Origin of the sequence: Lactiplantibacillus daoliensis (assembly GCF_005405005.1) — a bacterium.
Taxonomy (GTDB): domain Bacteria; phylum Bacillota; class Bacilli; order Lactobacillales; family Lactobacillaceae; genus Lactiplantibacillus; species Lactiplantibacillus daoliensis.
The window spans coordinates 173,015-224,107 of record NZ_BJDH01000006.1 but is presented as its reverse complement, the minus strand read 5'-3'; the positions used below and the strand labels follow the sequence as shown (position 1 = coordinate 224,107).

Here is a 51,093-nt window from a genome sequence, read left to right as displayed (position 1 = left end):
AACAGAGATTTGTCTTGGTGTTTTTTATTTTATCAATTAGCTAAAAGTATTTGGCTAACTTGATTATAAAACGCGCGCTTAGTTTCTTATACAACAGGTTTCTGAAAATCAGTTAACGATTTCACTTTGCTATTTCAATGATTTGAAGATTTGGTGCCATTTGAGTACTCACTCAAGTGGCTGATACTTGAGTTGCTTGGAAGGTTAACTCGTATAGATAATCGTTTGTACGGCTATCTGTGTATATTTTTACAGTAATTTTGAACTGTATGTTTTTTTCACTGGATTTTATCTTTGTTCATTGATAATTATGCGAAAAAGGATTCTTTATTATATTTTCAAAGTAATCATTATTATAACTTTTTCAAGCATTTTTTGACCAATAAATCGTCGCGTAATATTACGTTCCATTATAGGGACACACTCATTGGCAGCGATAAGTTTATCCAAAGTCCTTAAGGTGTTACTAATTTTAGCTTGTTCTTTCTTTGTCGGATATACCAATTTCAAAGAAGAAAACTCGTTAAAGCTAATTGATTTTCCATCACGAATACCAAATGTGACCGTCTTTAGAGATTCTATAAAGTTGTATCTTTTAAACATAAAGTACCAGTAACCCGCATTTTGATATTTAGGATCTTTAAAATTAAATATCGTATATGCAGGGCTTGAAATTCCAAGCTTGTCAGATAGTTCGAAACCACCTTGAAATGAACGTAAACTAATTACAAAGTCACCTGGACTTATAACCTTATAATTAGAAAGTGACTTTTTGTCATATTTTATATCTATATCTAAGTCGTCTCTAAAAACGACACCATTGTCTTGGGTAACAGAAAGAACCTGTAACTCGGGATATCCTTTCTGACTTATTGGAACAAATATCTCTTTTGCCTTACGCTGCTCCCAAACTAGCCCCAATTAATAACCTAAAATACATGATAATTTGCATTATTACTTGGGAGCAGCGTAAGTTAAAGGAGATTTCGAAAAGAGTTCAAGGAAACGATGGCAGGATGGATTTACCGGTTTTGACAATCTCCGCAATGCGCGGTTGGTTAAGTCAACAAATGCGCTTCTCCACCAATATTGCTGGAAAAGAGCAAAAAAATTATACGCTTCTATCAAAAGGTGATCTTTCTTATAATCATGGAAATTCCAAGTTTGCTAAGTACGGAGCTGTATTTGAATTGCGGACTTACGAAACTGCGCTAGTTCCGCGCGTATATCACAGTTTCAAGATGATTTACAGGAATGATCCAATGTTTATTGAATACATGTTTGCAACCGGGCTACCCAATCGTGAATTGAGAAAAGTGGTATCTTCTGGTGCAAGAATGGATGGATTACTGAATATTAATTATAACTCCTTTACCAACATTGATATTGATATCCCGTGCTTGGAAGAGCAAAGAAATATTGCTGACATATTGGACGTTCTGGACGTGCTTATCGCTGCCAATGAACGAACGAAAAAAATCGCACTATCAAATTCAATGCGATCTTCCAGTCATTTATTAACTTAAAACGTATGGATTAAATAAGACTGGCCAAATGTTTCATCACCTTATCATTGTCCTGATTCTCAAGTTCTTGAATGATATGGATATAAGTTTGTTGTGTTGTCGTCATATTAGAATGCCCTAATCTTCGCGCAACAGATGCAATACTGACACCGGCATACAATAAGAGTGAAGCATGCGTATGGCGAAGCCCGTGCACAGAAATAACAGGTACTTGTGCTCGCTGACACAGACGTTCTAAATAATGATTTACTGTGTCGTTATAGACTTTTCCTTGTACAAAAATTGGCTGATCATCTGGTAAATGCTTGGTTAACTGTGAAAATTGAATAACTGTCTGCCAATCTAACGGTACCTTACGAACTGATGAATTATTTTTAGTCGGTGCAAATCCACCGGTTGCTGATTTATAATCCCATGTTTTATTAACCGTCAATATTTGATGGGCAAAGTCAAAATCATCAGGAGTAACTCCCAGTGCCTCAGCAAAACGCAAACCGGTCTTAGCAATTAAGAGAATAAAATAATCCCAATTTACGCCTTCGTCCAACGTCAACTCATTTAGCAATGCTTGTAGCTCATACTGATGTAAAAATTTGGTTTTGTGCTGTCGATGTTTAGTACCTTTTATAATTGCCTTACGAGTCGGGTCACGGTCAATCAGGCCCTCTTCCAAAGCATCTAACAATGCACCCTTCAAATGACGATGAAAATCCATAGTCGTTTGCCGTTCATGAGTTTCCGCATAATCATTTAATAACTGTTGATAATTCAATCGCGTTAGCTCCGACATTTTCAGCTCTGGTGCCAACGTTACTAGTTGTTTGTATGACATTTGATATTTTTGATATGTGACTGGTCGAACTGCATCCAACTTGTATAACCTCATCCATTGATAAAAATACTGATAAAACTTAGTATCTTGGACCATATTTATGCACCTCCAAAAAATGAGTTAGCCAATCAGTTTGATTAGCTAACCCATTTATACATGCATTAATATTCAAAATGCCAAGAATTCAGAATGTTTCGTTATTAACCTTTCGCTTATTGGCAGTGATAAGTCAAAATTTTCGTATTGAAATTAAACAAACATATTTTGCATTAGGTATTGCTTCAATTGTTTCAATTGTTCACATTTCTCTTCATTGGCAGCGATATTCTCATCAATTTTTTTTAACACCCTAGAGATATGCTTCTGCTCATTCATGCTTGGAATTTTAACATTAATCCCTTTTAGTGATGGATACTTTAAATTCCAGGTATCAGAAGTCAATCCTTGTGAATTCTTTTGAAATACTTGTAGCATCTTCACTTGTTTAAAGTGATAGCCAAAGAAATCCGAAAAGACATTCTTGCGGGGGGTTATCACTGTATATGCTGGACTAACAATACCATCATAATTCGAGACACCATTAGCCCCTTGCCACATTCTCATAGAATTATACGCAATATCATTTTTTTTGACGATTTTGTAATTACTTTTATCCTCACTAGAATTATTTTTTCTGTCTAAGGAGTCAAATTTTACAATTCCGGAGTTGATTGTAACTGAAAGTAAAGTTCCATTTGAAGAGCGTTCGGTTCGTTCACTAAACAGCTCACCCAACTTACGCTGCTCCCAGGGGTCAGTGAATCCTTTAAAACGCCAGCTTTGATCAAATAGCCTTTGCATCAATAATTTTTTTACAGCTTTTAATTCATCAACCTTTTCCTCATTGGCAGCGATAAGTTTAGAAAGTCCTTGAAAAAACATACCAACTTTTAACTGTTCACTTAGATTAGGTAAACTAATCTTCATATCTCCAAGATTCTTACTAGTGATAGCTGGATAGCTGGTTCCAGTGCTCCTCGCTAGAACACGATTCACAAAATTATTTGTCTGTAATTGAGTCATCACAAAGCTTGAATCTTGTGAGGTTCTAATTTGTGTATATCCGGTAGAAAAAACAACAGGATCAGTATTGAAGGATTGCTCAAAAATTACATTGTTCTTTTGATAGGACCGCACATTCTGAAAGAAAATATCCCCCTCTTTTGCCAAGCGTTGGGCACGTGAAGGCGCATTATTTCTATTCTGGATTTGATATTTCTTGATTTTTTCTTCTTGAACTGATTCCAAATCTACGTACAGAAAATTTTGAGGTATCTCTTTCATTGGATTAATTTCCGAAATATTCTTTAGCTTACGCTGCTCCCAGGGGTCAGTAAATCCCTTAAAACGAATTTCAGGTGTTAATTTCTCATCCTTCATCGCAAGATCCTCTTAATTTCCTCTAACTGCTGTTGAGCGACAGCGTCTTGACCTACTAAATCATCCAACATACCACTTAAGTCTGATTGCAGGCCCTGAATCTTTTCATTAGTATTTTTTATATCGCTCACAAGTTTATCAACATCAACTGGTGGTTCTTCCTCAAAAGTATCCACATAACGTGGAATATTTAAGTTGAATTCGTTATCCTCAATTTCACTCAATGTCGCAACATGCGCATACTTTTCAACATCTTTACGTTCGACATAGACATTGATGATTTTATCAATATCCGCATCACGCAAAATATTCTGGTTCTTTCCTTTTTCAAAGTCTTGTGAAGCATCAATAAATAAGATGTCCTTTGTTTTACGGCTCTTAGAGAAGACTAAAATAGTAGTCGGGATTGATGTTGAATAGAATAACTTTGCTGGTAAACCAATCACTGCATCTAAATAGTTATTTTCAATCAATGTCTTTCGAATGGTTCCTTCTGCGGCACCACGGAATAACACCCCGTGTGGTAAGACAATTGCCATCCGACCAGTATCAGCTAAATGGTAAATACTATGCAAAACAAACGCAAAGTCAGCTTTGGACTTAGGCGCAAGTTTCCCGTAAGCTTTAAACCGTGGATCTTTCAGTTTGTTTTCATTGTTATCCCAATGAGCCGAATAAGGAGGATTTGCAACAACCGCATCAAAACTTCTTGCATGGTCCACACCATCACTATCAATACCGTCTGGCCAATCGGACTCTAATGTGTCAGCATTACGCAAATCCATATTTTGATATTCAACACCATGCATCATAAGATTCATCCGAGCCAAGTTAAAAGTGGTCGTATTTAGTTCCTGCCCGTGAAAGTGTACACGCCTTTTATAGCCATTTTCCTTCAAGGCTTCTTGAACTGTTAACAACAGTGAACCGGACCCCATTGCTGGATCATAGACGGTAAACTGCGACCCATCGTCTTTAACATCCAGTGCAACTAAACTTGCTAAAATTTTTGAAACTTGGTGTGGTGTATAAAATTCCCCAGCCTTTTTCCCAGAATTACCAGCAAACTTGGCAATTAGGTATTCATACACGTCACCCAAAATATCGTGACCGTCTTTGTCATTATAATCAAAATTATCAACTAATTTGACAATGCCGCTAAGAGCCTGTGCTCGCGAAACAGTTGAATTTCCCAACCGAGAATTGCCTAAGTTCATATCAGCAAAGATTCCTCTGAAATCTTGTTGTGCATGTGGATTTAATTGGGCGTTCTTTCGAAAATCATCAAACATATCTTGAAAATCAGATGGCTTGATTTCACTGTTTTTAACCTTATCTGTAATCGTTGCCCAAGTATAATCTGGTGCAATGGCATAACCTAATTCACCGGCAGTGTCTTCCAAATAGGCCGCTAAACCATCTTCTTCAACAGCTTTAGCATAGGCTTCATTGACTGTTTCACCAGAGACAACATCAAAAATCTGATTTTTCACCCAATAGGTTTCTTGATGCTCCGACAAGTATCGATAAAACATAAAGCCTAAAATGTAGTTTCGGAATTCACTCGCATCCATATTGCCACGAAGTTCATTGGCCATCGCCCATAATTTGGACGTAATATCTTGTGCCTTTTCTGTTGTATTCATAACTACTCCTTGTATTCCTGATTAATATAGTTTGCAAACTTCATAAATTCACTTCTAAGTTGATTTCGATACTTAATTTTTGGCAACGCCTTGACCTCAGCCTTGATGGCATCCGTCTTATAATACTGTTGTCCCGACTTGATGATTTCATTTAATTCATTATTCTCATTCAAATCATCATTATCAGTCACGTGTCGGTCTAGAATTTTAGTCATCAGAGTTTTAACTCCTTCAGCATCAACTAATCCCCATTCTTGACGAAAATCGAGCATTGCCTTACGTCGACTGCCTTCATTGTGTGCATCCAAGATCTGATCGACATCACCAGAGACAACTGGATACTGACCAACCAACTTCTCATCGAAATGATGTTCTTGTACATCCTTGGCAAATCGCTTGATTTGTCGACTAGCTCGTCGATCGGGTAACTGATCAGCAGCCTCATTAACCTTCTTGAAGGTCTTCGATACTTTTTCAATTTCACCATCATGCGATTGATTTAACAATTCAGCAATTAATTGTTCCAGATAAGCATAATCGACTTGAACCTCATTAACGTGTTCCATCTGTAAATCAAAATCACCATAATCAATATCAGGATGCCGAGCAACAATGAAATCTTTAACATTATTGGCGATCGTAGTCGTCAACCGTACTTCCTCATCCGAACTAATACCAATCCCTTTCAAAAGTTCATCAGGCTTTTCATAATCATAATTATCATCTTGTTTCAGTAAAGCAACTTTCTGGTTATATTGCTGAATAAGCTGATAAATCTTCTGGTTTTCATCCAATGTATTTGGAATTGTTTCAAAACCTTGAGTCATCTCGTCCAACTGCTCAACAATTTTTGCCGTCTGTTTTTCAACCTGTTCGAAATCTGGTGCGATCACATCACCATCGCCATCCAATCCTGGCAAATCAGTTTGAACCGCAGCGGAATTACGATCCGCATAGACTTTCAAGGCATCTTTCATCAGCTTTTCGGCTTGCGCTGGCCAGCGATAGTTGATCACACGTCCATATGGTTTTTGCTGCATATCTTGAATTCGGTTGGTACGAGAATAAGCTTGAATCAAATTAGCCCCTTGTAATGTGCGATCAACGTATAGTGTATTTAAATACGGTGCATCAAATCCGGTTAATAGCTGATCAATAACGATGACTAGGTCTAAATAATTGCCATCATCCACGGTTCGATTTAACCTTGAAATCACACTTTCAGTGTAAGACTTCACATCATCATCACCATACACACCACCAAATTCCGCGGCATAGGTTTGCATCGCATCATGCAAACCTTTGTTACTTTCAGTCATGTTGTCACCATTAGAAGTATCTTGGCTAAAAGTGACGGCAACCTTTAGTGGATGGCTGGCAGTCTGGTTCCGTCGTAAAATTTCATGATAATACTTTAAAGCCATTGGTGTTGAAGGCTTGCCACCACCAACATGGGTCGTTAAAAGTGCACTATATCGATAATTGGCGGAACGGTTACGCCATTTTGAAAAAATATCATCAACAACTAATTTAACATGGTCTTCATTCTCATCATAAACACTTGATTTGACCATATCATCCCGATCTTCATCCGATAAATGCTCAATTTTATACTGAATCTGATCAGCGGTCCAATCAGCATGCTGATACCGATAGAACTCGGGCAGATAAATATTGCGTAGCGTGTCATCAGTTAACGTTGTATTAAAATCAACCTTAAATCCAAGCACATTATGATCTGATATTGCTTCACGAATCGTATAGGCATGCAATAAGTCTCCGAAAATGCTTTGAGTTGTAATTCCTGTAAAGCTTGGCGTTCCAGTATAACCAACCCAAACTGATTGCGGGAATCCTTTTTTAGCGCGTTGTAGCATTTCTCCACTGGTCGACCGGTGTGCTTCATCAACAATGAAAACAATGTGTTTGTCTGGCTGCTTAAAGCTTTCGCGTTGTACTAACCGATCTAACTTCTGAATAGAAGTCACGATAATTCCGCCACCTTTTTGGCGAATTTTTCGTGATAACATATTTACATTAGCTGTGTCAGCCACAACGCCACCCTTATTTTCAGTATCGCTATCGGGGTCATAAGCAGCATAATTATCAGCTGTTTGTTGCGTCAACGCAATCCGATCTACAAGAAAGATCACCTTGTCCACATTTGGCAGTCTTGATGCCAGCCATGCCGCTTTGAAACTACTAATTGTTTTACCTGAACCAGTTGTATGCCAGACATATCCTAGTTTCTGAGTATCCATATTAAAGTTAGTCTGTTTAATTTTCTCAATGATTCGTTTAGTCGCATAAACCTGATAAGGACGCATCACTTTGATCATTTGTTTATTCTTAGTGCCATCAAGAATCACATAACTCGTTGCCATTTGATGGGCCATCGGAATTGATAACATGCGATTAGCAAAATCCCGCCATTCAAGCACTGGTCGATTATCATCTTCTCGTTGCCAATGAAAAGCAAAATCCGTATTGAACTTATCAATTGAAGTATTGGCCATATACAACGTATTATCTGGCGTCATGCCAATTAAAATTTGAAGTGTTGAAAAAATATCCGAATATTGTTCCTCGGCTATGTATTGCGACATTTGATTTAAAGCCTCTTTTGCATCGTGAGAGGCTTTTTTTTCTTCAATTTGAATAATTGGTAATCCGTTGATCAACAAAGTCGTATCAAAACGACGATTCTTGCGACCACTCTGCTTGGCCGGACGAACAATTTGATTGACAACTTGGTACACCGTATCCCCGGCACCAACATATTGTTGATCGAATACTGTTAGGAAAACATGCTTACCATCATCACGATCAATCTCAATCTGAGAAACCCCATTTAGGCCATACAAAAATTTTCCGGCTTGATACGGTGTCTCTAAGTTCTCAATTTGTTGTTTAACTTGCGCAAACTCAGTCGGACTCATCGGTTGATCTAATTTTCCTTGATTATGTTGTTCCAAAATTATTTTGAAATTTTGCCATAACTGATCTGTATTTTTAATATCAGGAACGTATTGCCATTGCTTACTGCCACCAATTTGCGTCAAATACTTAATCAAATCATTTTCAAAGTTAAGTTCTTGTTCTAGCATCAGCGCTACCACCTTTTTTCATTTAACCCCAACATGCCCCAAAATATATTATATCTTAAAAATAGCCATTAAAGCGTATTCAAATGGTAATTTGGTTTCAAAAGTAGCTAGCTAGCGTTTTACCTTTACAATGCTTGCATACCAAAATGTGCCAGCCGCATTCGCGACTGACACCCAACTGCTAATCTTCAAACGAATTACTCTCACTCAACTGCTTAAACCAAGCCGCCGACTTCTTCAGCGTTTTTTCCTGCGTATGAATATCATCACGAATCAAGCCGTAGCGATTATGATACGCATGATTCCATGACCAACAATCGATTGCCGTCCAAACAAAGTAACCGATACAGTTGGACCCAGCATCAATTCCCCGCTTCAACGCTTGCAAGTGGTCCTTCATAAAATCAATCCGATAGTCATCTTGGACAACCCCATCCGCGTCCATGAAACGTTCTTCACCGGCAACGCCCATTCCGTTTTCGGAAATGAACCACGGAATGTTGCCGTAATTTTCGCGCATGTTATTGGCAATATCCGTCATCGCTTCGGGATAAATTTCCCAACCACGATCAACATTCATAATCCGACCTGGCATTTGGTATTCCTTGAAATAAATATCCGGCATCCATGGTTGCAGACTCTTCGGCGAAATATCCGGCCGTTGCACTCGCAGTGGCTGATAATAGTTCACACCAAGGTAATCAACGGTATTTTCTGCAATCAGTGTCAATTCTTCTGAGGTCGCATCCCACAACACGCCATCCGCCGTTAAGGTCGCCACCAGCTTCGCCGGAAAATGGCCCAGAACTGCTGGTTGTAGATACATTTCATTTGACCACGCCTCGGCAAAGTCGGCCGCCGCGACATCGGCAGGATCAGCCGTTGCTGGATACGCTGGCGTAAGATTTAGAATAATCCCGATTCGTTTTTCTGACTGTGGACAACACTCACGAAATTTTGCAATAACTTTTGCCGAAGCCAAATTCATGTTATACGCGACTTGCACCGCTTTCGGCCCATCAACGATTTGTGGATAATGCCAGCCATACAAATATTGGCCGTCGACAACAACTTTAGGCTCATTAAAAGTGAACCAGTTATCCACCCGATCCCCAAACAACTTGAAACATTGTTCAGCGAATTTTACAAACAGCTCCACAACATGTTTCGACGTCCAACCGCCATAGCGATCATACAATTCAACTGGCAGATCAAAGTGATGTAAGTTGATATACGGCGTAATATGGTTGGCGATCATCGCATCAATCACATGGTTGTAATAAGCCACCCCATCCGCATTCAAGCTGGCCGTCTCAAAATCGTCAATCAAGCGTGTCCACTGAATCGACGTCCGCAAAGCTTTAATCCCCGCCTGCGACATCAATGCTAGGTCAGCTTCATAGTCGTGATAGAAATCCGAAGCTGTATCGGGGCCAACGCCATTATCAAAGGCAGTCGGCTCAGTTTCAAACCAGTAATCGAACACATTTTGATGTTGCTTATGGAAATTACCTTCAGTTTGGGGACCAGATGTCGCGGCACCCCAGATAAAATCTTTGGAAAAAGTTGTCATAGCTACCTCCATTTGGTTAAATCCGTCTAAACTAACTTAGGGTATGTCTGTGAAAAATCGACCGCCGCACCACGCAAATTGGCTTCATCCGTGTAGACACATGGGACGACTTCGGGCTTGATTGACGCAATTTTGACTTGCTGACGGATCTTTTCAATTTCGGCATCAATTCCTGGAATCAGTGCCGGATTATTGGAAACACCGCCACCAATCACGATCTTTTCTGGGTCAAAACTATATTGAATATCATAAATTGCAGTCGCTAAGGTGCGATAAATCGTTTGGACTTCTGCCGCAGCCGTAATCTCACCAGCAGCTGCTAGTTCGAATAATCGTTTACCATCAATCGGCGCTGCATCTGGATTAGCCGCCTGATACCGCCGCAGGGCATTTGGTACGGTACCCAACTCACTGACGGTTCTAGTTTCTGTCGCCATCGCAAACCCGAATTCGCCACCAAATAAGTGCGCGCCATGCCAGATCCGGTGGTTAACGATCAACGCACCGCCGACACCCGTGCCAACCACGAAAAAGGCCAAGCTGTCAGCGCCGGTTCCGGCCCCACTGTCCAATTCCGCTAAAGCAGCACAATTGGCATCATTCTCCATGCTGACCGGCAAGCCAAATCTTTGCTCCAACGCCTGCTGAATTTCGAAATGATGAATATATGGGACGGCACTAGCGCCACCAACGATCCCCGTCTTTTTATCAACGGCACCTGGCGAACTAATTCCGACACCCACGATTGGTGCCTGGGTCTTCATTGTCTCAACTTCAACCGTTAATAAGTCAAAAAAGTCATCCCGCGTTTTCGGCGTGGCAACAGCGTGATGCTGTTGCAAGCCTTTCCCATCCCAAATGGCAAACTTGATGGTGGTTCCACCAATATCCACTAACCCTAATGGTTGCATTACTAATCCCTCCAAGATTTTCTCATGATACCGCAGCATCCAACTGACACCGCTTTCTTAATTGAAATTGTATCATTAATTCGGGCGAAAATTACGCCTTTCATCTCAAAAGAAATTGGCTAAACAACTTATTCGAATGGCTGTGATTAGTTTCAGTCAGTTTCCAGTGAAAAAATTATTTCTGGGTAGCCAAATTATTTTTACCTCAAATCAACGCAAAAACGGCTAGCCATAACTTGAACAAGTTTCTCAAGTTATCACTAGCCGTTTAATTATTAGTCTTCGTCTTCAACTGCTGAAGGTTGATCCTGTTTAGTAGTAGCTTGTTGCATTTTACCTAACACCCCGCGAGCGATTGGCCCAACGATGATGAGTTGTAATGGTAAAGCAACAATCAAGTTAAAAATCCAAGTGTGACCATAGGTAGCTAAAATGTGCGCCCCAGTCAACTTACCTTCCACCGCAATCCCAAAGAGGGACATGCAAGTTACCATGCCAAGCACCATTAAAACTGAGATTGTGATCCCAATCAAAATCGTCTTTTTTCGCATGTAATCATTAATGATATATTTGAAAGCTAATCCTTTTGCAATTGGTCCCACGACCAACAGATCTAAAATGATTGCTACGACTAAACCCAGAGGAAAACCACTCAAAATTGCGAGGATTAGACCATTGCTGAACCCTTGCGCCATCGTGACATTGTACGCCGTCATGACAAACACCATCAGTCCCGCCATAATCGCCGTGAACACAACTTCTTCTTTAAAATTACGTGGCATTATCTATACACACTCCTAGTTTTAGTTTCGAGTGTTCACTATAGCACCCCAAAGGCCCTCTTCATAAGTAACAATTGCGTGACAAATTATAGAACGCTTACAATCAAACTTTCAGGTAAAGATTGCAAGTTAAAAGTTACAGGCCTGTGCCGATCGTTGCTGATAACATGCAGCCAATCAGCGGCTTGGGACGACTAATCCTGCTTAGCGGAGTCAGTCAGAATTGGTGTGCAGTGTCAGCGAGATTAGTCGGCGTTCTTGGTTGACTAATCTCACGGGGCAATTCCAAGACGTGTTTTATCGGCTTGAAATTGAGGCGCCAGACCGTACTTCGGCTGGCACCGTCCCCCACAGCACACCGATTCTGACTGGCGGAGCGCTGAATTCGGCAGATCTATTTTAGATGTGAGTGCTGTTTTTAAGTCTTTCAATCTTTAGTTTTGAGACAAAATAAAAGATCAGAACTCGCTTGCGCCCTGATCCATTGGTGAATTATTGTGTGGTTTTACAGCATTCTCAAAACCTATTTAGGCTTTTATTCTGCGTATTTTCCAACCACTGGCAACTTCTTTAACACGCTGCGTCCGTGTGGTGAGCGGGTATCAATAATCGCCGTTAATTCTTGACCAGCTAAGTTACCATGGTGCTTGCCACCAGCCCATGCGTCAATTCCAGACACATCATAAACGACACCATCAACAGCGACATATGCTGGTTGGCCAGCTTGACCATTAAATTTTGCCAATTCAGCTTGGTTAAAAGTTGCTTCACTCATCACGAATCACTCCTCTTCAATTTACGCTAATAGTAAACTGAACTGCCAAATAAAAGCAAGCAATCCGCTTTCAATCTTCACTCTCCACAGCCAAGGTTAACCTAACAAAACTAACGAAAGTAACCGGCTACCGTCAATAGCACCGCTCCCAACGGTGGACTTTTATTCAGTCGGTCCCTTTGCTTTAATCCCGCTCACCCCTGTTAGCGAGACTGCTTAATCGACGACCTAACCTTTTGACCGCTATCACTGTAATATCCTGATAATCAGTGCCACTTAATGCTGCCACATTAACCCACTCAGCTCAGAGCTAAGTTGTGACACTAATGATCTGGCCGCTTTGTGAAAAAGAGGCCCACAAAACTTGACCAACGTCGTTTTTCTCAAAAATGCCGTTGCCCCTAACTGCGCTATCACTAACGCAAAACCCTCAGCCACTTGCTATCCAATTATCAACTGACATCGACCACTAACTGGTTCAATCGAGATACCCCGTTCGATTTCCTGTTGGCTGATTAGCTTGACTGGTTGCGATTGTCCTTTTCCAAGCGCTTCATTGATCTCATGACTTGCAATGCGTCACCCCAATACTTGGGTCAACTCAGTTGAATAACACTCGGCGGCCCCATCGTCGCAATCCGATGATTTGCCGCTAAGTCCAGCGTCAGTTTGGTATCAACGTTGCCTTCTGGGGCAATACGATGCGTTGCAGTAAACGCCAAAACTTTTAGCCGTAGAAACGCCTGCCGAATCCGCTTCGGCACCGTCGTTTTAGGTTGGTTCAGTCGCGTTGACGCCAAATCCATCACCGCAATCGGCTGACCCGCTTCGACGTGTTCGCCCAATTTGACGATTAAATGGAAAGGCATGTCAGCCGTCATCGACGTCCCAAAGCCGAGATGAATCAGAACTTCTAACCCGTTCGCTGTCCGAAAGCCCAGGTTATGTTGCGAATTCGCAATTCGTGTCACTTGACCGGCAGTTGGTGCCACAATCCGATCAGTTCGTGGTAAGCCGGGGTAATTAGTAACCCGCAGCCCACACAAAAAGACCGTGTCGACTACCGTTGTCAAACTGATCTTTTGACCAGTGACCGGTGCCACGACCGGAATTAAACTGCTCGTTGTGACTGCCATGGTGTTCACTCCCTTAATTCTTTGAACCCAGGTCCGCTCGAGAAGGTGCCTTCCACACACCTTGAGAACTTTCTCACAAATCTAGTGACATAACTTTCCTTTTTATATTAGTTAAACGCGTTGATTATTGCCTTTTTCAACTTTGACTTTACCATATTTCACACAAAATAGCGCTATCATTTAACTGATTCGATAAGGTTTACACTTGTTTACATGAGTTTATAAGAACATTTAACAAACGATGCTTAAATTAATCCGAAAATAATTCGTTTTTGTGTAAGTTATCTCCCTAAACACAATCAAGCCTGAAAATCAGCTAATTTTTAAGGTATCCCTAAAAAATTATATAATTTATGGCGCCGTCAGCGTACAATAAGGCTGTTTTCAGAGATAGAAAGGTGGTCATCATCGTGGCAAAAGTAAGACGGCAACACAAATTAATTGAGTATGCCAATGGCCCGTCACTGGAAGAAATAAACGGCAAAATTGATGTACCAAAAAACATTGGTTTCTGGCGCACATTGTTTGCCTATTCGGGGCCCGGTGCATTGGTTGCTGTAGGTTATATGGATCCTGGGAATTGGTCAACTTCAATTACTGGTGGTCAAAACTTTCAATATTTATTGATGTCTGTCATCTTGATGTCAAGTTTGATTGCGATGCTGTTACAATACATGGCGGCTAAACTTGGCATCGTGACACAGATGGATTTGGCACAAGCCATTCGTGCGCGTACCGGTAAGGCGTTAGGCATCGTTTTATGGATCCTAACTGAATTTGCGATTATGGCGACCGACATCGCCGAAGTCATTGGCGCCGCGATTGCACTATATTTATTATTCCATATTCCACTAGTCATCGCGGTCTTCATTACCGTTTTTGATGTCTTATTACTATTATTATTAACCAAGATTGGCTTCCGCAAAATTGAAGCTATTGTCGTTTGCTTAATTTTAGTCATCTTGCTCGTTTTCGTTTACCAAGTTGCGCTGTCAAATCCCAACTGGGGACAAGTATTCGCTGGCTTAGTACCAACCAGTGAGACTTTCTCAAATAGTAAAACGGTTGCCGGCATGACCCCCATGAGCGGCGCCCTCGGGATTATTGGGGCGACCGTCATGCCACACAACTTATACTTGCACTCTGCCATTTCTCAAACACGAAAAATTGATCACAGTGATCCCGACGATGTGGCACGTACCGTAAAGTTTGCGAGTCTGGATTCCAACATTCAACTGACTGCCGCCTTCTTTGTTAATGCCCTATTATTAATCATGGGGGTAGCGGTCTTCAAGACGGGCGCAGTCAAAGATCCCTCATTCTTCGGTTTATATCAAGCCCTATCAAACACGTCAACTTTGAGCAACGGCCTCTTAATTGATGTCGCACGTTCTGGCGTGCTATCCGCCCTATTTGCCGTGGCACTACTAGCTTCTGGGCAAAATTCCACGATTACTGGGACCTTAACCGGGCAAGTAATCATGGAAGGGTTCGTCCACATGCGGATGCCGCTCTGGTTACGGCGGTTAGTCACCCGACTCTTATCCGTGATTCCTGTTTTAATCTGTGTCATGTTAACGAGTAGCAAGTCTGCCATTGCGGAACACGAAGCCCTCAACGATTTAATGAACAACTCGCAAGTCTTCTTAGCCTTCGCATTGCCATTCTCAATGTTGCCACTGTTGATGATGACTGATAGTGCCGCTGAAATGGGTAAGCGCTTCAAAAATACCCTTTGGATCAAAGGACTCGGCTGGTTATCTGTCATTGGTCTGACCGGGTTAAACCTGATCGGCTTGCCATCTCAAGTCGAAGGCTTCTTTGGCAACAATCCTAGCAAAGGACAGCTCGGCATTGCCGACACCATTGCTTGGGTACTAGTTGCGGCTATCATTGCGTTGTTAACTTGGACTGTGATTGAATTACATCGCGGCAATCAACGTTATATTGCTCAGCAGGAAGCGAAAGACTGATTTTTCCGCTTCAGCTGAAAGAACAATAACAACGTCGCTACTAACGTTTTTATTCAATTGTAAAAAGCAATATCTGTCAGGAATCACTAAATAGCCCTGACAGACATTGTTTTTTGTGTTCAATTATTATCCTTTTACTAAGGTTCACAAGAAAGCTTAAAGCTATCGACTAAAGCCCCTATAATCCCACGTTATGTTGTAATCTAATAATCAGTTACTTCACAGACAACTTAACGGAGGTGGTTTTATGCGCTGGGAACCTTTACTATTTATTATGCTAGTGGCTGGTTTGAGTGCCCTAGCCATTATCCTATTCGGTGGCAAGCATCGTTGGTTTGCTAGTCTCATCCTGATTTATGGCACTGGGTTGGCAACGATTCTCTTTACGCCGATTTCCATTGACGGCACTGCGCCGTACCTCATGCCGCTTGGAATTGGCCGAGTCAACCTTACCCGCTTTTCCTTTTACAACCTAGGCTTTTTAGAAAATATCCTTTTAACCGTCCCACTCGGGTTACTACTGAAAAATATGCTTCCAAAATTATCCTTATTCGGCGTCGCATTTTTTGGTCTAGTCGTTGGCAGTGGCATTGAAATCACGCAGTATGTTTTATCGCACCGTTTCCTAATCAATCGTAGTAGCGATATCAATGATGTCTTAGCCAATGCCCTTGGTATTCTGATTGGCGGCATCATCATGGCGAGCTATCTGTACCTGACCCATCGTAAGCAGCCCGCCCATGCCTTAGCCTAAATTTATCATCAAAAAAATCAATGCGGCGATAATAACTCAATTAGATGAGTTGCAATCGCCGCTTTTTTAGTGCCATCTTCGTTAGCTTTGAGAATTCGAGTTTAGTTACCACCCAACAAGGTTCCCACTAAATAGGTCACTAACGCCGTCATCACCCCAACTAGGACATTGCGAAAGATCACTTTATGGAGCGCAATCTCCGAATGACGCGAACTGACCGTCGCATTCAAACTTAATGCGACAACCATCGCCAGCATTGTATTGATTAATCGCCAGGCCGGCGTAGACAAACTGATTGCCAATAACGGAATCACTGCTCCCAGTATGAAAGCTCCAAATGACATCACAGCCGCATGAATTGGATTAAGTAAATCCTGTTGTTGCAGTCGCATTGGTGACGAGCTAGTCTCCTGTGAATCAAGACTAACTTGGGCATTTAATTTAGCTAATTGCACTTCCTTTTGCGCACTCACAGAAACATATTCGCCTCCGGCCATCGAGCAAGCCCCCGCTAGCATTCCCGAAATGCCACTAATGAACAAGGTCGTATTGCTTAAATCCGCACCAACCGCGCCCAACACGATTCCCGAAACAGAAATAATGCCATCGTTGGCCCCTAGAATACCGGCACGAAGGATATTTAACTGATCCCAAAAGTGAAAATACCGTTCCTGCCAAGTCTTAATTGTTGTTAACATGCTCATAAAACTCCCTTACTGACCGATTTTTTGGATAAAAAATAGCCCGTGACAGTTGTCCCCACGGGCTGTGGCAAAACTTTGATTATTACCGTTTCAACTTATCCCAAATAACAACTTGGCCACTAGCCAAGGATTTAGGGACATCAATAATACGTTGATTGGCACTTCCACGAAATTGTAACGTTAAGTCCATCTGATCTTCGAGGAAACGACCATCAACCAAAATATCAATCAGTGATAACATCTTGAGCTTGTCATCAGAGTCCTTCTGCAATTCGTCCCAAGTATAACCTGACCAGGACCAGATATCCTTGGTATGGCCAAATTCTGATCGGACGCGTTCGCAAATACGAATTGCCACTTGAGTATTCAAAAACGGTTCCCCACCTAGTAGTGTTAACCCTTGGACGTAATCCTGACTCAAATCTTCGATAATTTGGTCTTCTAAATCTTGCGTATACGGTTGGCCGTAATGAAAGTTTTGTGCGGCAACATTATAACAACCTGGGCAATGGAACGGACAACCGCTCAGATACAAGCTGCAACGAACGCCCTCACCATCGACAAAGTTAAATGCCTTGTAATCAGCGACGTATTGTTCACTTAAGTCCTCTGCCAGCCATTCTTTGGGCATCGGATTGTTTGGTCCTTTCATAGCGCGCGGCATTCTTTATCATCTCCGGAGACATATTTTTTTGACGAGAGGCAATTTCAACGTGACGACCATGTACCATCGGCCGTTGTTGTGGATTACCTAAATAACCACAAGTTCGTTTAACGACGTCACAATATTTTGGATCATGATTGCCACATTGCGGACAAACAAATCCACGGGCAGTCGCTTTAAACTCACCCTTAAATCCACATTTGAAACATTGGTCAATCGCGGTATTGGTGCCTAAATAACCGACATGATCGTAGGCCCAGTCCCAAACAGCTTCCAAGGCTTTCGGATTTTGTGTTAAATTTGGATATTCGCAGTAATGGATAAAGCCACCCGAAGCATACTGTGGAAAGCGTTCTTCCATAGTGAGTTTTTCAAATGGTGACGGGTGTTTCCGGACGTCAAAGTGGAAACTATTCGTATAATATTCTTTATCTGTAATGTCTGGAATGCGACCAAACTTCTGGATATCATCACGACAGAACGTGTCCGTCAATGATTCGGCTGGGGTTGAGTAGAGGCTGTAATGGTAGCCACTTTCAGCGGCCCAAGTAGCGCACTTATCCCGTAACGTTTTGACAACCGTTTCCGCAAAATCAAGCACTTCGGCATTGTGTTCCCAGTTTGGGCCAAAAAACGTCGTGCAGACCTCGTAGATCCCGATGTAGCCTAATGAAATTGTGGCCCGTTGATTCTTGAACAACTCGTCCACATTCCCGCCAGCCGGTAGACGTTTCCCAAACGCGCCATACATATACAATAATGGGGCATTTTCAGGTTGCGCTTCCTTAGTCCGTTCGATTCGGTAAGCGAGCGCTTGATGGCACGTCGCCATCCGTTCCTCAAAAATTTCCCAGAACAATTTGCGGTCACCGTGCGCTGACAATGCAATGCGTGGTAAATTGACGGTCACTACGCCTAAATTCATCCGACCAGAGTTGACTTCAACCCCATCATCATCACGCCATCCTTGCAAGAAGGACCGGCACCCCATCGGCGTTTTAAAGCTCCCAGTCAATTCTTTGATTTTATCGTACATTAAAAGATCAGGGTACATCCGCTTGGTTGAGCATTCAATCGCAAGTTCTTTAATATCATAATTAGGATCAGTTGGGGCTAAATTTAAGCCACGTTTGATCGTAAAAATCAACTTAGGGAAAATAGCAGTCCGGCGTTCTTTCCCCAGTCCTTTAATCCGAATCTGTAAAATAGCGCGTTGAATTTCACGTTCAATCCAACTCGTCCCCAGACCAAAGTTAACCGTAGTAAATGGCGTTTGGCCTTGCGAAGAATACAACGTATTAATTTCATATTCCAAGGCTTGCATCGCATCATAAATATCTTTTTTGGTCTTTGTTTTGGCATAAGCCTTGCGCTTATCGGCCGCGACCCACTTTTCAGCATCGGCTAAATGTTTTTGATAATTAATTTCAGCGTATGGGGCCAATAATTGATCCACCCGATTAGCCGAGCAACCACCATATTGCAACGACGCCACGTTAGCAATAATCTGTGCCATTTGAGCCGTCGCGGTTTGGATCGACCGTGGAGAAGCCACTTCAGCATTACCAATCTTGTAACCGTTTTTAAACATGCCATCGAAGTCTATCAAGCAACAGTTCGTTTCCGGGGTCACTGGTGAATAATCCAAGTCATGCCAGTGAATATCACCGCGTAAATGAGCCTTTGCCACGAGATCTGGCAACATTTTCAAACCGATCGCACGACTAGCGGCACCGGCTTCCAGGTCCCGTTGCGTATTAAAGACATTACTATCCTTGTTCGCATTTTCATGGACAACGCTGGCATCTTTATTAAACAATTTTTCGATGCGTTCACGAACATTAGTCGCTGCTGAAAAACGGCTTTGTTCCGCCACAAAATAAGCTTGATAACTTTCAGCGGCAGCCGTTAAGCCCAAATCAACTAAAATTTGGCGCAGTGCTGGTCGTAATTCACGCGTTTCAATGACCGTAGTCTGTTGATAATGCGCAACTAAGGCGTGCTTAACAGCCGTTTGTGTTACATCATCTAAACCGAGTTGGTCTAAAACAAAATTAAGTTTATACGGATGAAATTTCGTCTGCGTCCCACCACGTTTGATTACTGGTAATGGCCGCAATTGATCTAAAATTTCCGTTGTGTTTATTGTTAACATGTGCATCCTCACTTTTCAGTCACTTTGGCACAAAAGGTACAGCGGCACAACCAATTGTGCTACTCATTTGCTTTCGATACTATATATAGTAGCTCATTTTAACGAAACTGCCTATGTGGTGTTATTGACTGTTAGGAGAGCAAAAGGCATGACTAGCACCGTTTCATGACAGTATAACCAATTTAAAAATTTGTTTTATATCATTTGATTGATACATTTGGAATAATTAATACAGGGATTGAACGACCACGATGCAGGCTAATCGCTAGCGGTTTCATTAAAATTTTCATGACTACTTTAGTCATAACCAATCGTCTAAAATTCATTTTCAAACAATTTACTCGTAAGCGAAAACAATAGCTTAAATACTTATTCCCCAATTTAAAATTAAATTTATTACTAAAGAAACTCGTATTTGTTTCGATTACGTTAGCCATCATCTATAATGGACTTCTGAGAGAACAAAAGTCTCAGCTTAAACGCTGGGACTTTGGAGGAGATTAGTATGCGAAAGATATGGGGATTTTTCGGCCTAGCACTACTAAGTTTAGGCTTAGCCGGATGTCAGTCAGCGGTCACGGGGAATGACACTGCCGACCGACAGATCAGTTCGGCAGCTCCAACCGTTACCGCCGTCAGTAAAGTCCATTCAACCGACTATTTAGGTCGCTGGGTGAATCAAACTGAGCATTTAGCTTTATATTTAAATACCAACCAACAATTGGCGTTATTCCAAACCGGGCACACCACAATTAGTGGCCATTTTAATTTAAAACTAGCTAAAAGTAATCAGGCCACCCTCACCCAATCAACCTTGGGATCAACGACTTTGGCACTGACCAACGCAACTAGTATGACATTCCAGCATGGCGCACAAACCATTAAACTGACCAAAGATACTGGCTGGAGCCCAGAACATGGTGACATGCCAACGACGACTCAAGCCGCCTTGAAAGGCACTTCATTAATCAATGAAACGCCGCTAAAATCGAATTATTAACTAAAGCGAGCCACACTTGGACTAATTCTAACCAAGTGTGGCTTGCTTATTATGATAAAAGAGGCTTTTTAAAGCCAATTGTACGTACAACGTTCGCCAACTGGTGCTATAATAGCATCAACACCTGATAAAGGAGGTATCATGATTTGGATAATCCAGGCAAGGATCGTATTACCATCCGTATTGATCACGAACAAAAACTAGCGGCACAGTCAGTGGCTAAAGACTTGGGCAGTGATCTAAGTACGCTTATTAATATGTTTTTAAGTCAAATGATTAAAGAAAATGGGCTACCATTTACTCCCTCAAATCGTGTTTCAGAACTTGACGCAGCACTAGCTGAATTGCGCGTCGCAGAACGATTACCTAACTATGACCGTGCCGGTGCACATCAACATCTAAAAGACCTCCGTGATGAGGCCGATTCTGATGATTGATCGTATTCGTTTTACAAAAAATAATAGTGTGTTGGCTAAAAAGGCGTGATTGACTCTTTAAAATTGTCAATCACGCCTTTTAGCTATTTCAAATAGCCCACAAATAATTCTTCATATAACTTAATAAAATCAAGATACATCTTTTTATCAATATTCTCATTCACCTGATGAGGCGTGTCATTACCCGGACCAAACATGATGAATGGAAAATCACTCGGCTTATCTTTCAACAGATTCGATGCATCCGTGACTGCTGGAATCGCTACCTTGGGAATTGGTTGACCGGCATACGTTTCCCCAATCTTGGCCGCCAGATTACTCAATTTCGTATCCTTAGGTGATTGAACCGGATTTTGTGACATGAAGACTGACATATCAAGCTTAGCCCCCTGCGCATTCTGCTGGTCGACTAGTTTTTGTAACGTTTCGATTGCCGCGACATTATCGAACTCGGGAATAGACCGGATATTCATTTCTGTCTCGGCCTGGGCGGGAATCGAATTAACCTGATTGCCACCTTTCACAATCGTTGCATTAAAAACTAAGTCTCCGAGTAACTCACTATGCCGGTCACTTTCACGAAAGTCATGATTAGCCTGATTTAAAAGCGTAATCAACGGATCTAGCGCGTTGTAACCTTGTTCCGGCATCGAACTGTGTGCTGCTTTGCCAGTAGACTTGATACGAACGTCAATCGAACCTTTATGTGCGAATGCAATATTGTAGCCAGACGGTTCGCCAATTAACAACGCATCAACATCAGCCATCGTACCAGCTTCATAGAAGTGTTGTGACCCAGTTTCACCGACTTCTTCCGCGACGGTCGCCATCAACCGAATCCGGCCATTAGTCAACGTATGCGCTGCGTTAATCTCAATCATTGCAATCACCATTGCTGCCAAGCCAGACTTCATATCAGTTGCGCCACGGCCATACAACTTACCGGCCTTTTCGGTTAAAACAAATGGATCCGTATCCCACTGATCAAGATCACCAGGCGTCACAACATCCATATGCCCGGAAATTCCTAACACTGGACCAGTCGTCCCAATTTCAGCGACTAAATTACTGCGGGTTGCGCTTAACGGCATTAACGTTGCCTGAATACCGTGGTCAGCGAACAAACGCTGTAAATATTGAGCAACTTCGGTTTCATCATCGTTAACCGACTTAATTTTGACTAAATCGGCAAAAATTTGAATCTTCTCAGCCTCACTAAATACTGACATCAACACATCATCCTTTCTGCATAAGATTATCTTAACGCAGAATGACAATTTACAGGGGTCATCAGGTTCCAACAAAAAATCAGCGCCTTAGATAGACGCTGATTCCTGATATTTAAACTTATTCTGATACAGTTTCTAATTTATTGGCCTTAGCCTTAGCTTTGCCCTTATTTTTGGCTAACATTTTATCAGAGAAGCCGAACAAGAAGACTAGCACCGTTGAAATGACTAACGTACCATAATGTGAAATCAGATAACCGTAGAAGTTACTCCCAATCCCAACACCTGGGGTAATAAAGGCTGGGAAACCAATCAAGGAACCGGATAACGCATAGTTGTTAACCCGTAGCAAACCGGTAATCAAGCCACCAAAGGCACTCCCGATGCTGGCCCAAACGAAGACACGCTTGTACTTCAAGTTGACCCCGTATAGTGCTGGCTCAGTGACGCCACAGAACGCTGAAACCGCGGCGGCTAGTGAAATCTCCTTGAGTTTCTTATCCTTAGATTTGAGGAACACAGCCAAGACCGCGCCACCTTGTGCGACCATCGTAATTGACAAGATCGCATTCAGATAACTGTGACCGTTAGTGGCAATATCGTTGATAACGATTGGAATGAGTCCCCAATGCAGCCCGAAAATAACCATCGTTTGATACAGGCCACCGATAACAAATCCAGACAACGCCGGACTGAAGTTGTAAATCGCGACAATTCCATCAGCCAAGCCCTTACTGATCATCGTAATGACAGGACCAACACCAACGAGCACGATCACACTTAAAATCAACGCCTCTAAAATTGGAATGAACACACTTCGTAGATATAGTGGTACCACTTTTTTTAAGAATTTTTCAACATACGCACCAAGCCATGCGGCGACAATAATTGGGAACACAGACGCCGAGTAGGACACTAGGTGAGTTGGAATGCCAAAGAAAGCAATCTGAGCTGTCGCTGCTTTGCCAGCGGCACCAATAATCTGCGGATAAATCAGGACCCCACCGACAATTGCCATGACAATCGGATCCGAACCTAATTTCTTGGCGGCCGTGAAGCCTAAAATGACGGGTAAGAAGTAAAATGTCGCATCACCAATGGCATTCAGAACCAGATAAGTGCCACTTGTCGCGCTCAACACTTTAAAACCAGTCAAAGCTGCTAAAATCCCTTTGAGAATCCCGGAACCAGCCAAAATCCCAATTACGGGAATCATCGAAGCCGTCATGACCCCAATAATACCGCTGAAGCCATGCTGAATCGTCCCCCAAACACCATAATGGGGCTTGTTCGCAGCAGCACTCGTTTCAGCAACGGCCTTCTTCGTGGCCGCATCATCGCTGAACTGTGGCCCAAGTTGTGCGATCACCGCGTCATAAACATCATTAACGGCAGGACCGATCACAACTTGATATTGTCCACTGCCTTTAGTGACATCGATAACCCCATCCAACTCACTAATCACTGAGGTCTTCGCAATACTTTCATCTTTCAAATAAAAACGTAACCGCGTAATACAATGAATTAAACTATTGACATTTTCTGGCCCACCCACATTTTCAATAATGTCGTGTGCCAATTGATCATACTTGCCATCACCGACTTTAACGGCTGGCTTATCCGCATTGCCGCTGCCTTCAACGGCTTCACCAGTCACCATCGCAACCGAATCACCAACATCAACCAGTTGATCCAGATCATTTAAAAAGAGTTGATAGTTATTCGTTGCACTATTTGTGATTACCGTCATCACGGTCACTGGCTTACCGGCTTTTTTGATTTCAGCCAATCCCATCACAGCTAACTCTTGTCCCGCTATGACGTGGTCCCCCATCTTAACGCGTATCTGATACGGCTTGCCACCCAGCTCGACTGTATCAATTCCTAAATGCAACAAGACTTCCATCCCGTTGATTGTCTTCAACCCGATTGCGTGCTTGGTCGTCGCAATCATTGTGACCTCCCCGCTCACCGGGGCAACGATCTTGCCATCACTTGGCTCAATGCCAAACCCTTTTCCCATCAAGCCTTTTGAAAAGACTGGGTCATGAATTGCACTTAACGGTAATAACTCCCCAGCAACTGGTGCAATTACCGTTGTTTGAACTAACTTTGCTGCCATTTTTTAACCCTCCCCATGGTTATGTTGACGCTTACAATTATATGCACGAATAGAAAAAGAAAATTTATTCGAATATATTTCTGTAACTTTATTTTAACTGGTTACACGATTAAAAGAAAGTAAAATCGATCTTATTTTATAAATATAAAAATTCACATTTATCATAAGCCAAAATAAGTTGTGATGGAACTGCTATGCAAACCTATTTTATCGAATGACCAATGACAGGTGAAAGAAAGCGACACTCATGATTGGACGGTTAACTAACAATCGGATTATCTTACGAACCGACAACGGCATAACTTGCGCCTGATAACTATCGGCCGCTATAATAGCTGTAATAAGTTTCATAATTGGAGGAATTTTCATGATCAAACCCGTTGTTCACGACCCGGCAATTTTGAGCCAAGTGGCTGTTCCGGCAACTAAACTCAATGCTCAAACCGTCACCGACTTGCTTGATACCTTGCAGGCCAATGCCGAAAACTGTGTCGGCATGGCCGCTAACATGATTGGTGTTAATCAACAAATTATCGTCGTTCAAATGGGACCAGTTGCCGTGCCGATGGTCAATCCTAAAATCGTGGCGCATCAAAACCCATATCAAACTAGTGAAGGCTGTCTTTCCTTGACGGGTGAGCGGCCGACGCAACGCTACAAACAAATCACCGTAGCTTATTTAGACCGCAATTTTCAACCACAACGGCAAACCTTCAATGACTTCATTGCACAAATTATCCAGCACGAAGTCGATCACCTCGCTGGCAGATTAATCTAACTTAGGACTGGTATTGATGACAATGATAAATTTCAACGGTCAACCCGCGACACCCGCTTTAGCACAACAGCCGCGTCACATCTCCCACTATGGCCTCGGAACCGATATCGACCTAACCTTATTTGGTAGTGACAGCCAAACTTATTTGGACCGTGCTTGTGACTTGATTGACCAGTATGAGGACCGGTTGACTGTCAATCGGTCCCAGTCTGAGGTGATGGCCATCAACCACGCAGCCGGCATTCAGGCCATGCAAGTTAGTCCGGCCACCTACTCACTAGTCAAACGGGCCATCAGCTTGAGCCAACAACACTTTGGCTTCAACGCCTTAATTGGCCCCCTAGTAAAGTTATGGCGAATCGGATTCACCGATGCACAGGTTCCCACTCAAGCTGAAATTGAGGCCCGGCTACGACTAGTCGATCCTGAACAAGTTAGCTGTGACGACCAAACTTTCAGCGTTTATTTAAAACGACCGGGCATGGAACTGGATTTAGGCGGGATTGCTAAAGGCTATATTGCCGACCGGATTCAGGACTACTGGGAAGCATTCGGCCAGCGTGCTGGGATGATCAACCTTGGGGGCAACTTGTTAATGGTTGGCGACTCACCATTACACCCTGATCATCAATGGCGAGTTGGCATCCAAAACCCACTTTCACCGCGGGGAAATGCCATCGCCAGTGTCAAAATTGGTGCCTGTTCCGCAGTGACCAGTGGCATTTATGAACGCCACTTAGAAGTCAATGGCAAATCCTATCATCATATTTTAGATTCGAAAACAGGGTATCCACGTCAAAACGACCTACTGAGTGTCACTATTTTTTCCAAGGCCTCGATCGATGGCGAAATTGAAACGACTCGGCTTTTCTTTGCTGGGAAGCCTGAAGCTGATTGGGGACTTGAGCGTAACGACCTTTATGGTGCCATTTTCGTAACTAAAGAAAAGCAGATTCAGATTGTGGGGTTGCCGAATAACTCGGTCACCCTACTAGACAATGACTTCACTATTGCCTAACAGTTAACTAGGATAGCATCAGTAATCGACTAGTCTTTATTGCAGGCAATCACTGTATTTGCGACAAGTTTCGACTCGTTCAAGCTTTTATTGACACTATAAAACGCCCACCTCAATTGCTGAGACGGGCGTTTTCATCGTTAAATTTTAAAGTTGTTGTAAATAATCGGTAATTTTCTGTCGCAGCTCACCATGCTTTGTCGGAGAATAAGCATATTTATCGGCTGTCCAATGATCCGGCGAATACAGCCAAACGGGCTTGGCTAATCGCTCGGCCGGTTCACTCGCATAGCGTGGAAAAACGTGCGCGTGCAAGAATGCATCCGTATTTCCCAAAATATCATAATTAATTCGAACCGCCCCAGTCGCAGCTTGCACCGCATCACCTAAAAGACTCATATCGCGTAGAAATGCCACTCTCTCAGTCAACGACAACTCATTTAGGCTCGTCACGAAATGCTTGGGTAGTAACACTGAATAGCCAGGTAAAAATTGGGTATCTCCCATTACGGCGTACCCCCCTGGCAACGTCATCATCACCATTGGGTTCGTCCCATTTTGTGCTGCCAAAATCCGGTCATCCCGCCAGTCTGCCATACTCACCACGTCCAATCGTTTTCACTCAGTCTGTCACGCCTAAGTTGGAAAATCAAGTAACTAATTGAACATTCTCCCGCTAGACGCGTTTTCGCCCGGCAACATAGGCTACTAATCCTAATAAACAAGTTCCTAACACGCTAACCCAACTTAACCGCTGCTCACCAGTTTGGGGTAATTCAGTTGCGGTCGCAGTCTGCGGTTGATTCAATGGTTGTAAGTTAGCAACCGGTTCTGCCTGACTTGACCCGGGCACTGGTTTCACCGCCAACACTGGCCGTGTGCTTGGTGTTTGCGTTTGGGTCGTAGTTGGCTTTTCAGTCACCTGAGCCGATTCAGACAACCCTGGACTAGGCTTCACTACTGTTGGCACATCATCGTTAGTTTGACCAACATCCCCCGTTGAAACAATTCGTTCATAAATAAATGTCAGCGTAGTTTCGCCTTCACTAAAACTGCCAGCACTAGCGCCAACGGTCTGTTTCAAACGATACCCATCAATATTGAGCGCTGTAACTTGATACGCCTGACCTAGGCCACCCGTTAAAACCCCATTCTTGGCGATTTCTCGACCAGTCTCATCCACATATTGAATCGTGACCTGACCTTTTTTAGCTTCTAGTAATCGATACAAAAACGTGATTGTTTGGTTCTGATTGCCGAAAGTTCCATTCTGATCACCAATAACTTTAATCAACTCATAGCCCGCGATTGTTTTAGGTGTGGCTGCATATGTGTCACCGACTTTACCAGTTAAAACCGCTTCAGTTGCCAGTGAATTTCCAGCTTCATCCACATATTGAATCGTGACCGGCTGACCATCACTCACTGCCACGGAGTCCTTTAAATAGTGATAAATGACCGTTGTCGAAGATTCAGAAAACTGACCATTTTGATTAACCGGTTCCTTGACCAAGGTGTAACCAGCGATTTGCTTGGGCGCTGTTTGATAATCACTGCCAACTTTCCCGGTTAATTCCTCAGTCGGACTAATCGAATTACCGGCCTCGTCCACGTACTGAATCGTCACTTGGCCCGCACGTCGATAAACAACCGTATAGTTATTATCGCCATCCTGATAATAAACCGCTGGTAAGTCATCCGCGAAATACCCTGGGATATTAGGCACGGCTGGGAATTGAATTAGCTCACCATATTTACCGGTTAATTGCACATCATCACCGGCTGAACGACCATCTTCATACTCAAAATGAATCGTTGCGTGCTGAGATTTGACGCGATAAATGAGCTGAATCGTCTGATTATCACTGAATTTTCCAGTCAAGTGACCATTCGTCACAGTTAAAGCTTGCCCATTTTCGGTTGCTTGAACAAGTTCATAACCAGGAATTGACGGTAACGTAACTTGCCAGTCGCCATCAATTTCGCCTTGTTGACTTGGAATCGTCACCCCCGGAATTGGCTTGCCAGCTTCATCAACAACTTGAAAATCTACTGATGGTTGAATCCGCGCTAACACGTAGGTCAAATGTGCCATCTCTTTGCCAGCTGTCCAATTTGGTGAACCTTTAATTGCTTTGATGCCATAATGTTGACCTTTCAGCGCCTGCAACTGATCAATTACCTGCTGGTCTGTCCCCACATCATAAGTCGCATCCAACCAATTATTGATATAAACGTCCGAGCCGAGATGTTGGCCTTGCTCGTCAACAAATTCAATTTGGATCGAACCGCTCCCGTCATTTTGAATATAGAATGGAATCCAGACATAACCGTCACAAGGGTAGCCATGGGCGCCCATCCACTCATCATGCCATTTATATTTCAAATAACCACTTTGTTTAAAATTCGTCCATTCGATCGTGGTATCGGTCAAATTAACGCCGTCTGCATCAGAATCGGCTACCGGTGTAATTGATAAATTATGCGTTTTGTCTTTACCAAATGCAAACGACGGTGTCACTAATTTACCCGTTTTCGGATCAATATCTAAGGTCACCGTGTCCTTTAACACCACCTTCTGATTAGCGATTGTAATTGCTGAAGACAGTGTTGGCAATGAACTTGCTAATGGTGAAAAATCGGAAATGTGGTTATAAGATAAACTGAGTTCTTGTAGATGTAACCCAGCTAGTGCCGAAATATCGTCAATATCATTGAGTTGCAAGTTGATCTCAACTAAGTTATCAAGCCCCTTTAATGCGCTGATATCCTTGAGCTTACCGTAGATTACATACTTATCCTGCCATTTTTCATTAGCATCCAAGTCTGGTGAGAACCAAAGCTTTTCTACATTCGTCGCATATTCAAAGCCCTTCAGGCTCACCGTATTCATCACCGCAAAATAGAAATCCCGGTCATCAACTTGATGCTCAGTCGTCACAAAATATAGTTTCAATTGACTCATCATCGCTTGAGTAATCTGGTTCACGTCCGTTAAACCTAACCCCAGCTCACTATTGATTACCCAAAGCGTTACTTGTTGAAAATTCTTATCCGGCATCCAAGTATTAATGTCGATCTCAGCTTGTGGATAGGACTGTGATGCAACCGTCGCAGCCGCTTGACTGACGGGTTTGGCCTCAGTATCCGCAGTGTTTGACGCCGACTCAGTTGGCTTTTCTAAAGTCGATGTCTCGTTGGTCACGGGCGTCTTTTCAATCAAAGTAGCGTCACTCGCGGCTAAGTCTGACTCATTAGGCGTTCCTGCCGAAGTAGCTGGCTGTTCAGTCGCATGACTTGCAGCCGACTCCGACTGGCTAGCTTCTGCGGAATCAGTGGGCACCGTTTCGGCACTTTCGGCTGGTTTTTGAACGGCACTTTCTGGCTGTACCGGTACTTCAGCCGGCTTATTCGTTGAGTCATCCTGACCAGGCTGTTCGGCCTCCGCTGCTGGATTGTCGACTGGTGACTCAGCTACCGCCGATCGAGGGTCTTCAACCACATTGGTAGCGCTGTCATTATTTGGTGCAGCTACTTGGCTGGCTAAAGGCACGACTGCCTCGCTCTGGATTGTCGCTGTAGGACGTATGATAGCGGTTACACTTTCATCACTGGTCATGTATGCCTGGCTGTCCCCATTGGCTGCCAAAACTTCAACTTGCGCACCAATTAATACGGCGGTTGTCGCCAATCCCATCGTCACCCACGTTTTTCCTTGCTTGTACATTTTATAATGACACTTAGTTTCTGATAATTGCATGTCTTTACTCCCCCTGATTTCGCTTATCGTTATTAATCAACTGCTATAGTATACATTAGGTTGACTCAATCGTTCAACATGTTTTTTGTGTACAATACATTTGTATACTAACAATCATTTGATAATGACGGCGCTTTCAAGGATTTAAAAAAATATATTTTTTTATCTTGATAATCAAATCAAACCCCTATCATCACAATATTTATCAAGTCTTTCGGGTGACTTAAACCCTTTGCCTTAACGTGTGATCGGAATAATTATTAAAAAATCACATAAAAAGGCTAACGTTTTCGCATCCAATCTCCGAAAACGCTAGCCCGTTAATTTCTAAAAATCATCTAATAGAATTTTCTTATCGTAGCAGTATTTTTATAAGTAAAAAAGTGGGCAACCTACAACTAGGTTTAACCACTCTTAAAGGCGACTTATGCTTAATTTTCAGCTTCTAATTGATCAATGATTGTGCGTACTTCGTCTGTCGTTTGCGTTTGCATCAACTCATTACGAATTTCGGCCGCACCACGCATGCCACGAACGTAAATTTTAAAGAAACGCTGTAAAGGGGCAAAATGACCTTGAATCCCCATCGCAACAAACTGATCATACAAATCCAATTGATAGCGCAGTAGTTCTAATAACTCATGACTCGTGTGCAGTCGTGGCGTCTTTTCAAAAGCATATGGATTAGTGAAAATTCCACGACCAATCATGACACCATCCACCCCTGGATGATCCTGGGCCAACTTAAGCCCGGCCTGATAGTCCGCTATATCACCATTTATCTGTAATAAGGTCTCCGGTGCAAGTGTATCACGCATTTGAACTAAATTATCAATCAGCTCATAGTGCGCAGGCACCTTGCTCATTTCGGCGCGCGTCCGAACATGTACGGTTAAAACTGGGACCTGTTGCTTTAGTAAAAAAGGAATCCAAGTTTCATACTCGTCAAGATCATCAAAACCAAGCCGAGTCTTCACACTCACGGGTAGACCCGCTTGGCGAGCACCGTCAATCACAGCTTTAGCGGCATCAAAATGACGAATCAAATCACTACCACTGTGATTCTTTATCACGGCCATGTCTGGGCAACCCATGTTAATATCGATTGCTTCATAGCCTTGACGCTGCACTTCCTTGGCAGCCTTTGAAAAATCTTCACCAGAATTGCCCCAAAGTTGTACGATTGGTTTGGGCATTTCAGTCGGATCAATGTACAGACGTCCCCGCGTGGTCAATTTTGCTTTAGGATGAGTAATACTTAACGCATTCGTGAATTCGGTATAAAAATTATCCGGTGCGGCTGCCCGCATAACAACCCGCCGAAAAACCGATCCGGTAACAGCTTCCATCGGTGCCAAACTAAAAAACGGCCGGTCCTCCGCTTGTGCCTGCGCGGCAATCCGGTTCCAATATGCTGACTGGGTCACCCCGATCATCTCCATTCGACTATTTTACAAAGTTAATAACACTATAGCGATGTTGACCCCATCCACGCAAGTATTAAGCGTGAAAAGGTCAAAAAAGAGTGGAACAAAAAGCGGTCTGCTACCGAGCATAGCCTAGAAAATCAAATGATTGGCATTTTCAATCGTTTGACTTTCGTAGCTAAGCGGAAGTCGCAGCCTTTTGTTCCACGTTTCGGCTATAAATATTAGGAATAATAAATTGAGCCTAAGTTTTGTCCCAGATGTCTCACCAATTGCTAGATTAATGAATCAGAATTAAGGCCCAGGCTAAAATAGCGAGCATGAGTAATACATTAACAAATTCGAGCCGATAATCGGATAGCTTGATTGCGCCAAACGAGATTCCGGCACTCGCAGCCATATATCGGAAGAAAATCCCACTTAATAAAATTCCTACCAGCAACAAAACTAGGAAAACAATCCCGGTCATCATCATTGAACTCAACCCCTTATTCGTTTATCGTTGGCACTTGCGTACTACCGCTTCAGCACCAGTTTTATTGTCGTTCTCGGTACAAGCCGTTGCAAGTAATTTCAGCTCAAAACATAGAGTTCTTAGCATTTTTTTATTAAATCATTCGTTAATAAGATCCGTTTAATTTGACCGTCCACGTTTAACTTAAAGCAACTATTTCAGATCCAGAAAGCGGTAATTAGATTGACCATCAATGACATTCAAGCCTACATCACGGTCTACGAGTTGCGACACATTTCTAACGCTGTCGTCGAGCTCCACCTCTCACAATCCGCACTTTCCAAACGAATGCGTGCCATGGAAAATGAGTTGAATATCAAATTCATCGTTTCTCCCTCCTCCACCAGCCTGTGTATAACAATTCCCCAACATAATCAATTTATCCACCTATTCCATGTGAGCTCATCTATTTCAGTGCATAACTCTCAACTTATTCGATTTTAAGCAGCTAAAATAAGCCATTTCTAAAACTTGTCCACAGCTAAAAATATAAAAAGTACTCAAACCGCACGTTATCCACAGATAACCTAGGTTGAGTACTCTTGATTTTATTCAGTTTCCCCCCGGCCGGCTTGAAATGATTCCCAACCTTCGCTAGCAATAAAGTAAACCAACACTAAGGCCGCGACGGAATCAGCCCACCACCAATTAAATAACATCGTCACGATGGCACCAATCAAAACAGTTCCTGCCATATAGGCACAAGTAATATTACACATGCCATCTTCGACCAACGCCGCAGAATGCAAGGCATGACCGAGTTTGCGCTTACGCCATGTAAAATATGGCATCAACAGTACCGAGGCCATCGCAATGGCTAGCCCCATTGGACTTTCATTAGCCACTTGATGGGTCACTAAATTAAAAATTGACATGCTAGTCACGTAAACCGCCAGTCCCAGTAAAACCGTTCCAACCACTAGCGATGATCGGCGCTCAGCGCGTTCAATCTCCGCGGTTGGCGCACCATTGGCCTCTTTACGTAGACGCCAAATCAGCGTACCACCCGCAATAATTTCCAAGAAACTATCGAGTCCAAACGCAATCAACAAAATCGAGCCGGCTTGTAGCCCTGCAGTCAGACCAACCACGAACTCAAACGCCATCCAAGCAGTTGAAAAGAATTCTGTCCGCAAACTCTGTTGCACTAAGCTAGTCTTATTCACCATGTTTCACCCCTCGGACGACGTGATCCGCGTGTTCAAGCATTTCATTGATAACGTCTAAAATATGCGGATCATCTAAGCGGTAATAGCTCGCTTTACCGACTTTGTGCGCACTAACCAATTGATGTTGGCGTAACAGTGCCAACTGATGTGAAATCACCGACTGTTCAAGTTGTAGCAATGCGCCTAACTCACTAACATTTAGTTCTTGTTGCTCCAAAACGTATAATAATTGTAGACGCGTCGGATTGCTCAATAACTTAAAAATTCGGTCTGATTCTTGTAGCTTTGTAGTTTCAATTAAATTTGGTTTAGTCATGTCGTATGTCATCCCTTTCATATGTTGATATTAACATATGAAAGGGCCTCTGTAAACAACTCTGTCCACAGGGGGATAACTCAGCCCGTGATTGCAGTTGTCCACAATCACGGGCTGGGTTGTTTATTTAAATGCTTTTAACACTGTTCGATAAATGCTTACCATCGCGATCATCAAGGTTCCGGCTGTTAATATCGTCTTAAAGACTGCTTTAACCTGTTGCAAACTAGCCACCACCTTTATTATTTCTTGATTGTCTCTCTAGTTGGTAGTATATCAAAAAAGAGCCCTCAATGAACCCTTTTCTAATCTGCCTATTGGCTGTTTTACTGATCCTGAATAACTTTATAACCAATGCTCGAAGCGTCTTTCAAAACGTGTGTCTTGAACAAGTTACCGTTCTTACTATACGCATGGCCTGACTCAGATTGCCAGACCGCACCGACTGCTAACGTTCCCTGTCCAATGTTGATTAACCGATGGGCTGTCTTTCCCGGAATATATAACACCGCACCTGGCTCAACTGCCAGCAATCTTTCGTTACCGTCAGTATCTCCTAGTAACAACAAGCCACTGCCTGAAATTCCCCAATAATATTCACCAGTATCGATTTTTTTATGAAAGTGACCTTTAGTGAAATAAAATTCACCGTGAACATTGCCCGGTGCTATCCGTGAGACACCAAAGAATAGGCCGCCTGGTTGTCCATCTTCAATGTTATTATCTGCCACCTGGACACTATAAATTTCAGGATTGGTGTCTAAGTCACTGGGATTCAATAACCAATCATTAATTGCAGATAAGTTAGTTTCTCCCGTTGTAAAAGCACCTTTTAGGTGTCCATCTCTTAATAATTCAGTTGGAACCTTATTGACTTTCATTATTTTGCTCCTAAATTAAGGCTGATAGTTATCCCAAATCTGTTGATACTTTCCTGGTTGAGTTACAAAATCGAATTTGTCATGATTATTGATATATTGTTGATAAATTGAAACTCCTGGTGTAATTTTCAAATCATCTTGGTAAGAACGTACAGCTTTATCAATTAATTCCACGCCTTGATAACGACGATTTGGCAACCAGCCAATACTACCATCATCATTCACGATTGGATAAAACGCCAATCCATGATGTGCTCTAACATCGTCATACTCAAATCCAAAGTCACGAATACACCACGCGCCAAAAATCATATCGGTTTCAGGGTTACCATTAATGGTACAGTGCGCCCACTTTGGTGGCACAACAACGACTTCACCCGGCTTCACATGCACGGCATAACATTTTTCTGGTGTATCTGTAGCATCCGGCTGCATCATAATGATAGCCTCGCCCGACCAAACTTCATAAACTTCTGGCGTTGAACTCCCACAAGACATTGAAACCGCATGAATATGCCCCTGACTTCTTACTGGTTCTCGACCAATTTTCCCTTTAGCGTAAGCACATACCCCATACAGCAACATTCTCTGCTTTAGATCCATGACATCGCTTTTACGACCGACATCCATTGCAATAGAATAAACAAGATCTGGACCAGATGCCGATGGATCCAACAAGCTTCGGCGAATATCATCTAAATGTCGTTGCTCATTTTCCGGACCATACGTCTCATGACCATACGTTATCTTTAAATCTGCCTGCACATTAACATCTAAACCAGAATCAAACATCTTACTCGTTCCTTCCTATTCTTTTACAAATGCCTGTAATACGCCAATTTCACCATTTTCAGGATGTAAATTATGAATTCGATACGTCTTCACACCAGAAGGAACAATGAAAGTTTCGCCATAATTAACATGGAATGGTGCAAAGTCGCCAGTCGTACTCTCAATCATGGCTTCTTCACCCTCAACCAGATTCAACATGTTAACACTTCCCTGTGTTTTGAGAACTGCTTCGTCCTTAATCCAGTGGCGATTCGTATCAATAAACTCAAGTGTTGCATGCAATCCCGTTCGCTCGACCCGCTCGTGAGAATTTGTTGTAAGCGGCGTAAATTGATTAACTAAGTTCTTTTGGACCCAGTCAGTTGTCCGATTATATTGCAAATTTTCCAATCCTTCATCCACATGCAATGGTCGTGGCTTACCATCTAAACCAATCCGACCCCAATCCCACATCTTGAAGGTGAAAATATATGGCGTTGCACTAATTTCCAAAACAACTGTATCCGAGCCGCCACAATGGATGGTACCCGCTGGAATCAGAAAATGGTCATGTTTCTTCGCTGGCAAATGATTAACGTACTTTTCATCTGGAAACTTAATCTCACCAGCTGCGGATTTATAAAAATCAGTAGCTAACTGTTTGTGATCAATACCGTCTTTTAAACCCAGATAAACAGAAGAATCCGACTTAGCATCCAAAATATAATAACTTTCATCTTGGGTATAAGCCATTCCATATTTATCTTTAATATATTCAGTCATTGGATGCACTTGCAGGCTCAAATTGCCACCGGACATCGTATCCAAATAATCAAAGCGAATTGGAAATTCTGCACCAAATCGAGCAAAAACCCGATCACCTAAAATACTCTCCGGATTGGTTAACATTAGGTCCATTGCTGGAACCTCAATACGAACCTTACCATATTGGAAATACAAACTATTTTCCTCTGGAACACCGTCAAAAGCCCAACCATAGTTTTGCCCATTATCTGGTAAATCAAAGTGTTGCTTCATCCACTGCCCGCCCCAAACGCTCGCATCGAAATATGGAACAGTCCGATAAGGCTGCTTGGTCAGTACTTTTAGGCTGGCTAATAAATCTTTACCAGTAATTAATTTAGGTTCTGATTTGTCATTTGTATCTAACAAATAATCTGTTTTGGGTAATAACTGTCGTTTTAACCGATCAGCCATACGCCATTCAAAGAAATAGCCGCGTTTGAATTTCCGTAGTGGATCTTCGTCTGCGTTATCCTGTTGCCAATTTGGCATTCCAGCACGGTACCGTAATTGAATTTCCCAACGTGCCAAATCACAATAAATTAATATATCTGGATTAGAAGCTAATACTGTCGCACCGGTACCGTATACCACTGTTACACCAGAGCCGGTGACAATATCTGCGCGCACAGTCTTGATATCAGGATAAAAATCGGCAACCTGATAATGCGACATTACACCCAATACGCGATCATCAGTAACTGTATCGGCCACTTTTTGATTCAAGCTCTCTGGTGTCATCGCATAATCATCCGCAAAGTAACTCTGATCAACTGGTAATTTATCAACTAATTGCTGTTTTAAGTCATCCGTATCCACACCTGGGTAACACTCAATCGCAATTGTAACGTCAGCTTTTTTCTTTAGTTGATTAACAATTTGTTCTGTCAAGTAGGTTGAAATTCGTTGGTAACCGCTAAAAGCAAACTCATAGTTTTCAATCTTAGTCGTTGGTGTTAAATCGTAAGTCATTTAAAATCCTCCTAATGTTTATATTGATATAACATTACTTCAGACGCTTTAAAAGTCCTCTTCCTCTGTTTCAGGCCCAGTATCCTCATCAAATTGCTGAATACTGCTCTTACCTGCTGCTAGTGCACTATCGACAGACTCACTCAAAATTAAATCTAAAATCATCCCAAGATTCATCCCAGATAAATAGTCAACATTGAAATCTTGTTGCTTTAATAAAGCAAGTGCCGTATTACCGGGTGAACCTGCTGGAATATCCGAAATCAATCTAACTGGTTCGCGCTTGTCGAGCTGATCAATAACCGTTTTCACTCGCTGTTTAAAGTCCTCAATACCATGCTCGTCTAACTCAACACAAACACTGTTTCCGGTCGTGCCTGCGATAAAGTTCGCTGCTTTTTGCATACCACTTGCGACACCAGGGTGACTAACTAAAATTAGTTGCATTTTCCTGTTTCCTCCATACTATAATGCCATGATGCCATAACCGATTCCGTAACAAACGAAAGCGATAATGAAATACGCGACAATCAATTTAATTGGTGACACATGTTTTTTAGCCATGAAATACCAAGAAACAAAGACAACCAGTAAGGGTACTAATGATGGAAAAATACCATCTAAAATCTTCTGAATATCCAAACTTGTATGTGCCATCTGGATTTTAATATTAACTGGCACATTTACATAAGATGCCGCAACACCGCCAGTAACGATTGTCCCTAAGACCGTAATTGCTTGAGTGACTTTTTTAGCAACGTCACCTACAAATAGATCTACGGAGGCCGTTCCTAGTTCATAACCTTTATAGAATAAATAACGTGAGCCTAAAATTGCAATTAAGTTATAAGCGACGATATAGAACAATGGTCCTAAAACGCTGCCACCACCGGCTAAGCCCATCCCAATCGAGAGCAAAATTGGAATCAACATTCCCGGAATCATTGAATCACCAATACCAGCAATTGGCCCCATCAAACCAACCTTTAAACTGCTAATAAAATCGCCATCAATTTCTTGATTACCACTAGCATGTTGTTCCTCTAAACCAACTGTAATCCCAGTAATAAGCGCCCCTAATTGTGGTTCAGTATTGAAGAAAATAGCATGCCGTTTCAGCGCTTCTTTATACTCAGGTGAATCTGGCTCATACAGCTTTTTCAAGACTGGTTCCATCGCGTACGCAAAACCGAATGCTTCCAAGAATTCGTAACTGGTTGCAACCAAGTTAAACATCATCCATCTAACATAAGATTTATGAATAGTTTTTTTATCTAATAATTTTGTTTGGTTATCCATCAGAATTCCTCCTCATCTTCGCCACTGTCACTACTATTGTCCGTCCCGTTAGTTGAGCCTTTTGAAGAATTACCATTAGAAATGGCAAAGTAGAAAATAATCGCAACCATCACGGCCACCATTGTTAACGCTATCATATTCAATTTAAGAAATACAATCGCAACAAAACCGAACAGGAAGAACGCCCACATATAGTTTTTCTTAATCACAACGGTTAGTAACATGACGATCCCTAATGCTGGCAAGGCGCCACCTAGGAAAGTCATGACATCTAAGATGTACTTAGGCATACTGTTGAGCATCGTTTTAGCAAACCCAGCACCAAAATAGATGACTAAAAATGAAGGGATAAAACGAAGTAAAAAGTTAAAGATTTGAGGACCCCAAACCGTGTTAACGTGGAAAGACCGTTCATTGCCTTCTTCAATCGCTGTGGCTGCACGATGATTCCAGAACGAATTCCCAACTTGGAATAAATTGAAAACAATCGTCCCAATTACCCCAATCGTGGTTGCCAATGTCACAGCAACACCAGTTGAAGCATTCGATAACACTGCCAAGGCAATTGCTGGGTAAGCAACAAAGTTAAGATCAGCCGGCATCTGCCCACCAGGTGTAACTAACGCAATGTATACCGCTTGAACAGCCACACCAATAATAATCCCACGTGTCACATCACCAACAATAATCCCGATAATTAATCCTGAAACCAATGGCCGTGACAATGTGTACCAACCGCCAGTTAAGCCAAATAACCATGGGGTACTAAGTGCGCCCAAATAACAAAATATAGAAATTAAAAATGCTTGAAATAGTAACATTTTTCACTCCTCCTGATTAATCAAAATTCTTACTGGCATCTTCAAATGTCGTTACTTTAGAATCTGGAACTAATTGAAAGTAGACTGTTGCCCCTTGCTCAGTCAAATACTTAAAGGCTGCAAATTCATCTGGTGTGACATTGGCGTTTGGTCCAACTTTAATTGCAGTTGGCCGTTCACTCATTGGACCAACGTTGATCTTACTTTGTTGCGTCAAGAAATCGGCACCACCTGCTTGCAAACGTTGTAACGTAATCGGCGACTTTGCAACTAAGAAATACTGTTTCTTACTAGCCATAATATCCGGCCACCGGCGAATCACACGATCAACTGGCATCACAAAGCCTTTCAGGCCACCTGGAACAGCGCCTTTCAAAACCTTTGAGATCACCGGATCATTGGCCGCAGCATCATCAACCGCAATCACGCCATCCGCTCTAACCTCACTTAACCAACGAGTCACAACCTGACCATGAATAATGCGATCATCTACACGTACAAATGAAATTGCCATAATATTCGCTCCTTTGGGTATATTGTTATAACATTTCTACAAGATGAATTATAGGACCATTTAGAAAGAATGTAAAGGCTTACATAAAGATTTGTTTATTTTGTTGTAATGTTATAATATGTATATTGATATAATAATAGTGAGGTAAGATTATGGCTGTAAATAGTATCCCTTTATATTTAAGGGTCGAGAATGACCTACGTTTTAAAATCGACAGTGGTGAATGGACCACCGGCGATCGCATTCCACCTGAAAAAGACCTTGAACAGACCTATCAAGTCAGTCGAATTACAATTCGACGGGCATTAAACGAATTAGTTTTAGATGGCTATCTGGAACGACAACGCGCCAAAGGAACCTTTGTAAAGCAACCTTCAGACTATAATCCAAAAGATTCATATACCGTGGTGACTAGCTTTACACAGGAAATGCAGGAACTTGGAAAAAAGCCTTCCACCATTTGGGCAAAAGTTGAAAAGATACCGGCTACCCCATTATTTGCTCGTCGCCTACACTTAAATCCTAACGATACTCTGCTCAAATTAAGTCGGGTACGAGGTGCAGACAACGAAGCAATCACCTACTCTGTAACCTATATCGGGTTTCGTCCTGAATATTCTTTAAACGCCCAAGACTACTATGGTTCCTTATATGATTATTTAGCCCAATTTAAAATTCGGGTCAATGAACAAACCGAATACGTTGAGGCCGTGGATCCAACACCAGAACTAATTCAACTATTGGAAATGACTCACAATGAGCCGTTGCTCAAGCGGGTACGAGAAGCTTCTGACTTTGAAAGTAATTATTACGAATACAGTATTAATTACTACATTGGTTCAAAATATAGATTCTACGTGAAATACTAAAAAAATTGCTCGAAGATGACAAATCATCCTCGAGCAATTTTAGTTCGATCATGTGACAGTAAAATAATTAATCAAATTGTGACATATCCAAATGATGTTCGTGCAAACTGCCTTCAACACCACTGGTCCGGACAATACTCATCAACTGACTTAATAATAAATTTTGTGTCTGGGTTAATCGAATTTTATTTGTGAATACCGTATAAGTAATATAGTTAGCCAACCGATCAATTAATACAAAATCGACTTCTTGGTGGGCTTCAATCCGTGCCAAGACTTTCTGCAATGCCGTCTTGATTTCAAGATTACCACTGCCCTTAGCTTGTCTAAAATCCTGATACAATTCCGAAACGATTCCTTTAGCTTCATTTTGCATATGATCCCCCGCTTCTCACTCTCTAAGTATAACAAGCTTGGAATCACATTGAAAATCGCACACAAGAAAGTCGTTCACAAATTCCGCACTGTGAACGACTTTCTTGACAATATTTTCCTATACGATTTCCAATTGCAATTGTTGTGATTCAACCCATTTGGCAGCAATTAGGACCCGATAAAGCACTACGGTGATGACCGCTGGAATGAGCACACCGGTCATCAAGTACACGAGAAAGCTCGTCATATTAGTTGATGCCAGCGTGATCGGTGCAATCAAGGAATTCAAGCCTAACCCAGCCAACTTGTATGACGTCGAAAAGTTAAACACCATAGTTGCGATTGGGGCAGACACAATTGCAGCAACCATCGGGGGAATTGCTAAGCGGGGATTAACTAGTAAGTTAGGAAACTGAACCTTTGGTGTGATGATCCCTTGCGCAATGTTGGCGCCAATATTGTTTTGACGGAATGACATGACTGTAAAACCGACAAATTGAGCAGTTGTTCCGATCAACGCCGCTCCTGACGAAACTGGGTCCAACATAACCGCCACCGCCAAGGCCGCCGAAGACGCCGGCGTCATCAAGAATAATGCCCAGGCTAACGAAACGGCCATTGATCCAATCAAAGGATTAACTTTCATTGACGTAGCAATGAAATGACTAAGCCAAACCAACGCTGGTGTGGTCACTGCCGCTAATCCTAAGCCCACAACCGCACCTACAAAAGTCGCAGCCAACGGTACGAGCATCATATCCAACGGCGTTTTACCCGTCAAATAGTTGCCGACAAGGACGGCAACTAATCCAGCCGCAACCGCTGAAATGGGCTGACCCGTGGAAAACATGGGGCTCTGAGCCGCTTGCGCGAGCGTATGCCCCGTCGCAGTCACCCCAGTCGTAGCACTCTGTGAAAAGAACACTGCATTGGCGCCAATCGTTGAAGAAATCATGGCACTAAAAGTAACTAAGGTATTGCTATTGAGCATGGTAGCAATCGCGACCCCGAATGCTGGCCCGAGTAAAACTTGGGCAATGCCCCCAATTTGATAGAGAGCTTGCCAATGAACAAAATTGGCTAATGATTGCAAAAGCAGCCCAATGCCTAAACAAACCAGAATAGCATTCGAAACCCCGGCAGAAACTTTATAGACGTAATCCATCGTCGTCATTTTATGTGTTGATGTAGCATCAGTAGATTGTGACATATGTATGACCTCCATTTTATTAATAAAAATTAGATTAGAGATATGTGAGAATGTCTATAATTTAACCATGGATTATGGAAACTGTCAACCAGTTTTCACAATTATTTTCATAAATACGGTTATAACCAAAAAAAATGACGAAATCTACTACCACAGATTTCGTCATTAACCTTATTTTAGACCTAACATATCATGCACAAACGGTGTTAACCGATTAAAGAATTGTGTTGAGACTCGATTCACAACACGGCCATTTCGAGAAGCGTAGTCAAAGTTTTGTAACTGCCATAAAACAACATAGCCCTTGACACCAGTATCGTGATTACCAGAAATTAATATTGGCATGTAGTGTCCGTTATTCCGATATTTTTCAACCGTTGTAATCGGCATAGCCAAAATTAGACCAGTTGCCTGATTGTATGCGGACGAGCTCATAACCACCATATGCCGTCTGATATTACCGTTAGTCTGGTCATGTCCACCATACTCTGCACCCGAATGCGGTTCGGCATCTATGGCAACAACATCACCCTGTGCGGGAAATATCATTTATCTAGCCACTCTTTTCCGACTGGTTTCAACGGTTGTAGTTCATCATTTTCCCGCATGTCTTTCTGAAAATCATAATTCTGCCATTCTGGTGTACTGAAAAGATTCTGGTGCGTCACTGGGCGATAAATCACGGCACCATCCGCTAGAACTGCCATTTCAAACTTGGTCCCAAGTGCTGCCTCTAAGTCAACTGGTGCAGTAAAGACACGACTATTTCCAGCTTTACGTAATGAGACAATCTTAGTCATTGCGATAGCCTCCAATTTGCTAATTTTCTCCATTATAATCAGTGTCCTTTCGTGTGTCTACATATGTGTCTACACTTTTTAATTACAGCTAATTTTAACTTACATCTTACAAGTGCGAAAAAAGGCCCCCACAATTGCGAGGTGCCTTAATCTAAACCCTATTTTTCTGGTGCTAAGCCACGTGCCAAGAATTGTGCGGCATTATGACTAGCCTTTTTGACATCAAAATTTGCATCCAATTGGAATAAAATTTGTGGCAAGACGTAGCTAATAACTGTTCCTACAATATAACGCGCTACGCGTTCCACTGGCCAATCGACCAATTGACCCTTGGCTTGAAATTTTCGGAAAATATCGCCAACTTTGCTTGTTACCAAACCTTGTACCTTATCTAATAGCGTTTGAATCAGTTCTGGTTGTCGAATAATTTCTTGGGCAAAGACCTTAATTTGTTGCTGATTTTCCAAGGCAAACGTGATGCGATCCTCAATCACATAAGCCAAAAATCCTTCAAAATCGGTAATTTTAGCTGCATCAATCTCAGTCATAAATTCCGTCGCCGCCATTGGGATAACGTGATCTAAAACAGGATCAATAATGGCGCTTAAAATGCCTTCTTTGGTTTTAAACTGCTTGAATACTGTCCCTTCGGAAACTCCCGCAGCTTTCGCAATTTCGCTAGTACTCGTGCGGTCAAACCCCTGCGCCGCAAATAAGTTAAGGCTAACGCTTAACACTGCTTGTTGTTTTGCTGTTAGTCCAGAATCCTGCAGCGTTTTTTGAAAGAGCGTTTCGACATTATTAACTTGCATGTTATGCCTCACAATCCATTTTAAATAATCATTCTAGTATAAGTCATTTACCGGATTCACGCCATTGTGCGCGGTAAAACTGTCCCCTAGACTTTCCGGTAACGTTTCAACCCAACAATATTTAGGACCGTCAAAACAACCAAGAAAATCAACAAGATCCCAATGTCAAAACCCAACTGCCAAATCGACGTGCCTCGCATGATAATGTCGGTGACGGCATCCCCAGCGTATTTGATTGGGATGATGTAAGAAATATCCTTAACCCACGCAGCCATTGAATCTAAGGGAATAATCCCTGAGAAGAAGATTTGTGGCACAATAACGAGCGGAATAAATTGCATCATTTGGAATTCAGAGTTAGCAAAAGTCGATAAGAGAATCCCGAATGCTAAGGCTACTAACGCCAAAATCAAGTTAATCACAATCACACTCAGCATATTCCCAACAACTTCAATCCCAAGCATCCAAACGGTGACCAATACGATTAAAACCGTTTGCAATATTGCTAGGACACCGTAACTCAACATGTAGCCAAAGACGATAGAAGACCGTTTAACCGGTGTGGCCAACAACCGATCCAAAGTACCGCTAGTTCGTTCCTTTAATAGAGCCATCCCTGAAATTAGGAAAACAAAGAAGAAGACGAAGAAGCCCATTAGGATTGGTAACATTTTGGCAAAGTAACCGGTATCCTTATCGCCGTAGACATAGTGGTTCGTAATCTTGGGCGTCTTCTGACTCGTAGACTTGGTCGCCATCATAGCGTTGCTAGTTGTTTTTGCGGCCGCTTGTTGCCGTTGAACAGCTTGTAATTGTGCCTGCAGTTTAACCGTTGCTTGCGTACTCTTCTTTAAAGCTGACTTCAATTGATTGACGCTAGTTGCAGTCAATGCATTTTTAAAAGCCATTTTGACAGTCGCAGTTTTTGTCGAATCCGTGTTAGCATACGTCAAACTGTAATTGCTGCCATTTTTCTTAACAATGGCGTCAATTTTCTCATTCTTCAACGCTTTTTTAGCCGTAGTCTTAGTGTCATAAGTTTTGACGGTGACATGCTTAATATCGGCCATTTGCTTGTTCAGCTTATGACTTACAGCCACGGTCCCAATGCTGACATCTGTTGAAGAATTAGTATTAAAAATGACACTCATCAGTAACATGATTAAGATTGGGGCGATAAACATCAAGGCTAACGTCCGCTTGTCTCTGAATAATTCCTTGAGCACTCGATTCATAATTCCAATTGTTCGCATTATTCAACACCCTCTGCCTTTAAAAAGACCTCTTCAATCGTCTTAACTTGATATTGCTGTTCCAAAATTGCCGGTGCATCAAACGCCATAACTTTACCATCGAGTAACAGCGCCACCCGACCACATAATTCAGCTTCATCCATCACATGCGTCGTAATCAAAATGCTACGCCCTTCATCCCGAATCCGACCTAATTCGGCCCAAATTTGACGCCGCAATGCCGGATCAATTCCGACAGTTGGTTCATCTAAAATCAATAGGTCCGGCTTACCAAGTAGCGCAATTGCCAGTGACAACCGTCGCATCATCCCGCCAGAATAACCAGAAACACGTTTATTTAAGTCCTTCGTTAAATCAACGACATTTGCCACATAGGCGACTTGTTCATCAATTTCTTTTCTATTAATCCCTTTCATTAGACCGTAAAACTTTAAATTTTCCTGACCAGATAAGGCATCGTATAGGGCATCTGTCTGCGCCATGTAACCAATTCGGCCTAATAATTCCCGGTTGGGCATCGTGGTACCAAACACCTTTGCCGAACCGCCGCTCGTAACTTCCATTCCGAGAGTGACCTTAATGACCGTCGACTTACCGGCTCCTGATGGTCCAATTAACCCCACAATCTCACCCGGATTAACAGTTAAATTAATATCTTTTAAGACAGTCTGCTTACCAAAATCCTTGGCTAGATGTTGTAAATCGATCATTGGTTCACCCATAATATTGCCTCCTAATAAATTCAATAGCTTTCATTCAAAAGTGAGTAAGTGGTTACTCACTTAACGAGATCTATTATACCAACTCAAAAGTGAGCGTCAACTCATTTTAGGCGATTTCTTCAAAAAAGCGAGTTATTACTCACCACAAGTATTGCCTACCAAGGATGCCAGGGTACTAAAAAACCGAGCAATCGCTTGCTCGGCTAATGCTACTTATTTCGTTTTTGAGTTAAAACCAATGCCGTAGTAACGCGCCACTACCAAGTGTCAAAGTAGCCACTAACACACCAATTGCTAAGAGCGCATGGCTGTCACTCGCTGATTCGTTAGTTTGTGGCAACGTCTTAGCCGTGGCCTGTTTCTTCGGTGCTGCATTAGCAGGCGCCGTCGTTGTTTTATTGGTACTCGTTGTCCCAGTGGTTGACGATGAATCCGTTGTCGGATTGATTACTGCTGCAGAACTGCTTGAACTGTTACTTGAAGAAGCTACTGAACTTGAGTTTGAAGAACTAGAACTTGATTCCTCACCAGGTTCAGGGGTAGGCTCTGGATCTGGGGTTGGTTCTGGTTCAGTCACTTCATCAGTGCCACCATCAGTATCAATAGTTCCGGTATTCTCATCATCTTCATCAGGTTCTTCGGTGGTTTCTTCACCATTTTCATCACCAGTACCGATACCACTGTTCCCATTTGATGACGAAACACTGCCGTTTGCATCTTCCGAATTGGAACCACCGGTGGTGCCGCCGCTCCATGTCATTGTTGCCTTATTTCGGAACTTATGACCAGAATTGACGTCTTGATCATCATTAATCTTGGTATAATAATCAATCACAATTAAATTGCTAACAGTATCATTAAACGCCACATCAAAGCCATTATCAGTATAACTGACATTGTAATCACTCTCGTTGATTTTATCGCGTCGCTTATAAGTCGAATTGCTAGACCATTCACCATTATAAACTGTAATGGGTTGTAACATCGTTTGGTCATTAGCAACCGTGTCACTGATCTTTAAATTCGACATGGAAATTTCCCGACGATCGACTAAAATTGTCCACTTGACCGTACCATCGTCTTGTAGGGTACCTTTTTTAGATAAGTTAGCATCGTTTTCAACAATATTGACGGTCGATTGATTACCACCACCAAAATCGACTTCTTTTTCGCCAAAATCATCGCCACGATATTGCGTTTTCAGATTCAAGGTCATTTTGTCATTGGTCTTACCTTCGAGCGCATCGTTCACGGTAATGACAACCTGACCGTCATTGGTCACCTTTGCGACCCCAATAACTGTCCCAGTCGTGTCAACGACGTCAAAGGTGTCGCCGACCTTTTTAGCCTTCAAATTGCTAGGTAAGTCAATGGTGATTGTGTCACCATTATTTAACTGTTGATCGCCAAAATCCAGCTTATACTGAACATCAATCGTGTCAGCTGGCTTGAAATCTGGCCCATTTGTCACTTGAGCTGAAGTCAAAAAGTCACTGGCATTATAATTCGCCGCAGAAGCTTTCACGGGAGTTACTAGTGAGCTCACTAAAAATAATCCCACTAAACTAACTAACCCAATCAGCCAGCGTAAGATTTGCTTATTCTTCATTCTGATCTCCTCCATAGCGTATTCTCATGAAAAGTATACGCTACGGTCAACCCTGAATTCAATAGGTCGACCACAAATCGTTAGAGAAAGATTTACTTTATTTTTACCATTAATACAACTTTAATCGCGCACAACCAAAGATTGCACTTTTGTTTTAATTTCGTCACGCACTTGTCGAAAGACGGCCAACTGTTCCGCCGGTGTCCCGTTTGCTTGTGCAGGATCAGGTAACGGCCAGTGCAACTTTTTCACGCTGGGTGGCGTTACCGGACAACGATCACGAGCATCCCCACAAAGCGTCACAATCAAATCACATTGCTTGAGGTAAGTCGGATCAATTAATTTTGATTGTTGCTGTGAAATATCAATTCCCACCTCGGCCATCACTTCAACTGCCCGTGGATTCAGACCGTGCCTTTCGACGCCCGCGGATTGAATCGTCCAAGCCTGTGGTAATAATTGTTTAGCAAATCCTTCCGCCATCTGACTGCGACAAGAGTTACCCGTACATAAAAAATAAAGTTGGGTCATCTGTTTTTCCTCATTTATTTTATTTGAGTTAATCACTGAAACCAGCCTGCTTGGCGGCCATGAACTGTAACATCGTCACGCCGACAATCATGACGGCCCCTAAGATACCATAAAAATTAAAACTGACATTTAAAAACAGTACACTTAAAATGGTAGCCGCCAAGGGTTCAATCGCCCCTAACACGCTGGCAGTGGTGGGCATAATTGCTTCCAAACTTTGTAGGAAGAATAAATAGGCCAACATCGTGCCAAAAATCACGACAAAGGCGACTTCAAACCAAGCCACCGGTGACAATGTTGGCATATGCCGCCAAGCTTGCGTTGCGACGGATACAATCACCCCACCAATCAACATCGACCAACCTACGATCGCGATTGAACCATAGGTTTTCAGTAACGTTTGGGGCATTAAGGTGTAAACGGCCGCACCAACTGCGGCTAATAAGCCCCAAATCAGTGCCGCTAATGGTAATGCTAACGAATTCAAGTGACCTTCAGTGACGATTAAAATCGTCCCCAAAATCGCTGAAATCACCGAAATAACATCAATTTTACTTGGCCACGCCCAATTCACCAATGCTAAAAAAATAATAATGATAACTGGTGACAAGAATTGTAGAATCGCTGCCGTGGCTGCGTTACCGGTGCTAATAGCCATAAAATAAGTCAACTGTACCGATGCCATCCCCAACAGACTGAACGCCACCAATTTAACTGCGGCGCGTGGATGATGAAAGACTTCAAACACAGGTGTGCGCCGACTCAGACCGTATAAAATTAACAATACCCCAGAAACAAGCATCCGAATCGAAACTAACCACATCGGTGAAATTGCCGTGGTATTGAATAGATGTTGGGCAACTGTCCCTGAACTCCCCCATAAAAATGGTCCCACACTTGCTAGGATCAACCCGACTGTCTTTTTTTGCACGTGACCACCCCTCTGACTTGCTTTGAATTCAGTCTAACAAGACACTGCTTGCTTTCCAAGGGGTAGACTCAAAAACATCACAAATATCACAGTCCCAGTAACCGTCACATCTAAAGTAGCCTTGCCCAAACTCAGCGCTCCGTCAGTCGAAAGCGGTGTGCTGTGGGGGACGGCGCCAGCCAAAGGACGGTCTGTCGCCTCACTTCAAAGCCGGAAAACCACGTCTTTGAAGTGCCCCGCAAGATCAGTCAGCTAAAAACGCCGACCAATCTTGCCGACACTGCACACCGCTTTCGACTGACTCTGCTAAACGTAATTAACTGATTTATCCCCTCAAAACCACTAACTTAGCTGGAGGTTGTTGCTGATAGTATCGGACGTGCAGGTGGTGTTTGACCGGCGTTTCTTGCCGGCCTTACACCACGGACGATCTGGGAGATTTGCGGTTTTTTGCAAAGCTTCCGGGCGAGGTTCAAGACGTTTCTGAGGCTTGAACCGATTCCTCGTCCGCATGCTATCGGCAGCAACCGAAAGCAGCAGTAATCGGCCAATCTTCACCGCCTAATTATTGACGTAGTGGCGCATACCGGCAACCTTTAGATAGCAAGCATAAAGTAACCGCTATCAAATACGTCATCAAGCGGAATTGACAGTTCTCCATGACTAAGCTAATCTAAGAACGTCTAATAAGGAGAAAATAAATGAAACATCAAAAATTAATTTATTGGTTAGTCGGTATTTTCGCAGTAATCTTTATCGGTGGCGCCTTAATCATCCCAACACCAGCCATCAAACAACGCGTCATCACCATTGGAAACTTTATGACTGGTCACACGCAGACTAAGGACGATCGCCGGACCGTTGCCAATTCTAAACTTGGTGAGAAATATCAACTATCTACCACCCAAATCAACACACTAAAACAACTAAAAGTCACTGGTATTGGCGATTCCATCATGGTTCGGACGACCAGTAATTTAAAAGAAGTCATTGGCAGTTTTAACGTGAATGCCAAGATTGGTCGCCAAGTCTCGGCGGCGCCCGCCATCATTACCCAGTTGCAGGCGGATCATGCCATGGCCAAAAATGTCTTAATCAATTTAGGCACCAATGGCCCAACTGATGCCGCAACTATTGATGGGATCATTGACCAAATCGGGGCTGACCACGAGATCTTCTGGGTCAATACGCGAGTCCCCAATAAGGCTTGGCAAGATAGCAACAACCGCCTAATTGCCACGGCCGCAAAGAAATATCCCAATGTGCACCTCGTTGATTGGCTCTACGTCAGTCAAGATAACGATAATTGGTTTGCAGACGACAACCTACATCCTAACAACTTAGGCGACCGTGAATACGTTGCAACAGTCGGACCAGTCTTGACCAAATATGCTAAATAAATGACAAAAGACTCAGCTTGATTGAATGTGAAATCAAGCTGAGTCTTTTTTGGCTTAAGCCATTTCGGTAATCACCCGGTTGCCCCAGGCTTCTAAATGAGCTAAATCTCGCTTTAAAATAACCCCTTCGCTCGTCAGTCCATAGGCATAGTCTGGCGTCGAAACGACTAAACCCAGCTGTTCCAACTTCGCTAACACCGTGAGTAACTTGAGGGTTGAAATGCCACGGACCCGATTACGAAGGACCATAAAATCCACCGGTGTGGCTGTTAAATTACAGAGCGTCAAAGCGTGCCATTTATTAGTCAGCAGCTCTAAACCAACCTTGGTGCCAATCGTTAAATCTCGCATGACCATTTTATTGCCGCCTCACAATTAAGAATTGTAAGTTAATTTTATAATTGTCAGGCTCAAAATGCGACTAATCGGTTTGTCACTAACGCTATACCGGGACCAGTTCAGTCAATTCAGCAGCAACCTTATCTTGAACCGTCACGCCAGCAGCCAGTAGCTCAGTAATTTTGTCCGTAAATTGTGGTAAATAATTTCGATGCGCAACCAGCATTTCATCTAGGACTCGCTTAGCAGTGGCACCGGCTGGAATTAACGGATTCATGGTGAACGCTTGTAAGGCCAACCCGTAATTGCCAGTCGCCGCAGCTTCAACAATCACCAATTCCATATTTTTCATTAACTGTAACCAGCCCCGTTCAGCTGGTTGGAAATGACCAAATGCCATCGGCACTGCCCCCGCGGCACCAATTTGGGCAGAGACTTCAAAGACGTGATCAC

At 42.6% G+C, this 51,093-nt stretch carries 50 protein-coding genes (1 of these 50 running past the window's edge); 10 read left to right on the top strand and 40 right to left on the bottom strand.

Going from position 1 to position 51,093, the window contains the following annotated elements:
- Positions 1–330: 330 nt before the first annotated feature.
- Positions 331–921 (bottom strand): restriction endonuclease subunit S domain-containing protein, encoded by a 591-nt coding sequence (locus tag FFM64_RS09525; protein ID WP_137607780.1) that lies wholly within the window; start codon positions 919–921, stop codon positions 331–333.
- Between the two features lie 95 nt (positions 922–1,016).
- Between FFM64_RS09525 and FFM64_RS09520 the strand changes: the two genes are divergently transcribed.
- Complete coding sequence (locus FFM64_RS09520; protein WP_307722841.1) at positions 1,017–1,526, top strand: restriction endonuclease subunit S; 510 nt, start codon at positions 1,017–1,019, stop codon at positions 1,524–1,526.
- A gap of 10 nt (positions 1,527–1,536) precedes the next feature.
- Here FFM64_RS09520 and FFM64_RS09515 read toward each other — a convergent pair whose 3' ends face one another.
- The 9 genes from FFM64_RS09515 to FFM64_RS09475 all read right to left on the bottom strand — a co-directional run bounded on the left by FFM64_RS09515 (position 1,537) and on the right by FFM64_RS09475 (position 13,707).
- Positions 1,537–2,454 (bottom strand): site-specific integrase, encoded by a 918-nt coding sequence (locus FFM64_RS09515; protein WP_137607778.1) that lies wholly within the window; start codon positions 2,452–2,454, stop codon positions 1,537–1,539.
- Positions 2,455–2,607: 153 nt separating this feature from the next.
- The gene (locus FFM64_RS09510) at positions 2,608–3,777 is read right to left on the bottom strand and encodes a restriction endonuclease subunit S (RefSeq protein ID WP_137607777.1); all 1,170 of its coding nucleotides are present in this window, start codon (positions 3,775–3,777) and stop codon (positions 2,608–2,610) included.
- Positions 3,774–5,423 carry a type I restriction-modification system subunit M gene (locus FFM64_RS09505; RefSeq protein WP_137607776.1) on the bottom strand — a complete coding sequence of 550 codons (1,650 nt, stop codon included), beginning with the start codon at positions 5,421–5,423 and terminating at the stop codon, positions 3,774–3,776. Before FFM64_RS09505 ends, FFM64_RS09510 begins: the two co-directional genes overlap by 4 nt.
- 2 nt (positions 5,424–5,425) lie before the next feature.
- The gene (locus FFM64_RS09500; protein ID WP_223876944.1) at positions 5,426–8,530 is read right to left on the bottom strand and encodes a type I restriction endonuclease subunit R; all 3,105 of its coding nucleotides are present in this window, start codon (positions 8,528–8,530) and stop codon (positions 5,426–5,428) included.
- Between the two features lie 181 nt (positions 8,531–8,711).
- Positions 8,712–10,103, bottom strand: a complete 1,392-nt coding sequence (locus FFM64_RS09495; protein ID WP_137607775.1) for a glycoside hydrolase family 1 protein — start codon at positions 10,101–10,103, stop codon at positions 8,712–8,714.
- A gap of 26 nt (positions 10,104–10,129) precedes the next feature.
- Entirely contained in the window at positions 10,130–11,014 is an 885-nt protein-coding gene (locus FFM64_RS09490) for an ROK family protein (RefSeq protein WP_137607774.1), read from the bottom strand.
- A gap of 275 nt (positions 11,015–11,289) precedes the next feature.
- Entirely contained in the window at positions 11,290–11,796 is a 507-nt protein-coding gene (locus FFM64_RS09485; RefSeq protein WP_137607773.1) for a DUF2798 domain-containing protein, read from the bottom strand.
- 535 nt (positions 11,797–12,331) lie between these two features.
- Positions 12,332–12,571: a cytochrome b5 domain-containing protein gene (locus tag FFM64_RS09480; protein ID WP_137607772.1), complete on the bottom strand. Its 240-nt coding sequence runs from the start codon at positions 12,569–12,571 to the stop codon at positions 12,332–12,334.
- A 596-nt stretch (positions 12,572–13,167) separates the two neighbouring features.
- Positions 13,168–13,707: a PTS sugar transporter subunit IIA gene (locus tag FFM64_RS09475; protein WP_137607771.1), complete on the bottom strand. Its 540-nt coding sequence runs from the start codon at positions 13,705–13,707 to the stop codon at positions 13,168–13,170.
- A 410-nt stretch (positions 13,708–14,117) separates the two neighbouring features.
- Between FFM64_RS09475 and FFM64_RS09470 the strand changes: the two genes are divergently transcribed.
- Entirely contained in the window at positions 14,118–15,680 is a 1,563-nt protein-coding gene (locus FFM64_RS09470) for an Nramp family divalent metal transporter (protein ID WP_223876943.1), read from the top strand.
- Between the two features lie 247 nt (positions 15,681–15,927).
- Positions 15,928–16,434: a VanZ family protein gene (locus FFM64_RS09465; RefSeq protein ID WP_137607769.1), complete on the top strand. Its 507-nt coding sequence runs from the start codon at positions 15,928–15,930 to the stop codon at positions 16,432–16,434.
- A 101-nt stretch (positions 16,435–16,535) separates the two neighbouring features.
- On the opposite strand, the gene FFM64_RS09460 is transcribed toward FFM64_RS09465, so the two are convergent.
- From FFM64_RS09460 to nrdD, 3 genes are all read right to left on the bottom strand, one after another.
- Complete coding sequence (locus FFM64_RS09460) at positions 16,536–17,132, bottom strand: VIT1/CCC1 transporter family protein (protein ID WP_137607768.1); 597 nt, start codon at positions 17,130–17,132, stop codon at positions 16,536–16,538.
- 88 nt (positions 17,133–17,220) lie between these two features.
- Positions 17,221–17,769: an anaerobic ribonucleoside-triphosphate reductase activating protein gene (nrdG, locus tag FFM64_RS09455; protein ID WP_379858981.1), complete on the bottom strand. Its 549-nt coding sequence runs from the start codon at positions 17,767–17,769 to the stop codon at positions 17,221–17,223.
- The gene (nrdD, locus tag FFM64_RS09450) at positions 17,735–19,957 is read right to left on the bottom strand and encodes an anaerobic ribonucleoside-triphosphate reductase (RefSeq protein ID WP_137607766.1); all 2,223 of its coding nucleotides are present in this window, start codon (positions 19,955–19,957) and stop codon (positions 17,735–17,737) included. The genes nrdG and nrdD overlap by 35 nt, the downstream gene beginning before the upstream one ends.
- 505 nt (positions 19,958–20,462) lie before the next feature.
- On the opposite strand from nrdD, the gene FFM64_RS09445 reads away from it, so the two are divergent.
- Entirely contained in the window at positions 20,463–20,957 is a 495-nt protein-coding gene (locus FFM64_RS09445; RefSeq protein ID WP_137607765.1) for a hypothetical protein, read from the top strand.
- Positions 20,958–21,103: 146 nt separating this feature from the next.
- Positions 21,104–21,394, top strand: coding sequence for a type II toxin-antitoxin system RelB/DinJ family antitoxin (locus FFM64_RS09440; RefSeq protein WP_137607764.1), 291 nt, complete (start codon positions 21,104–21,106; stop codon positions 21,392–21,394).
- A gap of 83 nt (positions 21,395–21,477) precedes the next feature.
- Here the strand turns inward: FFM64_RS09440 and FFM64_RS09435 are convergent, their stop codons facing one another.
- Both FFM64_RS09435 and FFM64_RS09430 read right to left on the bottom strand, forming a co-directional pair.
- Positions 21,478–22,623: an ArgE/DapE family deacylase gene (locus FFM64_RS09435; protein ID WP_137607763.1), complete on the bottom strand. Its 1,146-nt coding sequence runs from the start codon at positions 22,621–22,623 to the stop codon at positions 21,478–21,480.
- A 118-nt stretch (positions 22,624–22,741) separates the two neighbouring features.
- Positions 22,742–24,745, bottom strand: coding sequence for a PTS sugar transporter subunit IIABC (locus FFM64_RS09430; protein ID WP_137607762.1), 2,004 nt, complete (start codon positions 24,743–24,745; stop codon positions 22,742–22,744).
- Positions 24,746–25,112: 367 nt separating this feature from the next.
- On the opposite strand from FFM64_RS09430, the gene FFM64_RS09425 reads away from it, so the two are divergent.
- Both FFM64_RS09425 and FFM64_RS09420 read left to right on the top strand, forming a co-directional pair.
- Positions 25,113–25,523: a peptide deformylase gene (locus FFM64_RS09425; protein WP_137607761.1), complete on the top strand. Its 411-nt coding sequence runs from the start codon at positions 25,113–25,115 to the stop codon at positions 25,521–25,523.
- 16 nt (positions 25,524–25,539) lie between these two features.
- Positions 25,540–26,541: an FAD:protein FMN transferase gene (locus tag FFM64_RS09420; RefSeq protein WP_137607760.1), complete on the top strand. Its 1,002-nt coding sequence runs from the start codon at positions 25,540–25,542 to the stop codon at positions 26,539–26,541.
- Positions 26,542–26,688: 147 nt separating this feature from the next.
- Here the strand turns inward: FFM64_RS09420 and FFM64_RS09415 are convergent, their stop codons facing one another.
- The 4 genes from FFM64_RS09415 to FFM64_RS09400 all read right to left on the bottom strand — a co-directional run bounded on the left by FFM64_RS09415 (position 26,689) and on the right by FFM64_RS09400 (position 32,203).
- A complete protein-coding gene (locus FFM64_RS09415) occupies positions 26,689–27,138 on the bottom strand; it encodes an HIT family protein (protein ID WP_137607759.1) in 450 nt (149 codons plus the stop codon).
- A 79-nt stretch (positions 27,139–27,217) separates the two neighbouring features.
- Entirely contained in the window at positions 27,218–30,301 is a 3,084-nt protein-coding gene (locus FFM64_RS09410; protein ID WP_137607758.1) for a MucBP domain-containing protein, read from the bottom strand.
- 431 nt (positions 30,302–30,732) lie between these two features.
- Complete coding sequence (locus tag FFM64_RS09405; protein ID WP_137607757.1) at positions 30,733–31,728, bottom strand: tRNA dihydrouridine synthase; 996 nt, start codon at positions 31,726–31,728, stop codon at positions 30,733–30,735.
- 280 nt (positions 31,729–32,008) lie between these two features.
- Positions 32,009–32,203, bottom strand: coding sequence for a hypothetical protein (locus tag FFM64_RS09400; protein WP_137607756.1), 195 nt, complete (start codon positions 32,201–32,203; stop codon positions 32,009–32,011).
- Positions 32,204–32,425: 222 nt separating this feature from the next.
- Between FFM64_RS09400 and FFM64_RS09395 the strand changes: the two genes are divergently transcribed.
- Complete coding sequence (locus FFM64_RS09395) at positions 32,426–32,686, top strand: helix-turn-helix domain-containing protein (protein ID WP_137607755.1); 261 nt, start codon at positions 32,426–32,428, stop codon at positions 32,684–32,686.
- A 104-nt stretch (positions 32,687–32,790) separates the two neighbouring features.
- Here the strand turns inward: FFM64_RS09395 and FFM64_RS09390 are convergent, their stop codons facing one another.
- The 9 genes from FFM64_RS09390 to FFM64_RS09350 form a co-directional block, all read right to left on the bottom strand.
- Positions 32,791–33,411, bottom strand: coding sequence for a cation diffusion facilitator family transporter (locus tag FFM64_RS09390; RefSeq protein WP_137607754.1), 621 nt, complete (start codon positions 33,409–33,411; stop codon positions 32,791–32,793).
- Positions 33,401–33,727 (bottom strand): ArsR/SmtB family transcription factor, encoded by a 327-nt coding sequence (locus FFM64_RS09385; RefSeq protein WP_223876942.1) that lies wholly within the window; start codon positions 33,725–33,727, stop codon positions 33,401–33,403. Before FFM64_RS09385 ends, FFM64_RS09390 begins: the two co-directional genes overlap by 11 nt.
- A gap of 326 nt (positions 33,728–34,053) precedes the next feature.
- Positions 34,054–34,608 (bottom strand): glucose-6-phosphate isomerase family protein, encoded by a 555-nt coding sequence (locus tag FFM64_RS09380; RefSeq protein WP_137607752.1) that lies wholly within the window; start codon positions 34,606–34,608, stop codon positions 34,054–34,056.
- Positions 34,609–34,623: 15 nt separating this feature from the next.
- Entirely contained in the window at positions 34,624–35,400 is a 777-nt protein-coding gene (locus FFM64_RS09375; protein ID WP_137607751.1) for a glucose-6-phosphate isomerase family protein, read from the bottom strand.
- A gap of 15 nt (positions 35,401–35,415) precedes the next feature.
- The gene (locus tag FFM64_RS09370) at positions 35,416–37,155 is read right to left on the bottom strand and encodes a class I mannose-6-phosphate isomerase (RefSeq protein WP_137607750.1); all 1,740 of its coding nucleotides are present in this window, start codon (positions 37,153–37,155) and stop codon (positions 35,416–35,418) included.
- Positions 37,156–37,203: 48 nt separating this feature from the next.
- Positions 37,204–37,602, bottom strand: coding sequence for a PTS sugar transporter subunit IIA (locus tag FFM64_RS09365; protein ID WP_137607749.1), 399 nt, complete (start codon positions 37,600–37,602; stop codon positions 37,204–37,206).
- A gap of 18 nt (positions 37,603–37,620) precedes the next feature.
- Positions 37,621–38,454 carry a PTS system mannose/fructose/sorbose family transporter subunit IID gene (locus FFM64_RS09360; RefSeq protein ID WP_137607748.1) on the bottom strand — a complete coding sequence of 278 codons (834 nt, stop codon included), beginning with the start codon at positions 38,452–38,454 and terminating at the stop codon, positions 37,621–37,623.
- Complete coding sequence (locus FFM64_RS09355) at positions 38,454–39,275, bottom strand: PTS mannose/fructose/sorbose/N-acetylgalactosamine transporter subunit IIC (RefSeq protein WP_137607747.1); 822 nt, start codon at positions 39,273–39,275, stop codon at positions 38,454–38,456. The genes FFM64_RS09360 and FFM64_RS09355 overlap by 1 nt, the downstream gene beginning before the upstream one ends.
- Before the next feature lie 16 nt (positions 39,276–39,291).
- Positions 39,292–39,789, bottom strand: a complete 498-nt coding sequence (locus FFM64_RS09350; protein ID WP_137607746.1) for a PTS sugar transporter subunit IIB — start codon at positions 39,787–39,789, stop codon at positions 39,292–39,294.
- A 152-nt stretch (positions 39,790–39,941) separates the two neighbouring features.
- Between FFM64_RS09350 and FFM64_RS09345 the strand changes: the two genes are divergently transcribed.
- Positions 39,942–40,658 (top strand): GntR family transcriptional regulator, encoded by a 717-nt coding sequence (locus tag FFM64_RS09345; RefSeq protein ID WP_137607745.1) that lies wholly within the window; start codon positions 39,942–39,944, stop codon positions 40,656–40,658.
- 67 nt (positions 40,659–40,725) lie between these two features.
- Here the strand turns inward: FFM64_RS09345 and FFM64_RS09340 are convergent, their stop codons facing one another.
- The 10 genes from FFM64_RS09340 to FFM64_RS09295 all read right to left on the bottom strand — a co-directional run bounded on the left by FFM64_RS09340 (position 40,726) and on the right by FFM64_RS09295 (position 48,901).
- Positions 40,726–41,034, bottom strand: coding sequence for a bacteriocin immunity family protein (locus FFM64_RS09340; protein WP_137607744.1), 309 nt, complete (start codon positions 41,032–41,034; stop codon positions 40,726–40,728).
- A gap of 117 nt (positions 41,035–41,151) precedes the next feature.
- Complete coding sequence (locus FFM64_RS09335) at positions 41,152–42,243, bottom strand: PTS sugar transporter subunit IIC (protein WP_137607743.1); 1,092 nt, start codon at positions 42,241–42,243, stop codon at positions 41,152–41,154.
- 171 nt (positions 42,244–42,414) lie between these two features.
- Complete coding sequence (locus tag FFM64_RS09330; protein ID WP_137607742.1) at positions 42,415–42,792, bottom strand: type II toxin-antitoxin system PemK/MazF family toxin; 378 nt, start codon at positions 42,790–42,792, stop codon at positions 42,415–42,417.
- A complete protein-coding gene (locus tag FFM64_RS09325) occupies positions 42,789–43,043 on the bottom strand; it encodes a hypothetical protein (protein WP_137607741.1) in 255 nt (84 codons plus the stop codon). The genes FFM64_RS09330 and FFM64_RS09325 overlap by 4 nt, the downstream gene beginning before the upstream one ends.
- A gap of 158 nt (positions 43,044–43,201) precedes the next feature.
- Entirely contained in the window at positions 43,202–43,855 is a 654-nt protein-coding gene (locus FFM64_RS09320; RefSeq protein ID WP_137607740.1) for a TetR/AcrR family transcriptional regulator, read from the bottom strand.
- An 86-nt stretch (positions 43,856–43,941) separates the two neighbouring features.
- On the bottom strand, positions 43,942–45,108 hold the full coding sequence (locus FFM64_RS09315) for an ABC transporter permease (protein WP_137607739.1): 1,167 nt from the start codon (positions 45,106–45,108) through the stop codon (positions 43,942–43,944).
- Positions 45,108–45,830 carry an ABC transporter ATP-binding protein gene (locus FFM64_RS09310; RefSeq protein ID WP_137607738.1) on the bottom strand — a complete coding sequence of 241 codons (723 nt, stop codon included), beginning with the start codon at positions 45,828–45,830 and terminating at the stop codon, positions 45,108–45,110. The genes FFM64_RS09315 and FFM64_RS09310 overlap by 1 nt, the downstream gene beginning before the upstream one ends.
- A gap of 229 nt (positions 45,831–46,059) precedes the next feature.
- Positions 46,060–47,439 (bottom strand): Ig-like domain-containing protein, encoded by a 1,380-nt coding sequence (locus tag FFM64_RS09305; protein WP_137607737.1) that lies wholly within the window; start codon positions 47,437–47,439, stop codon positions 46,060–46,062.
- 120 nt (positions 47,440–47,559) lie between these two features.
- Positions 47,560–47,970 carry an arsenate reductase (thioredoxin) gene (gene arsC, locus FFM64_RS09300; RefSeq protein ID WP_137607736.1) on the bottom strand — a complete coding sequence of 137 codons (411 nt, stop codon included), beginning with the start codon at positions 47,968–47,970 and terminating at the stop codon, positions 47,560–47,562.
- 28 nt (positions 47,971–47,998) lie between these two features.
- Complete coding sequence (locus FFM64_RS09295; RefSeq protein WP_137607735.1) at positions 47,999–48,901, bottom strand: DMT family transporter; 903 nt, start codon at positions 48,899–48,901, stop codon at positions 47,999–48,001.
- 701 nt (positions 48,902–49,602) lie between these two features.
- Here FFM64_RS09295 and FFM64_RS09290 point away from each other — a divergent pair.
- Positions 49,603–50,301 (top strand): SGNH/GDSL hydrolase family protein, encoded by a 699-nt coding sequence (locus FFM64_RS09290; protein ID WP_137607734.1) that lies wholly within the window; start codon positions 49,603–49,605, stop codon positions 50,299–50,301.
- 54 nt (positions 50,302–50,355) lie between these two features.
- Here FFM64_RS09290 and FFM64_RS09285 read toward each other — a convergent pair whose 3' ends face one another.
- Together FFM64_RS09285 and FFM64_RS09280 are read right to left on the bottom strand one after the other, a co-directional pair.
- Positions 50,356–50,658 carry a winged helix-turn-helix transcriptional regulator gene (locus tag FFM64_RS09285; RefSeq protein WP_137607733.1) on the bottom strand — a complete coding sequence of 101 codons (303 nt, stop codon included), beginning with the start codon at positions 50,656–50,658 and terminating at the stop codon, positions 50,356–50,358.
- Between the two features lie 85 nt (positions 50,659–50,743).
- Positions 50,744–51,093, bottom strand: partial view of a 6-phospho-beta-glucosidase gene (locus FFM64_RS09280; RefSeq protein ID WP_137607732.1) — the 3' portion only. Its footprint extends 1,048 nt past the window's final position; the window shows 350 of its 1,398 coding nt (coding positions 1,049–1,398); its start codon lies beyond the right edge, outside the window; the stop codon is at positions 50,744–50,746.

What these genes read in the sequence shown, in the direction of transcription:
- FFM64_RS09520 (WP_307722841.1), top strand. Translation starts at nt 1,017, where the DNA reads ATGGATTTACCGGTTTTGACAATCTCCGCAATGCGCGGTTGGTTAAGT.
- FFM64_RS09515 (WP_137607778.1), bottom strand. Translation starts at nt 2,454, where the DNA reads ATGGTCCAAGATACTAAGTTTTATCAGTATTTTTATCAATGGATGAGG.
- FFM64_RS09510 (WP_137607777.1), bottom strand. Translation starts at nt 3,777, where the DNA reads ATGAAGGATGAGAAATTAACACCTGAAATTCGTTTTAAGGGATTTACT.
- FFM64_RS09505 (WP_137607776.1), bottom strand. Translation starts at nt 5,423, where the DNA reads ATGAATACAACAGAAAAGGCACAAGATATTACGTCCAAATTATGGGCG.
- FFM64_RS09500 (WP_223876944.1), bottom strand. Translation starts at nt 8,530, where the DNA reads ATGCTAGAACAAGAACTTAACTTTGAAAATGATTTGATTAAGTATTTG.
- FFM64_RS09495 (WP_137607775.1), bottom strand. Translation starts at nt 10,103, where the DNA reads ATGACAACTTTTTCCAAAGATTTTATCTGGGGTGCCGCGACATCTGGT.
- FFM64_RS09490 (WP_137607774.1), bottom strand. Translation starts at nt 11,014, where the DNA reads ATGCAACCATTAGGGTTAGTGGATATTGGTGGAACCACCATCAAGTTT.
- FFM64_RS09485 (WP_137607773.1), bottom strand. Translation starts at nt 11,796, where the DNA reads ATGCCACGTAATTTTAAAGAAGAAGTTGTGTTCACGGCGATTATGGCG.
- FFM64_RS09480 (WP_137607772.1), bottom strand. Translation starts at nt 12,571, where the DNA reads ATGAGTGAAGCAACTTTTAACCAAGCTGAATTGGCAAAATTTAATGGT.
- FFM64_RS09475 (WP_137607771.1), bottom strand. Translation starts at nt 13,707, where the DNA reads ATGGCAGTCACAACGAGCAGTTTAATTCCGGTCGTGGCACCGGTCACT.
- FFM64_RS09465 (WP_137607769.1), top strand. Translation starts at nt 15,928, where the DNA reads ATGCGCTGGGAACCTTTACTATTTATTATGCTAGTGGCTGGTTTGAGT.
- FFM64_RS09460 (WP_137607768.1), bottom strand. Translation starts at nt 17,132, where the DNA reads ATGTTAACAACAATTAAGACTTGGCAGGAACGGTATTTTCACTTTTGG.
- nrdG (WP_379858981.1), bottom strand. Translation starts at nt 17,769, where the DNA reads ATGCCCAAAGAATGGCTGGCAGAGGACTTAAGTGAACAATACGTCGCT.
- nrdD (WP_137607766.1), bottom strand. Translation starts at nt 19,957, where the DNA reads ATGTTAACAATAAACACAACGGAAATTTTAGATCAATTGCGGCCATTA.
- FFM64_RS09445 (WP_137607765.1), top strand. Translation starts at nt 20,463, where the DNA reads ATGCGAAAGATATGGGGATTTTTCGGCCTAGCACTACTAAGTTTAGGC.
- FFM64_RS09435 (WP_137607763.1), bottom strand. Translation starts at nt 22,623, where the DNA reads ATGTCAGTATTTAGTGAGGCTGAGAAGATTCAAATTTTTGCCGATTTA.
- FFM64_RS09430 (WP_137607762.1), bottom strand. Translation starts at nt 24,745, where the DNA reads ATGGCAGCAAAGTTAGTTCAAACAACGGTAATTGCACCAGTTGCTGGG.
- FFM64_RS09425 (WP_137607761.1), top strand. Translation starts at nt 25,113, where the DNA reads ATGATCAAACCCGTTGTTCACGACCCGGCAATTTTGAGCCAAGTGGCT.
- FFM64_RS09420 (WP_137607760.1), top strand. Translation starts at nt 25,540, where the DNA reads ATGACAATGATAAATTTCAACGGTCAACCCGCGACACCCGCTTTAGCA.
- FFM64_RS09415 (WP_137607759.1), bottom strand. Translation starts at nt 27,138, where the DNA reads ATGGCAGACTGGCGGGATGACCGGATTTTGGCAGCACAAAATGGGACG.
- FFM64_RS09410 (WP_137607758.1), bottom strand. Translation starts at nt 30,301, where the DNA reads ATGCAATTATCAGAAACTAAGTGTCATTATAAAATGTACAAGCAAGGA.
- FFM64_RS09400 (WP_137607756.1), bottom strand. Translation starts at nt 32,203, where the DNA reads ATGATGATGACCGGGATTGTTTTCCTAGTTTTGTTGCTGGTAGGAATT.
- FFM64_RS09390 (WP_137607754.1), bottom strand. Translation starts at nt 33,411, where the DNA reads ATGGTGAATAAGACTAGCTTAGTGCAACAGAGTTTGCGGACAGAATTC.
- FFM64_RS09385 (WP_223876942.1), bottom strand. Translation starts at nt 33,727, where the DNA reads ATGACTAAACCAAATTTAATTGAAACTACAAAGCTACAAGAATCAGAC.
- FFM64_RS09380 (WP_137607752.1), bottom strand. Translation starts at nt 34,608, where the DNA reads ATGAAAGTCAATAAGGTTCCAACTGAATTATTAAGAGATGGACACCTA.
- FFM64_RS09375 (WP_137607751.1), bottom strand. Translation starts at nt 35,400, where the DNA reads ATGTTTGATTCTGGTTTAGATGTTAATGTGCAGGCAGATTTAAAGATA.
- FFM64_RS09370 (WP_137607750.1), bottom strand. Translation starts at nt 37,155, where the DNA reads ATGACTTACGATTTAACACCAACGACTAAGATTGAAAACTATGAGTTT.
- FFM64_RS09365 (WP_137607749.1), bottom strand. Translation starts at nt 37,602, where the DNA reads ATGCAACTAATTTTAGTTAGTCACCCTGGTGTCGCAAGTGGTATGCAA.
- FFM64_RS09360 (WP_137607748.1), bottom strand. Translation starts at nt 38,454, where the DNA reads ATGGATAACCAAACAAAATTATTAGATAAAAAAACTATTCATAAATCT.
- FFM64_RS09355 (WP_137607747.1), bottom strand. Translation starts at nt 39,275, where the DNA reads ATGTTACTATTTCAAGCATTTTTAATTTCTATATTTTGTTATTTGGGC.
- FFM64_RS09350 (WP_137607746.1), bottom strand. Translation starts at nt 39,789, where the DNA reads ATGGCAATTTCATTTGTACGTGTAGATGATCGCATTATTCATGGTCAG.
- FFM64_RS09345 (WP_137607745.1), top strand. Translation starts at nt 39,942, where the DNA reads ATGGCTGTAAATAGTATCCCTTTATATTTAAGGGTCGAGAATGACCTA.
- FFM64_RS09340 (WP_137607744.1), bottom strand. Translation starts at nt 41,034, where the DNA reads ATGCAAAATGAAGCTAAAGGAATCGTTTCGGAATTGTATCAGGATTTT.
- FFM64_RS09335 (WP_137607743.1), bottom strand. Translation starts at nt 42,243, where the DNA reads ATGTCACAATCTACTGATGCTACATCAACACATAAAATGACGACGATG.
- FFM64_RS09330 (WP_137607742.1), bottom strand. Translation starts at nt 42,792, where the DNA reads ATGATATTTCCCGCACAGGGTGATGTTGTTGCCATAGATGCCGAACCG.
- FFM64_RS09325 (WP_137607741.1), bottom strand. Translation starts at nt 43,043, where the DNA reads ATGACTAAGATTGTCTCATTACGTAAAGCTGGAAATAGTCGTGTCTTT.
- FFM64_RS09320 (WP_137607740.1), bottom strand. Translation starts at nt 43,855, where the DNA reads ATGCAAGTTAATAATGTCGAAACGCTCTTTCAAAAAACGCTGCAGGAT.
- FFM64_RS09315 (WP_137607739.1), bottom strand. Translation starts at nt 45,108, where the DNA reads ATGCGAACAATTGGAATTATGAATCGAGTGCTCAAGGAATTATTCAGA.
- FFM64_RS09310 (WP_137607738.1), bottom strand. Translation starts at nt 45,830, where the DNA reads ATGGGTGAACCAATGATCGATTTACAACATCTAGCCAAGGATTTTGGT.
- FFM64_RS09305 (WP_137607737.1), bottom strand. Translation starts at nt 47,439, where the DNA reads ATGAAGAATAAGCAAATCTTACGCTGGCTGATTGGGTTAGTTAGTTTA.
- arsC (WP_137607736.1), bottom strand. Translation starts at nt 47,970, where the DNA reads ATGACCCAACTTTATTTTTTATGTACGGGTAACTCTTGTCGCAGTCAG.
- FFM64_RS09290 (WP_137607734.1), top strand. Translation starts at nt 49,603, where the DNA reads ATGAAACATCAAAAATTAATTTATTGGTTAGTCGGTATTTTCGCAGTA.
- FFM64_RS09285 (WP_137607733.1), bottom strand. Translation starts at nt 50,658, where the DNA reads ATGGTCATGCGAGATTTAACGATTGGCACCAAGGTTGGTTTAGAGCTG.